Origin of the sequence: Rhizobium sp. F40D2, from assembly GCF_051810745.2 — a bacterium.
GTDB lineage: Bacteria > Pseudomonadota > Alphaproteobacteria > Rhizobiales > Rhizobiaceae > Rhizobium.
Genome location: NZ_CM131436.1, coordinates 3,823,998 through 3,880,665 on the forward strand (window position 1 = coordinate 3,823,998; position 56,668 = coordinate 3,880,665).

Annotated in this window: 50 protein-coding genes and 2 pseudogenes (2 of these 52 only partly in view); 28 read left to right on the forward strand and 24 right to left on the reverse strand. The window is 60.5% G+C overall.

Going from position 1 to position 56,668, the window contains the following annotated elements:
- Positions 1-404: the beginning of an IS110 family transposase gene (locus ACS4RS_RS18420; RefSeq protein WP_439009802.1), read on the reverse strand. The gene continues 763 nt to the left of window position 1, outside the view; 404 of the gene's 1,167 nt are visible here — the first part of the coding sequence; its start codon is at positions 402-404; its stop codon lies off the left edge, out of view.
- 306 nt (positions 405-710) lie between these two features.
- On the opposite strand from ACS4RS_RS18420, the gene ACS4RS_RS18425 reads away from it, so the two are divergent.
- Positions 711-1,706, forward strand: a complete 996-nt coding sequence (locus ACS4RS_RS18425) for an IS30 family transposase (protein WP_439009805.1) — start codon at positions 711-713, stop codon at positions 1,704-1,706.
- A gap of 99 nt (positions 1,707-1,805) precedes the next feature.
- On the opposite strand, the gene ACS4RS_RS18430 is transcribed toward ACS4RS_RS18425, so the two are convergent.
- A complete protein-coding gene (locus tag ACS4RS_RS18430) occupies positions 1,806-2,543 on the reverse strand; it encodes a hypothetical protein (protein ID WP_439009804.1) in 738 nt (245 codons plus the stop codon).
- Between the two features lie 352 nt (positions 2,544-2,895).
- Between ACS4RS_RS18430 and ACS4RS_RS18435 the strand changes: the two genes are divergently transcribed.
- On the forward strand, positions 2,896-4,323 hold the full coding sequence (locus ACS4RS_RS18435) for an ISNCY family transposase (protein ID WP_439009803.1): 1,428 nt from the start codon (positions 2,896-2,898) through the stop codon (positions 4,321-4,323).
- 331 nt (positions 4,324-4,654) lie between these two features.
- Here the strand turns inward: ACS4RS_RS18435 and ACS4RS_RS18440 are convergent, their stop codons facing one another.
- On the reverse strand, positions 4,655-5,821 hold the full coding sequence (locus ACS4RS_RS18440) for an IS110 family transposase (protein WP_439009802.1): 1,167 nt from the start codon (positions 5,819-5,821) through the stop codon (positions 4,655-4,657).
- A 298-nt stretch (positions 5,822-6,119) separates the two neighbouring features.
- On the opposite strand from ACS4RS_RS18440, the pseudogene ACS4RS_RS18445 reads away from it, so the two are divergent.
- Positions 6,120-6,284, forward strand: a pseudogene (locus tag ACS4RS_RS18445) (helix-turn-helix domain-containing protein); the annotation flags it as partial.
- A 113-nt stretch (positions 6,285-6,397) separates the two neighbouring features.
- Here the strand turns inward: ACS4RS_RS18445 and ACS4RS_RS18450 are convergent.
- Positions 6,398-7,456 carry a LacI family DNA-binding transcriptional regulator gene (locus tag ACS4RS_RS18450; protein WP_439009801.1) on the reverse strand — a complete coding sequence of 353 codons (1,059 nt, stop codon included), beginning with the start codon at positions 7,454-7,456 and terminating at the stop codon, positions 6,398-6,400.
- Positions 7,457-7,700: 244 nt separating this feature from the next.
- On the opposite strand from ACS4RS_RS18450, the gene ACS4RS_RS18455 reads away from it, so the two are divergent.
- The 5 genes from ACS4RS_RS18455 (at position 7,701) to ACS4RS_RS18475 (ending at position 13,194) form a co-directional block, all read left to right on the forward strand.
- On the forward strand, positions 7,701-8,684 hold the full coding sequence (locus ACS4RS_RS18455) for an autoinducer 2 ABC transporter substrate-binding protein (RefSeq protein ID WP_439009800.1): 984 nt from the start codon (positions 7,701-7,703) through the stop codon (positions 8,682-8,684).
- 128 nt (positions 8,685-8,812) lie between these two features.
- On the forward strand, positions 8,813-10,327 hold the full coding sequence (locus tag ACS4RS_RS18460) for a sugar ABC transporter ATP-binding protein (RefSeq protein ID WP_449313770.1): 1,515 nt from the start codon (positions 8,813-8,815) through the stop codon (positions 10,325-10,327).
- On the forward strand, positions 10,320-11,351 hold the full coding sequence (locus ACS4RS_RS18465; protein ID WP_439009799.1) for an ABC transporter permease subunit: 1,032 nt from the start codon (positions 10,320-10,322) through the stop codon (positions 11,349-11,351). The genes ACS4RS_RS18460 and ACS4RS_RS18465 overlap by 8 nt, the downstream gene beginning before the upstream one ends.
- Positions 11,348-12,334 (forward strand): ABC transporter permease subunit, encoded by a 987-nt coding sequence (locus tag ACS4RS_RS18470; RefSeq protein WP_439009798.1) that lies wholly within the window; start codon positions 11,348-11,350, stop codon positions 12,332-12,334. The genes ACS4RS_RS18465 and ACS4RS_RS18470 overlap by 4 nt, the downstream gene beginning before the upstream one ends.
- A gap of 11 nt (positions 12,335-12,345) precedes the next feature.
- On the forward strand, positions 12,346-13,194 hold the full coding sequence (locus ACS4RS_RS18475; RefSeq protein ID WP_439009797.1) for a TIM barrel protein: 849 nt from the start codon (positions 12,346-12,348) through the stop codon (positions 13,192-13,194).
- Positions 13,195-13,312: 118 nt separating this feature from the next.
- On the opposite strand, the gene ACS4RS_RS18480 is transcribed toward ACS4RS_RS18475, so the two are convergent.
- The gene (locus ACS4RS_RS18480; protein WP_439009796.1) at positions 13,313-14,350 is read right to left on the reverse strand and encodes a class I SAM-dependent methyltransferase; all 1,038 of its coding nucleotides are present in this window, start codon (positions 14,348-14,350) and stop codon (positions 13,313-13,315) included.
- Positions 14,351-14,581: 231 nt separating this feature from the next.
- On the opposite strand from ACS4RS_RS18480, the gene ACS4RS_RS18485 reads away from it, so the two are divergent.
- Positions 14,582-16,528 (forward strand): putative bifunctional diguanylate cyclase/phosphodiesterase, encoded by a 1,947-nt coding sequence (locus ACS4RS_RS18485; protein WP_449313771.1) that lies wholly within the window; start codon positions 14,582-14,584, stop codon positions 16,526-16,528.
- A gap of 45 nt (positions 16,529-16,573) precedes the next feature.
- Here ACS4RS_RS18485 and ACS4RS_RS18490 read toward each other — a convergent pair.
- From ACS4RS_RS18490 to ACS4RS_RS18510, 5 genes are all read right to left on the reverse strand, one after another.
- Positions 16,574-17,517 (reverse strand): IS630 family transposase gene (locus tag ACS4RS_RS18490; RefSeq protein ID WP_197727565.1). Its coding sequence is split into 2 segments (ribosomal slippage): positions 16,574-17,181 and positions 17,181-17,517, totalling 945 coding nucleotides; the frame shifts between segments, so codons are not numbered across the junction.
- A gap of 214 nt (positions 17,518-17,731) precedes the next feature.
- Entirely contained in the window at positions 17,732-18,721 is a 990-nt protein-coding gene (locus ACS4RS_RS18495; RefSeq protein ID WP_439009794.1) for a substrate-binding domain-containing protein, read from the reverse strand.
- Between the two features lie 53 nt (positions 18,722-18,774).
- The gene (locus ACS4RS_RS18500; RefSeq protein ID WP_049778332.1) at positions 18,775-19,818 is read right to left on the reverse strand and encodes an ABC transporter permease; all 1,044 of its coding nucleotides are present in this window, start codon (positions 19,816-19,818) and stop codon (positions 18,775-18,777) included.
- Positions 19,818-21,335 (reverse strand): sugar ABC transporter ATP-binding protein, encoded by a 1,518-nt coding sequence (locus tag ACS4RS_RS18505; protein ID WP_449313772.1) that lies wholly within the window; start codon positions 21,333-21,335, stop codon positions 19,818-19,820. Before ACS4RS_RS18505 ends, ACS4RS_RS18500 begins: the two co-directional genes overlap by 1 nt.
- Complete coding sequence (locus ACS4RS_RS18510) at positions 21,332-22,330, reverse strand: LacI family DNA-binding transcriptional regulator (protein ID WP_449313773.1); 999 nt, start codon at positions 22,328-22,330, stop codon at positions 21,332-21,334. Before ACS4RS_RS18510 ends, ACS4RS_RS18505 begins: the two co-directional genes overlap by 4 nt.
- A 193-nt stretch (positions 22,331-22,523) precedes the next feature.
- Here ACS4RS_RS18510 and ACS4RS_RS18515 point away from each other — a divergent pair, with 193 nt between their 5' ends.
- Entirely contained in the window at positions 22,524-22,964 is a 441-nt protein-coding gene (locus tag ACS4RS_RS18515; protein ID WP_439009792.1) for an RbsD/FucU family protein, read from the forward strand.
- Here ACS4RS_RS18515 and ACS4RS_RS18520 read toward each other — a convergent pair.
- Complete coding sequence (locus ACS4RS_RS18520; protein WP_439009791.1) at positions 22,903-23,787, reverse strand: hypothetical protein; 885 nt, start codon at positions 23,785-23,787, stop codon at positions 22,903-22,905. The two genes, ACS4RS_RS18515 and ACS4RS_RS18520, sit on opposite strands and share 62 nt — an antisense overlap.
- Before the next feature lie 7 nt (positions 23,788-23,794).
- The gene (locus ACS4RS_RS18525; RefSeq protein WP_439009790.1) at positions 23,795-24,211 is read right to left on the reverse strand and encodes a TOBE domain-containing protein; all 417 of its coding nucleotides are present in this window, start codon (positions 24,209-24,211) and stop codon (positions 23,795-23,797) included.
- 223 nt (positions 24,212-24,434) lie between these two features.
- On the opposite strand from ACS4RS_RS18525, the gene ACS4RS_RS18530 reads away from it, so the two are divergent.
- Together ACS4RS_RS18530 and ACS4RS_RS18535 are read left to right on the forward strand one after the other, a co-directional pair.
- Positions 24,435-24,677 (forward strand): hypothetical protein, encoded by a 243-nt coding sequence (locus ACS4RS_RS18530; RefSeq protein WP_439009789.1) that lies wholly within the window; start codon positions 24,435-24,437, stop codon positions 24,675-24,677.
- A gap of 119 nt (positions 24,678-24,796) precedes the next feature.
- A complete protein-coding gene (locus ACS4RS_RS18535; RefSeq protein WP_439011807.1) occupies positions 24,797-27,055 on the forward strand; it encodes an EAL domain-containing protein in 2,259 nt (752 codons plus the stop codon).
- Between the two features lie 75 nt (positions 27,056-27,130).
- Here ACS4RS_RS18535 and ACS4RS_RS18540 read toward each other — a convergent pair whose 3' ends face one another.
- Positions 27,131-28,003, reverse strand: a complete 873-nt coding sequence (locus ACS4RS_RS18540) for a LysR substrate-binding domain-containing protein (RefSeq protein ID WP_439009788.1) — start codon at positions 28,001-28,003, stop codon at positions 27,131-27,133.
- A gap of 102 nt (positions 28,004-28,105) precedes the next feature.
- Here ACS4RS_RS18540 and ACS4RS_RS18545 point away from each other — a divergent pair, with 102 nt between their 5' ends.
- The 7 genes from ACS4RS_RS18545 (at position 28,106) to plsY (ending at position 37,126) form a co-directional block, all read left to right on the forward strand.
- Positions 28,106-29,116: a putative sulfate exporter family transporter gene (locus ACS4RS_RS18545; RefSeq protein WP_439009787.1), complete on the forward strand. Its 1,011-nt coding sequence runs from the start codon at positions 28,106-28,108 to the stop codon at positions 29,114-29,116.
- Positions 29,117-29,226: 110 nt separating this feature from the next.
- On the forward strand, positions 29,227-32,472 hold the full coding sequence (locus ACS4RS_RS18550) for an adenylate/guanylate cyclase domain-containing protein (RefSeq protein WP_439009786.1): 3,246 nt from the start codon (positions 29,227-29,229) through the stop codon (positions 32,470-32,472).
- A gap of 71 nt (positions 32,473-32,543) precedes the next feature.
- A complete protein-coding gene (locus ACS4RS_RS18555; RefSeq protein WP_439009785.1) occupies positions 32,544-33,224 on the forward strand; it encodes a peroxiredoxin-like family protein in 681 nt (226 codons plus the stop codon).
- A 126-nt stretch (positions 33,225-33,350) separates the two neighbouring features.
- On the forward strand, positions 33,351-34,055 hold the full coding sequence (locus ACS4RS_RS18560; RefSeq protein WP_439009784.1) for a cupin domain-containing protein: 705 nt from the start codon (positions 33,351-33,353) through the stop codon (positions 34,053-34,055).
- Positions 34,052-35,155, forward strand: a complete 1,104-nt coding sequence (locus tag ACS4RS_RS18565; protein WP_439009783.1) for an FAD-dependent oxidoreductase — start codon at positions 34,052-34,054, stop codon at positions 35,153-35,155. The genes ACS4RS_RS18560 and ACS4RS_RS18565 overlap by 4 nt, the downstream gene beginning before the upstream one ends.
- A complete protein-coding gene (locus tag ACS4RS_RS18570) occupies positions 35,152-36,360 on the forward strand; it encodes an MFS transporter (protein ID WP_439009782.1) in 1,209 nt (402 codons plus the stop codon). The genes ACS4RS_RS18565 and ACS4RS_RS18570 overlap by 4 nt, the downstream gene beginning before the upstream one ends.
- 106 nt (positions 36,361-36,466) lie before the next feature.
- Complete coding sequence (plsY, locus tag ACS4RS_RS18575; protein WP_439009781.1) at positions 36,467-37,126, forward strand: glycerol-3-phosphate 1-O-acyltransferase PlsY; 660 nt, start codon at positions 36,467-36,469, stop codon at positions 37,124-37,126.
- A 47-nt stretch (positions 37,127-37,173) separates the two neighbouring features.
- Here plsY and ACS4RS_RS18580 read toward each other — a convergent pair whose 3' ends face one another.
- Positions 37,174-38,085, reverse strand: coding sequence for an agmatinase (locus ACS4RS_RS18580; protein ID WP_439009780.1), 912 nt, complete (start codon positions 38,083-38,085; stop codon positions 37,174-37,176).
- Between the two features lie 97 nt (positions 38,086-38,182).
- On the opposite strand from ACS4RS_RS18580, the pseudogene ACS4RS_RS18585 reads away from it, so the two are divergent.
- The 3 genes and pseudogenes from ACS4RS_RS18585 to ACS4RS_RS18595 form a co-directional block, all read left to right on the forward strand.
- Positions 38,183-38,542, forward strand: a pseudogene (locus tag ACS4RS_RS18585) (hypothetical protein); the annotation flags it as partial.
- 36 nt (positions 38,543-38,578) lie between these two features.
- Positions 38,579-39,064, forward strand: a complete 486-nt coding sequence (locus ACS4RS_RS18590; RefSeq protein WP_449313774.1) for a MarR family winged helix-turn-helix transcriptional regulator — start codon at positions 38,579-38,581, stop codon at positions 39,062-39,064.
- 115 nt (positions 39,065-39,179) lie between these two features.
- Positions 39,180-39,860: a GNAT family N-acetyltransferase gene (locus ACS4RS_RS18595; protein ID WP_449313775.1), complete on the forward strand. Its 681-nt coding sequence runs from the start codon at positions 39,180-39,182 to the stop codon at positions 39,858-39,860.
- A 34-nt stretch (positions 39,861-39,894) separates the two neighbouring features.
- Here ACS4RS_RS18595 and ACS4RS_RS18600 read toward each other — a convergent pair whose 3' ends face one another.
- Entirely contained in the window at positions 39,895-42,738 is a 2,844-nt protein-coding gene (locus ACS4RS_RS18600) for a M16 family metallopeptidase (RefSeq protein WP_449313776.1), read from the reverse strand.
- Between the two features lie 197 nt (positions 42,739-42,935).
- On the opposite strand from ACS4RS_RS18600, the gene ACS4RS_RS18605 reads away from it, so the two are divergent.
- Positions 42,936-43,916, forward strand: coding sequence for a substrate-binding domain-containing protein (locus tag ACS4RS_RS18605; RefSeq protein WP_439009778.1), 981 nt, complete (start codon positions 42,936-42,938; stop codon positions 43,914-43,916).
- A 71-nt stretch (positions 43,917-43,987) separates the two neighbouring features.
- Here the strand turns inward: ACS4RS_RS18605 and ACS4RS_RS18610 are convergent, their stop codons facing one another.
- The 6 genes from ACS4RS_RS18610 to ACS4RS_RS18635 all read right to left on the reverse strand — a co-directional run bounded on the left by ACS4RS_RS18610 (position 43,988) and on the right by ACS4RS_RS18635 (position 49,663).
- Positions 43,988-45,253 (reverse strand): ABC transporter substrate-binding protein, encoded by a 1,266-nt coding sequence (locus tag ACS4RS_RS18610; RefSeq protein ID WP_439009777.1) that lies wholly within the window; start codon positions 45,251-45,253, stop codon positions 43,988-43,990.
- A gap of 25 nt (positions 45,254-45,278) precedes the next feature.
- Complete coding sequence (locus ACS4RS_RS18615; RefSeq protein WP_439009776.1) at positions 45,279-46,115, reverse strand: ABC transporter permease subunit; 837 nt, start codon at positions 46,113-46,115, stop codon at positions 45,279-45,281.
- A complete protein-coding gene (locus ACS4RS_RS18620) occupies positions 46,112-47,035 on the reverse strand; it encodes an ABC transporter permease subunit (RefSeq protein WP_439009775.1) in 924 nt (307 codons plus the stop codon). The genes ACS4RS_RS18615 and ACS4RS_RS18620 overlap by 4 nt, the downstream gene beginning before the upstream one ends.
- Positions 47,028-48,245, reverse strand: a complete 1,218-nt coding sequence (locus tag ACS4RS_RS18625) for an ATP-binding cassette domain-containing protein (protein ID WP_439009774.1) — start codon at positions 48,243-48,245, stop codon at positions 47,028-47,030. The genes ACS4RS_RS18620 and ACS4RS_RS18625 overlap by 8 nt, the downstream gene beginning before the upstream one ends.
- On the reverse strand, positions 48,242-49,072 hold the full coding sequence (locus tag ACS4RS_RS18630) for a metallophosphoesterase (RefSeq protein WP_439009773.1): 831 nt from the start codon (positions 49,070-49,072) through the stop codon (positions 48,242-48,244). Before ACS4RS_RS18630 ends, ACS4RS_RS18625 begins: the two co-directional genes overlap by 4 nt.
- A 195-nt stretch (positions 49,073-49,267) precedes the next feature.
- Positions 49,268-49,663 (reverse strand): hypothetical protein, encoded by a 396-nt coding sequence (locus ACS4RS_RS18635; RefSeq protein WP_439009772.1) that lies wholly within the window; start codon positions 49,661-49,663, stop codon positions 49,268-49,270.
- Between the two features lie 208 nt (positions 49,664-49,871).
- Between ACS4RS_RS18635 and ACS4RS_RS18640 the strand changes: the two genes are divergently transcribed.
- Positions 49,872-50,060: a hypothetical protein gene (locus ACS4RS_RS18640; protein ID WP_439009771.1), complete on the forward strand. Its 189-nt coding sequence runs from the start codon at positions 49,872-49,874 to the stop codon at positions 50,058-50,060.
- A 52-nt stretch (positions 50,061-50,112) separates the two neighbouring features.
- Here the strand turns inward: ACS4RS_RS18640 and ACS4RS_RS18645 are convergent, their stop codons facing one another.
- Positions 50,113-50,391, reverse strand: coding sequence for a hypothetical protein (locus ACS4RS_RS18645; RefSeq protein ID WP_439009770.1), 279 nt, complete (start codon positions 50,389-50,391; stop codon positions 50,113-50,115).
- An 11-nt stretch (positions 50,392-50,402) separates the two neighbouring features.
- On the opposite strand from ACS4RS_RS18645, the gene ACS4RS_RS18650 reads away from it, so the two are divergent.
- Positions 50,403-50,705, forward strand: a complete 303-nt coding sequence (locus ACS4RS_RS18650; RefSeq protein WP_439009769.1) for a hypothetical protein — start codon at positions 50,403-50,405, stop codon at positions 50,703-50,705.
- Between the two features lie 25 nt (positions 50,706-50,730).
- On the opposite strand, the gene ACS4RS_RS18655 is transcribed toward ACS4RS_RS18650, so the two are convergent.
- Together ACS4RS_RS18655 and ACS4RS_RS18660 are read right to left on the reverse strand one after the other, a co-directional pair.
- Positions 50,731-52,818, reverse strand: coding sequence for a two-component system sensor histidine kinase NtrB (locus tag ACS4RS_RS18655; RefSeq protein ID WP_439009768.1), 2,088 nt, complete (start codon positions 52,816-52,818; stop codon positions 50,731-50,733).
- On the reverse strand, positions 52,815-53,555 hold the full coding sequence (locus tag ACS4RS_RS18660; protein WP_012557678.1) for a response regulator transcription factor: 741 nt from the start codon (positions 53,553-53,555) through the stop codon (positions 52,815-52,817). The genes ACS4RS_RS18655 and ACS4RS_RS18660 overlap by 4 nt, the downstream gene beginning before the upstream one ends.
- A gap of 236 nt (positions 53,556-53,791) precedes the next feature.
- Between ACS4RS_RS18660 and ACS4RS_RS18665 the strand changes: the two genes are divergently transcribed.
- The 3 genes from ACS4RS_RS18665 to ACS4RS_RS18675 all read left to right on the forward strand — a co-directional run.
- Positions 53,792-54,784 carry an ABC transporter substrate-binding protein gene (locus ACS4RS_RS18665; protein ID WP_449313977.1) on the forward strand — a complete coding sequence of 331 codons (993 nt, stop codon included), beginning with the start codon at positions 53,792-53,794 and terminating at the stop codon, positions 54,782-54,784.
- 116 nt (positions 54,785-54,900) lie between these two features.
- The gene (locus ACS4RS_RS18670; RefSeq protein WP_449313777.1) at positions 54,901-55,926 is read left to right on the forward strand and encodes an ABC transporter substrate-binding protein; all 1,026 of its coding nucleotides are present in this window, start codon (positions 54,901-54,903) and stop codon (positions 55,924-55,926) included.
- Between the two features lie 88 nt (positions 55,927-56,014).
- Positions 56,015-56,668: the 5' portion of an ABC transporter permease subunit gene (locus tag ACS4RS_RS18675; RefSeq protein ID WP_439009767.1), read on the forward strand. The gene runs 1,578 nt beyond the window's last position; only the first 654 of its 2,232 coding nucleotides appear in the window; its start codon is at positions 56,015-56,017; its stop codon lies beyond the right edge, outside the window.

The window sequence follows — 56,668 nt, forward strand, 5'->3', positions numbered from 1 at the left end:
TTGAACGCGAGCAATGTGCGCGTCAGAGCCTCTCCATCAATCTTGTCGGTCTTCGCACGCCGACGTCGACGGGAGGTCGCGATCGAAGCTGCGTCGACAACGTAACTTTCGATGCCGCGAGCCTCCAGCACGCGGTGTATCCAGAAGCCGTCCAATCCGGCCTCTTGGATCGTCACGATGGGAAATAACTTCCCTGTTCTCAACCGCGCCTTCTGTTGTAGCTGCTCAAACCGATCCAGCAGCTCGGCCACATTGCCACCGGCCACTACATGCTTCGACATCTTCTCGCCACTGCCCGGCGACAACGAAGTGATCAACCAGGTCGATCGGCTCAGTTCCAATGACACAAAAATTGCGCCAAGATCAGTGCGGACAGCGGTCGGATGAATGGATGCAGGTTTCATAAACTTCTCCTCCTGAGCGAGTGTTTTGATGCAACCTCACTCTGCCAGAGCGGCGGCCGCTGTTCACTCCTCATGGGATCTAAAGCCGAAGAGGTGTTCTTATCACCCGCCCCGATCTGATCTTGCAACCGGTATCAGCCGCTCAGATCGGGACTGGTCGCTGCGCCGTGCGGCGACCAGGCGGACATTTCGACTTTGCAGGCCGGCGGACATTTCAACCTTGCCGCCACATTAACTGTAGGAGGGTACATTCTATCTCGAACTGCAACAAAGGCGCTAAGCTGCCTGCTTTTCGGGAGCCATGGTTTGATCCGTACCTTTTCGCATTTGAGTTTTGACGAACGCCGATCGATTTCCAGGATGTTGGATCAGAAGTTTAGCCAGTCTGAGATCGCCAGACGCCTCGGCCGGGACCGTGCGACCATCTCCCGGGAGATAAAACGCAACTACTGGCACGATCAGGAATTCCCCGATGCCGAGGGCTACTGGGCGATGACCGCCAACGACATGGCGCGCGACAGGCGCCGGCGGATCGGCAAGCTCTTTCGTCGCGAGGATCTGCGGAACGAAGTGATCGGAAAGTTGGAATCCGGCTGGTCGCCGGAACAGATCGCTGGACGACTGAAGATCGAACCAGCGGCCAAGGCAAGCGTCTCTCACGAGACGATCTACCGGTATGTCTATTCACCAGAAGGACAACGGCAGCAACTCGCGCGGCTTCTCCCGGAACGGCGGAGAAAGCGCCGGCCGCGATATGCTCGCAAGCCGCAGAATCCAGTCTTTCCAGATGAGCGTTCGATCAAACATCGGCCGGAAGCCATCAACGATCGCAAGGAATTCGGTCACTGGGAAGCCGATCTCATGATCTTCGAAAGGGTTCAGGGCAATGCCAATGTGGCAACTGTTGTTGAGCGGACGAGCCGGTTCACCATGCTGTTCAAGAACAACGACCGGCAGTCCAAGCCGATCATGGAGCGGCTCATCGACGTGCTCAGCCCCCTGCCCAGGCATGCCCGGCAAAGTTTGACGTTTGATCGCGGATTTGAATTCGTCTCCTGGCGGCGACTGAAGCAGGGAATGGGAACCGATGCATGGTTCTGCGATCCGTCTGCGCCCTGGCAAAAAGGCTCCGTTGAGAACATGAATCGGCGGATTCGGCGTTACCTGCCGAGGGATACTGCTGTCCTGTCAGTTCCTGATGAATCGATACGATCGCTGATCGATCGGTTGAACAGTACGCCGAGAAAATGCCTTGGTTTCCGCACCCCAGCTGAAGTGTTCAGGCGTGAAGTGAACAAATGACGGCAAGCCGGGGCGGAGGACGGATTTTATGAATGATCCTGCGGTGATTGCGCGGCGAGAGAAAGCGTTATTAGGCAGCCAGCGGCAGAATAGAGATCGTCAATGCACGCCGATATCGCTTTGCGTATCCGATTCCAACTGCAGGCAAGCTGCCCAAAGTAGCGTCTTGTGGAAGGATCCATCCTGCAGAAGAGTGAGCCCCTCTCGTGCCTCGCAGAGCAAGCCGAGCCAGCATAAGCGTTGGAAGACGCCATACTGAAGATCGGATTTCAACTCCCAGGCTTCTATGGTCATTTCGGTGTCCGACAAAGGCGCCAGCTCTGGATAGAGGATTTTCACAACGTCCATTGGCGTGCAACCTTCTCTGGCCTTGATATTGAGAAGATTGAGGAACATGCGCCACCAGCGTAACCGCGCTCGGATCTCCTCTTCCCGCTCGGTGGCGTGGACATAGGAATAGAGATAATCCGTGGCGACCAGATCGAAGAAGGCTTGCGGGTTCACCAAAAACTCCCGGCCGCGTCTGGTTGGCAGCAGCACATCCTTTTTCCGGCGAAGAAGCTTCAGATGACGGGCCATGTCGCGCACGACCCAAAGCGGCGGCATGTCGCTTTCATTGAGCACCTTGTTCATGCTGTAGAGGTCCTCGGCTGTGAATCCTGGCCAGAGGAAGTGCACAGCGGCCCAATGCACGAACTTGCGGTTCATGGCGCCGGTCGCCGTCAATCCTATGCCACCCTCACCGTCAGCATAGGCAACCGAAAGAAGCATGCCGCGAAGAAGTGGTGACAGCGCGGCGACGTCGACGTCACCTTGCAGGTTGATTTCCGGAAGCATCGTGCGGCTTTGATCCCCAACTGCGCCATGCAAGTCCCAGCGAGTATCGAGCGGTAAAAGAACAATTGCTAGTGAGAAAGCTAAAGCCGAAGGGGTGCGTCATCACCCGCCCCCGCTCCGCCCTTTCAACCCGGCCCAGCCGGTCGGATCGGGGGCTGATCTCCCTGCCCTGTAGTAGCCTTTAAGCCCTTGTTGCATTTACATTAGAAGTCACAGAGCTATTTAGTAATGCGACAGTTGGGCCAGTTAGAGATGCGACAGTCTCGCCTCTCGACGTGCTGGTCAATGCCAACGTTGGGAGCAAGGATGACGACTTTCAGCCTGGTCGAGACCATGAGCGGTCGGAGTCGTCATGTCCTGTTTGATCACCATGTCGCAGAAAGAATTGCATCGCCTCGAAGTTGTTCAGAAGATCCGTGATCGACGCCTGAGCGTCGTCCAGGCGGCTGAGGTGCTCGATCTCAGCCGAAGTCAGGTTCCTAGGCTGCTGCAGGCTTATGATCGTTCCGGTGAAGCCGGTCTTGTTTCGAAGAAGCGATCACGGCCAAGCAATCGGCGCCACAGCGAGGATTTTCGCAATGCGGCGCTGGATCTGATCCGCGAAGGCTATCCGGATTTCGGTCCGACGTTAGCACGCGAGAAACTGATCGAACTGCATCAGATTTCGGTCGCCAAGGAGACGTTACGCCAATGGATGACCGAGGCCGGCATCTGGATCTCGCGACGCGAACGCAAGAAGCGGGTTTTTCAGCCGCGCGGCCGGCGGGATTGTCTCGGCGAGCTCGTCCAGATCGACGGTTCGCATCACTGGTGGTTTGAGAACCGCGGTCCCAAATGCGCCCTGCTCGTCTACATCGATGATGCTACCGGCAAGCTGCTGCATCTGCGGTTCGCCGGATCGGAGAACACCTTCGACTACGTGCATGCGACGAAGGCCTATCTGCAGCAATGGGGCAAACCTCTGGCATTCTATAGCGACAAGCACGGTGTCTTCCGCCCGGTCCATGCATCGGAGAAGGACCGGACGAGCGGCCTGACGCAGTTCGGTCGTGCCCTTTATGAGCTCAACATCGATATCATCTGCGCCAACACCCCGCAGGCCAAAGGTCGCGTGGAACGCGCCAATCAGACGCTGCAGGATCGATTGGTCAAGGAACTACGGCTGCGCGGCATCGACACGATCGAGGCGGCAAACCTCCATGCACCGGCGTTCATTGCGGATTTCAATGCTCGTTTCGGCAAGTCGCCGTGCAATCCGAAGGATATGCATCGGCCGCTGGCCGCGCATGAGAACCTCGATGCCGCCATGTGCCGGAAGGAGGTCCGCACGCTGTCGCAATCCCTGACGCTCCGCTACGACAAGGTCCTGTTCATCCTCGATCCGACGGAACAGGCCAAGGCGCTGGCGGGTAAGAAGGTCGTCGTCTGCGACTATCCGGACGGTCGCCCCGAGATCATGCACGAGAGTTTTGCCCTGCCCTACAGAACCTTCGATAAGTTGCGATCGATACATAGACCCGAAGTCGCCGAGAACAAGCGTTTGGACGACATGCTTTCGATCGTCGCTGAGCTGCAGGCTGGACGTGAACTGCAGCGCAGTAAGAGCGGCCCGCGCCGCACCGGTCAGACGGATCATATGTTTGGGATACCGGATGGTAGCCAGGGCAATGGTTATCAAAAGCGTGGTCGCAAGCCCGGCCGGCGGATGGACTTCATGAACGATCCGGAAGTCATTGCCAAACGGCAGAAGGCGCTGGCGCGGATGGAGGCTGCGGAATGAATGGTGTCGGCATAGTCTCAAAGCTCACATGAGGATTTTGGCGTCAAGATCAATCATGGCTTCATAGCGTGCCCCTTCGATTTCATATCGAACCCATGGTCTGAGCCACCTTGCTTGACGCGGCACGTTTCCGTCACCGGTTCAAACTCACATACGGTCGCCGTTTTGTCCGGCTGCACCATTATCCCGCTTGCGTAGCGGCAAGGCTCAGGAGAACGGGACCAATCTAAAGCGCGGCATTTGAAGCCCGACTTTGAGGCGGTTCGCTCACCTGGATCCGCCAGGAGTGATCAGTCCTGGAAGATTTGTGTGTTCGGTCATTTCTTGGTCGTCAGGCGGTCTTCATGACAGCCCCTTCGATAACAACACCCGCAGTAACAAACTTCCACAGCGCGATAAGGAGCTTGCGCGCAAGGGCAACTATCGCGGCTTTCTTTAAACGTCCCCCGTTCAACTGAACCCGATCCACAAACCAACGACTGAGCGCTGACGCTGGCTGATTGCGTAGCCAAAGCCACGACAGTTGAATCATCGTGGTGCGCAGCCGAGGATTCCCTGCTTTTGAGACACCCTGTTCGTGGTCAATCGTCCCGCTCATCCATGGGGTCGGTGTCAAACCTGCATAGGCGGCAATCTGCCGCCGATTATCAAAATGCCGGGACAGTGCTTCGGTCCAAAGAACGGCGGCAAATTCAGCGCCGACACCCTTTAAGGACAGCAGCATCGCTGCGGGCGAGGTTGCCTCAACCGCTGGCTGCTCATACGTCGATAGGAGAGAATTACGCTCGCTTTCCACTGTAGCAATCTGTTCAAGCAGCAACTCGAGACGGTCGAGTTCGCGATTGATTTGAGCCTTTAGGTGTTTCGGCAACTCGCGCCCATCTCCCGTCTGGAGCTCCTCCAGGCGCTTACGGCGATCCTTACGGAGCGGTTGATAGCCGCTGACGCCTTGAGCGAAGAGCAGCCCCTTCACTCGATTGACATGCCTGACCCGTTCAGCAATCAAAACTTTGCGTTCCCGGCAAATCCGACGCCGATCTTCGTCCTTCGGATCTGGCGCTCTGACCATCGCACATACGCGTGGCTCGCCGCGCTTGAACGCGAGCAATGTGCGCGTCAGAGCCTCTCCATCAATCTTGTCGGTCTTCGCACGCCGACGTCGACGGGAGGTCGCGATCGAAGCTGCGTCGACAACGTAACTTTCGATGCCGCGAGCCTCCAGCACGCGGTGTATCCAGAAGCCGTCCAATCCGGCCTCTTGGATCGTCACGATGGGAAATAACTTCCCTGTTCTCAACCGCGCCTTCTGTTGTAGCTGCTCAAACCGATCCAGCAGCTCGGCCACATTGCCACCGGCCACTACATGCTTCGACATCTTCTCGCCACTGCCCGGCGACAACGAAGTGATCAACCAGGTCGATCGGCTCAGTTCCAATGACACAAAAATTGCGCCAAGATCAGTGCGGACAGCGGTCGGATGAATGGATGCAGGTTTCATAAACTTCTCCTCCTGAGCGAGTGTTTTGATGCAACCTCACTCTGCCAGAGCGGCGGCCGCTGTTCACTCCTCATGGGATCTAAAGCTGAAGGGTGCCTCTCACCCGCCCCCTCCCTACCCTTGCAACCCGGCCCAGCCGGTTCGGTCGGGGGCTGATCGCCAGTGCCAGTGTCGCGTTTCTAACTGGCTGGCGGCGCCGCACCTCCAACCAGCTTTGACATTAATTGTAGCCGGATACATTCTATTTGCCAGTGCGACATGCCAGAAAAAACAATGGCTTCCCTTTGGAGATTTTGGAATGTCTCGATGCTATTTGCAATTGACGCTTGCCGACCGACGCCGGCTGCACCAGATTGTCGAACGTAAGGTGTCGGTCAATGAGATGGCGCGCCAGCTCGGACGGCACCGATCGACGATCTATCGCGAGATTCGGCGCAATACGTTTCATGATCGCGAGCTTCCCGCCGAGAGCTTCCTCACACATTTGCAAGAGGGGTATGATCCCCTACCCTCAAAACGGCATGATGCACTTGGGGTAGATTCTCCACATCAGCTTTTCCAACGAAAGAGACGGCATTACTCGATATCCTTCAGCGCATCGAGGGGGCCGGTCAGCGCTGTGCGTGGTGGGACGAGCGATGGTTGCACAAGATGCGTCAGTATCGGAGGTCGGTTGGCATCAAGGATCGCAAACCCCTTGGTGATCATGGCCTCGCCATCCTGCCGGATCATGAAGACGGGGAATGGTAGGAAGGAGCCGAAGGGGTCATAGTCGTAGCAGCCGACGATGATATCGGCGAAGGTCTCGTGCGGATGCAGCGCGAGGAAGCGCATCAGCCCTTCGAGGTTGATCGAGGAATTGACGAAAAATGTGCGCGGCAGCTTCCCATGGCCTTCGTAGAAGACTTCGAAAGCGCGGGCGGTCATGGCGGGGGAATAACCGGTCGGCTGGATGCAGATGTCCGGATCCGCGCCCAGCAGTGCGCGCTTTACGTCACGAAAGCCGCGAATACGTTCATGGCTGGCATGGTCGTTGCGACCGCCGAACAGGTACACATCGTCAGGTGAAAGCGGCCCATCCTCCTGCGCGCGCTCGATGATCGCCTGTGTCAGCATGCGCGCGCCTTCGTAATTGTCGCTGATGATCGACGGCGCCAGCGTGCCCGGCAGATCGATGTTGACGTGCTTCAGCCCGGCTTTTTCGCACACCGCGTGGACACCGTCCGGATCGGTTGCGCCGGCGATGAAGAGTTCGTCGATAGAATAGGAAATCAGCGTCTCGACAACCTGACGCTCCTCCTCCGGATCGCGACAGGCGCTGACGACAAGCGGGCACTGGCCACGGTTCCTGGCCTGGGCCTCGAAGGACTGCGCCATGGAGGAGAAATAGCGATTGTCGTGCACAGGCAGCAGAAGGCCGACGAGGCCGGAGCGGGACGAGCGCAGGCCACGGGCCTGCAGGTTCGCTGTATAGCCGTGCTCGTTTGCCAGCTTCTGAATAAGCTCGGCCGTTGTCTCCTTGATACGCCGCTTCCGCCAGCTTCCATTCAGCACGGCGCTTACGGTGGAAGCCGACGCACCCGATAGCACCGAGAGATCGTAAATGGTCGCCTTCTTCTTGCTGATGCCTGTCATACCCTGCCCTTCCTTTGCCGTTCCCTTAGAAACAAACCCCTCTTGACGAAAGCCCTGCCTTGTTCGATAGTCATTGCACCATCGATTGTGCAAAAAAGAAAGATCGATTGTGCATTGATGGCTCGCCGGAGGAGGCGAGACGGGAGGCAAGGGTATCCCTCGCCAAGAAACAACCAGGAGCAACCTGCCGCAAAAGCGGCTGGTGGTCGTCGTTCGCATGAGCGACCTTTGAGGAGGAGTGAGGATGAGGAAACTTATCATAGCGGCATTTGCTGCATCGCTGTCGCTTGCCGGGGCAGTCGCCGCGTTTGCGCAGGACGCGCCGAAGGTCGGCATTGTCGTCAAGATCGGCGGCATTCCGTGGTTCAACGCAATGGAGGCCGGCATCAAGGAACAGGGTCAGAAACTGGGTGTCGATGCCTTCATGATCGGACCGACCAGCGCCGACCCGGCCCTGCAGGTGCGTGCCATCGAGGATCTGATTGCTCAGGGCGTCAAGGTGATCGGTGTGGTTCCTAACGACGCCAAGGTGCTCGAGCCGGTGCTGACCAAGGCGCAGGCGGCCGGCATCAAGGTCATTACCCATGAGTCACCTTCGCAGAAGGGCGCCGACTGGAATTTCGAGCTCGCATCTTCCACCGGATTCGGCGAAGCGCATGGCAAGCTGCTCGCCGAAAAGATGGGCGGCAAGGGCGAATATGCCGTCTTTGTCGGTTCGTTGACCGTCCCATTGCACAATGCCTGGGCCGATGCCGCAATCGCCTACATCAAGGCGAATTATCCGGACATGAAGCTCGTCGGCGATCGCTATGGCGTTGCGGAAGACGTTGACAAAAGCCGCTCGACGGCGCTCGACCTGATTGCCGCTCATCCGGATCTGAAAGGCTTCCTCGCCTTCGGCAGCCAGGGTCCGATCGGCGCGGGGCGTGCCGTCGAAGAACGCCGCAAGACAGGCAAAATCTTCGTCCTCGGCCCGTTCTCACCCGGCCAGGGCCAGAAGCTGATCAAGGCGGACGCGATATCGGGCGGCTTCATGTGGAACCCGAAACAGGCCGGCGAAGTGTTCGTCACGCTCGCCGATCGGCTGATCAAGGGCGAGAGCATCAAGGAAGGCGACGACATTCCAGGTCTCGGGGTGATCAAGCCGGCCGGCAACGACATCATCGTCGACCAGTTGCTGCCGATCAACAAGGACACGGTCGACGACCTGGCCGCAATGGGTCTCTGAAAGAGATCCCCTCCCCCGGTGTCGGGCCGGTCCATGCCGACCGGCCCGACATTCGGCAAAGAAAGCGGTATCCGGCCAGGGCCGGGGCCATCGACCCTTCATGGCATTCGATCGGACAGGCAACCGGCATGAGCACGGCAACGGATGAGGGCGTGAAGGCCCAGCCTCTTCTTTCGCTCCGCGGCATCAACATGACATTCGGCGGCGTGAAGGCGCTGAAAAACGTCTCCTTCGAGGTTTTGCCCGGCGAAGTGCATTGTCTCGCCGGCGAAAATGGTTCCGGCAAGAGCACGCTCATCAAGGTTATCTCCGGCGTGTATCGGCCTGCCGAGGGCGCCGAGATCGTGTTCAACGGCGAGGCGATATCCCACATGACGCCGGGCATGGCCCAGTCCCGCGGCATCCAGATCATCTGGCAGGATCTTGCGCTTTTTCCCGAAATGAGCGTGGCGGAAAACATCGCCTTCCAGACCCTTTCCGGTTCGCGCCCGCGCTTTGTCAACTATGGCGCGATCCGGACGATCGCGGAGGGCGCGCTCGCCCGACTCGGTGTCAGCCTTGAGGTCGACAGACCGCTGAAGGACTTCGCCATCGCGCAACGCCAGATCGTGGCGATAGCCCGTGCGCTGGTCGGGCAGGCCCGGATCGTCTTCATGGACGAGCCGACCGCCTCGCTCACCCAATCGGAGACCGATCATCTGCTGGCAATTGTCCGCACCCTATCGGCTTCGGGCGTTGCCGTGGTCTTCGTCAGCCATCGTCTTGCGGAAGTGCTGGAAATCTCCTCGCGCATCACGGTGCTGCGCGATGGTGCGCTCGTCGGGGTCTTTCCGGTGGAGGGCATGACGCAGTCGAAGATCACCGAGCTGATGACCGGGCGCACCTTCGATCAGAACGTTCGCGCCCGCGACCGATCGCAGAACCCGATCATGCTTTCCGTCAGCAAGCTTTCCCGGCCTGGCGAGTTCGAGGAGATTTCTTTCGATCTGCGCCGTGGCGAGACGCTCGGGATCACGGGACTGCTCGGCTCGGGCCGCACCGAACTTGCGCTTACGCTATTCGGCATGCGCCGGCCGGGCGCCGGCAAGATCAAACTGGAGGGAAAAGCGGTGATTTTTGCGTCCAACCGCGAGGCGATTGCGGCCGGTGTCGCCTATCTGTCGGAGGATCGACTTTCACTCGGTCTCAACCAGCCGCAATCCATCGCCGACAACCTGGTTATGGCCTCGCTCAACCGCATCTTGAGCGGCCGGCTGATTTCGCCCGATAAGAAGCACGCGCTCGTTGCCCGCTGGATTGCCGATCTCGGCGTCAGGATCGGCAAACAGGGCGATGCGATCTCGACGCTTTCGGGCGGCAACCAGCAGCGCGTGGCGATCGCCAAATGGCTCGCCACCGATCCCAAGGTGCTTATCCTGGACGCTCCCACAGTCGGCGTTGATGTCGGCGCGCGCGCCGGCATTTTTGAAATCGTTGCCCGTCTCGCCGAGGCTGGGCTGGCGATCATCCTCATATCGGACGAGGTGCCGGAGGTGTATTTCAACGCCGACCGGATCATTCACATGGAAAAGGGCCGCATCGCCGGCTGGCACGATCCGCGCACGACCACGCTGAAGGACCTGGAGGCGGCCGTCTATGCGTAAGCTGCTCCTGTCCCATACCACCGAATGCGTGCTCATCGCCGTCATCATCGCGATGAGCATCTTCCTGGCCGTTGCGACCGATCGTTTCCTCACACTCGGCAATGCCTTCGACCTGCTCAATATCAGCGCCGTCAACATCATCTTCGCCGTCGGCCTGCTCGTGGTGCTGATTGCCGGCGGGATCGACATCTCCTTCGCCGTCGCCGCCTCGATTGTGCAGTATCTCACCGTACTTGCGCTCGAGCGGATCGGCGGGGGTGGCTGGACATCCGGCTTCCTGATCGCGGCAAGCATCGGCATCGTGCTCGGCCTGATCAACGCCTTCCTGATCCACCGCTTCCGCATCATCTCGATCGTCGCGACAATCGCGACCTTCAACGTCTATTTCGGCCTGCTGATGTTCTTCACCAAGGGTGTATCGCTTTACAATCTCCCCGACTGGCTGACCACCCGGGTGATCATTTACGAGCGGGAAATGGCCGACGGCAGCTGGGCGGAAATCACGCTGCCGGTTGTCGTCATGGCCGTCTGCACACTCGCCACCTGGCTCTTCATTACCCGCACGACGACCGGCCGGCAGCTCTATGCCTTCGGCGACAATCCCGACGGCGCGCGCCGCTTCGGCATCAATATCGGCGCCATGCAGTTCATAGCCTTCGGCTGGCTTGGACTGATGGCAGGCATCGCCGGGCTCATGCAGGCGCATTACGCGCAGGAGGTGGTGCCGAACGCACTCTATGGCCGCGAGCTCGACGTTCTCGCTGCCACGGTGCTCGGCGGCGCGCGGCTGGGCGGCGGCAAGGGCTCGGTGCTCGGTTGCGTGCTGGGCGTGCTGCTGGTCTCGATCACCCAGAACGGCCTCAACCTGATGGGCGTCTCACCCTTCGCCTTCAAGATGATCGTCGGAGCGATCATCCTCGTTGCGATCACGTTGTCGAGCGCTCGCATCGGCGCGCTGGCGCCCGTACTTGGGGGCCGCATATCGACCGATGGCCAACCTGCGGCAAGCGGAGAGAAGCGATGAACGCCTTCGCCGCCCGCTTCAACGCCATCTTCGGGGCTGATATGGCCGGTCCGCTGGCCGCGCTGGCGATCGTGCTGATTGTCTTCGGTGTCGCCTCGCCACATTTCCTGACGGGTGCGACCTTCGGATCCGTCGCCTTTCAGCTTCCCGAGCTCGGCATCCTGACGCTTGCCATGCTGATGCCGATCCTCACTGGCGGCCTGAACCTCGCGATCACCTTCACCGCCAACATTGCGGGCCTGACGCTTGCCTGGACGCTGCAAGCCAATGGCGGGATCGATGCCGGCCCGGCCGCCTTCCTGCTCGGCTCCCTGCTGGCGCTTGTCGTCGGCGCCGCAAGCGGCCTGGTCATGGGCCTCGTCATCGCCTTTACCCGCGCCCATCCGATCCTGGTTTCGCTGTCGATGATGATCTTCCTGCGTGGCCTCGGCGAATTCCTGACGCGCGGCGGCGATATTTCGGGTTTCCCGACCTTCATCGCCCCCATTGGCCACGGTAGCATTCTCGGCATTCCTATACCGTTGTTGATCCTGATCGCCTGCGTGATCGCCAGCCACATCCTGCTCGCGCGATCTAAGCTCGGTTTTTCCACTTATATGATCGGCTCCAATATCGAGTCCGCCCGCTATTCCGGCATCAATACCCGCAGGATCCTGGTGCTTGTCTACATGCTCTCCGGCGTGATGGCTGCCGTGGCCGGCATCATCATGCTTGCGCGCTTCAATTCGGTACGCGTCGGCCACGGAGAGTCCTATCTGCTGATCACCGTGCTCGCATGCTTCCTCGGCGGCATCAATCCGTTCGGCGGCTTCGGCCGCGTCCTGCCCGTCTTCGTGGCGCTCGTCGTGCTGCAGCTTCTCTCTTCAGGGCTCAATCTGCTCGGCGCCAACCAGCATCTCACCACTGCCGTCTGGGGCATCCTGCTCATCGTCGTGATGGTGCTGCGATGGTTCTCGGCCAAGTTCATCACAATCGCGAAATAGGAGATACGACCATGCAAGGTTTCGGCGTTCACACCAGCATGTGGACCATGAACTGGGATCGCGCAGGCGCCGAGAAGGCAATTGCCGGAGCGGTGCACTATAAAATGGACTTCATCGAGATCGCGCTGCTCAATGCGCCGGCCGTCGATGCCAGACACACTCGAGATCTGCTTGAGAAGAACAAGCTGCGCGCGGTCTGCTCGCTCGGCCTGCCGGAGCATGCCTGGGCATCCGTCCGCCCGGATGCGGCGATTGAGCACCTGAAGATTGCGATCGAAAAGACCGCGGAAATGAGTGCCGAGGCGCTGTCCGGCGTCATTTTCGGCGGCATTGGCGAGCGGACCGGCGTACCGCCGACACAAGGCGAATACGACAATATTGCCAAGGTGCTTGACGCTGCGGCAAAGCACGCGAAGAAGCACGGCATCCATCTCGGCGTCGAGGCCGTGAACCGTTATGAGAACCACCTGATCAACTCGGCCCAGCAGGCCGTCGACATGGTGGAGCGTGTCGGGGCCGACAATATCTTCGTTCACCTCGACACCTACCATATGAACATCGAGGAGAAGGGCGCGGCAAACGGCATCCTGATTGCCCGCGATCACCTGAAATACATCCATCTTTCCGAAAGCGATCGCGGCACGCCGGGCTACGGCAACATTCCCTGGGATGCGATCTATGCCGCGCTCGCCGCAATCGGCTTCAAGGGCGGACTTGCCATGGAAAGCTTCATCAATATGCCGCCGGAAGTGGCCTACGGCCTGGCCGTCTGGCGCCCCGTTGCACGCGATATGGAAGAGGTCATGGGAAGGGGGTTACCGTTCCTGCGCAACAAGGCGGAACAATACGGCTTGATCTGACCTGGTTACCAGCATTGCTCATCGTTGCGGCTGGGTCTAGCCCGAGCTTCTCGGCTGCTCCTTTACCGTGCGCCGGCGTGTTTCCTGCAACGCCATTGCCTTTCGGCCAACGCGGGGCTTAAGGCTGTTTTTCAATTTCACAGTAGACAACGCTGCGATTCGAGCCGGGCCAGACAGACACTTTCAGATCCGCCCCAGCCGCGCTTTCACCGGCGATCAAGCCCATCTCGCGTTCCGAGCGCAACAGCAGCGCCCAGTTCATAAATGTCTCCATATAACCGTCGACATCCGTTTCCGGGGAGAAGTTGGCGAACAGGAACGTGCCGCCAGGCTTAAGCATGCTGATGCACTTCTTGGTCAGCTTTACGGCGACAGCGTCCGGCAAATAATCATAAAGACCGGCAGCATAAACAAAATCGAACATTCCCAGCGCATGCCTCCCACCGAGCAGCGATTTGACCGACCCGTTGAGCGCCTCGACCGACGTGCCGGCGAAATCGCGGGCGACTGTTCCAACACTCATCGGGTCCTGATCCAAAGCGACCCAGCGTTTGATCGCGCCGGCGCCGAGCGCGCGCGACAAAGGCCCCTCGCGAAGATGGCCCGACGCGATGGCCAGGACTTCGGTGGAACCGGGCCGAGCCGAAGCGATTTCGTCTACGCGCCGCGCCAGAATGTCTCGACGCTCTCTTACCGCGACGGATGACGAAGCATTCCGGGTATAGGCGTAGATCGAACGTCCCAAGGAGCTCGATGATGCGACGGCATCCTCGATCTCGGGCCTGCCATAGATAAAGTCGAGAAGACGTGCGTCGCCGGAATAGCCGCGCGGCTTTTCAAACGACCAGCGGGTCAATGGATCTTGATGCAGATAGTGAGCAACCGGATGAGATTGCGCGATCGGAACGATGACGTCCCACACCTCCGGATGAAAGCGGCGCCGCAACTGATGCAAGGCTTCGGTAAGACGCTCGATTATCGCACCAGGCTCGACGCCGGATCTGAACTGACGGATCGACAGATCGAGGCTGACGGCAAGCTCGGCTTTCGCGACGATAAGGTCGCTCGGATTTGTCGCAGCAAACCTCCGTGCCGCCCGACGAATTTCACCCGGCGCAACAAGACTTTCACCGTCCAAGACAAGACTTCGTGCCATTTCGAGACTCCCTTGACATAGCGTTAAGCATAATCAACCTCGAAATGGGATGCGACTGGAATCTGCACGGGATAAGGGTAATTCTACTATTGCGGGTCGGAACCTGCCCCTCTACGAATGTTAAGTAATAAGACAAACCGGTTGCAGGTTGGCGAACGTAATTTTGGAGGGCGCCCGAAGCATGGCTTACCTTTTACCTTCTTCAGATCGTAGTCAGGCTGGTATCGTTGCATGAGCGCGGCTGACGCTCCTGTGCAGCGCGATGAATCAACCGACAGCTTTTCATTCGCCGAGGCCTGCAAGTCTCTGGAAACTGAAAATGATGCTGTCCGAAGGCGAAGCTCACGGCGCGGTCTTTGGATCGCGGTCGCCGTCTATGTGGCCTTTGCACTTCCCGATCGATGGCTTATCCCCGACGTTGCGTCTGCGACGATCGCCGCGCGATTCGTCGTTGCAACCATCGCGCTGCTGGCCTTCGAAGCCTTGCGACTGGCCAAAGCAAAAACCGTCTGGCTGGACATCACATGCGCCTCTGCACTGCTTGCGGGGTATTTGGGCTGGCTTTACCCGGCGATTGGCACCAGCGACGTCACCGCCATGTCATACTACATGATCTTTGGCGCGATTTTCATGATGGGCGCCAACCTGTTTTTCAGTTTCCCGTTTCGGCTTTCGGTCATCACCTCCGGCTTTGTGCTCTGCGCATTTTTCGTGACGATCGAGGCGTTTTTTCCTTCAAGCCAAACCTACAAGCTTGCCTTTGGGATGTTCTACATTTCGTGCTTTGTCTTCACGTCTTTCGTCAATTGGCGATTGAACGTGGAGCGTCGAAACGTGTTGCTGAACGCGGCGGAGGCTCGATACCAGCACTGGGAAGCGTCCGAGCGTGGAAGATCACTGCTTGAGCTTTCAAATACCGATTACCTGACAGGCATAAGCAACCGTCGCGCGCTGGATCGGCGGCTCGATGAATGCTGGGCTGCCTGGGAGGACGAACGCCGCGACTTCGTCGTGCTCCTCATCGACGTCGATTTTTTCAAACGCTTCAATGATCGCTACGGGCATCAAGAAGGAGACCAATGCCTGACTGTCATCGCCAATGCGCTGAAGGCTCTCGTAGAGTCGTCCGGTGGCATGATCGGCAGGTATGGTGGCGAGGAGTTTATCGTGGTCTTGCCTGTTGAAACTCCCAAGATCGCGATGAGCCTGGCCGAAAAGATCAGAATGGAAGTCGAGTTTCTTGCGATTGAGCACGACGGGCGACCGGATGACAGCCCGATCGTGACCGTCAGCATCGGCGTCGCCTTCACCCGCGACAAAGTTGGAGAGAAGGTTGAACGAATAGTGCGCGAGGCCGATCTTGCTCTCTACCATGCCAAAGCAAGCGGCCGAAACTGCATTCGCAGGTTTGATCCGCTGTTGCCTCGCCCGGACGACAACGCCGGTAAACTCGTCCCGCTGCTGACGGCCGCCATCGATCGCAAACTGGTCTCGCTCGTTTACCAACCGATCTTCGAGTTGACGAACGAGAAAGCAAGAGCTGTCGAGGCATTGATGCGGCTTCGGATGCCGGACGGCACCGCGGTTTCGCCGAAAACATTCATTCCGGTTGCAGAGCGAACGGGCGCTATCCTCGAGTTGGGCAAGTGGGCGATCGAGACGGCATGCCGTGACATACTGATGACCGATCGCATGGCTACCGTCAGCGTCAACGTGTCGCCCATACAACTGCGTTCCCCCGGCTTTGCTGCGAATGTCGCTGACATTCTTATCCGCTGCGGGGTCAGCGGATCGCGACTGGCCTTGGAAGTCACCGAGGGCCTGGACATGGATATGCAGTCTGAGGTGCTTAAATGCATTGCAGATCTGCGGACTCTCGGCGTCGAAATCTGGCTTGACGACTTCGGCTCCGGCTTCGCGGGCCTCTCCTGGCTGAGGGCGATCGAGTTTCAGACGGTCAAGGTCGATCGAACCTTCCTGCACGACTGCTCCAACCCGCGCGGGTTGACGATGCTTCAGGACATGGTTGCTCTCATCCGCAATCGTGGGAATACGATCCTGGTGGAAGGCGTCGAAACTGCAGCACAATTGTCCCTGCTCAAGGATCTTCGCATTGACCGTGCCCAAGGCTATCATATGGGAATGCCGGTGAGCGCTGAACTTTTGAACGCGGCATAACGCAGCTATCGCCTGCTTACCCGAGCATTCTAGAGCGCGTCCGCTTTAATCCGGGTCATACCCCGCAGCGGCGAAGTAGTTTGCACATTCCTGCGGTTTGATGAGGGGAACGATTTTACCGACGGTATCCCACAAGGCATCGACGGAGCGCTCGGCCTTGGCCCGCAGAAGCGCTTTCAGTTTGGAAAAGGCCATCTCGATTGGGTTAAAATCGGGGCTGTAGGGCGGGAGGTAGAGCAGCCTGCAACCAGCAACTTCTATGGCGTGCCGAACACCTTCGGCTTTGTGTGCAGGCAAATTGTCCATGATAACGGTGTCGCCGGGCCTGAGTGTCGGCACCAGAACCTGCTCGATATAGGCCAAAAATGCCACGCCGTTCATCGGTCCGTCGAGTACCATCGGTGCGGTCATTCCGGAAAGCCTAAGCGCCCCTGTAAAGGTCGTGGTTTTCCAGTGGCCATGAGGAACCGCTGACCGGCAGCGTTCGCCGCATTGGGATCGCCCGCGTAATCGAGACATCTTCGTGGAGAGACCAGTCTCATCGATAAAAATAAGCTTGGCGGGATCGAGATCGAGCTGACCATCAAACCAGGCCTGCCGCCGTTTCAAAAGGTCGTCTCGCTCCTGCTCCAATGCATGTGCGGTCTTTTTTTAAAGGTCCAGCCCCGCTTGCGAAGCCACACGTCAAGAGCACTGCGGCCGATCACGACAGACCGCTCCTCACTCAAGCGCAGGACCATTTCGTTGAGCGTGATGTCTTTCTCGTCATCGATAAGGCCGATGATAAAGGCCTCATGCTCATCCAGTCTGGACCCTGAGCGTCGACCCTGTTTGCCCGCGGTCAGTTGACCCTGTCGCGCGTTGGCGATCCAGGCAATGGCCGTCGAAATCCCGATCCCAAACCGCGCAGCCGCCGAACGCGCAGACATCCCGTCCGAAGACGCAGCCAGAACTCGAATGCGAAGATCATCGCTGAACGCTCGTGACATTCATACCTCCTGATTCGAAGGCAGGGAATCACGCCAAACAAAGCATGTCACCAAAATTCCGATTCCGCGTTCAATGGACGTGCTCTAGCTTGAATGGCTTACGCTCCAGATCGGGCAAACGCCGCGGCGATGCGAAGCTTTTCAAGCGCGCCAACGAAGCGATCTGGCCCCACCCGGCTAGGCAGACGCGTCCAGCCGGATGGAGCCTGGAACTTTACTTGCCCATCATCTGCTTTGCGTTTTCGGGCGTGATGGCTGTGGTATCGACTGTTACCGTTGGCTCAACAGACGATGCACAGTCCAGCAATATCGACTTTGCCATGTCGATCGCCTCCTTCGCTCCGGTAGGATAGGTAAAGGTCGCGGACCAATCGCCCTTTGCGACCGCTTCAATTCCCCCGGCAGGCCCAGGCAAGCCATCGGTGCCGATGATCTTCACGCTTTTACCGGCACCTTTGGCAGCAAGCAGAGCACCCGCCGCCATCATGTCATTGCTGGCATAGACCATCTTGATGTCCGGATGAGCCTGCAGCATGGCGGCGAACGCCGTTTGTGCTTTATCCGGCAGCCAGTCTGCCGCCTGTTCTGCCACGATCTGGATTTTCGAATTGGCCTTCACGCCATCCTTGAAGCCGTTAAGCCGCTCGACTGCAGGTGTCGAACTCGGCAAGCCCTCCAGCACGGCGGCCTCGCCGCCATCTGGAAGAAGCGTCTTGCTGGTATATTCGCCGGCTGCCAGCGCAATCTTGTAGTTATCGCCTCCGATGAAAGCTGTGTAGTCCTTGCCTGCTTCACCGTTCGTCTTGCGATCGAGTTCGATGACCGGGATACCCGCGTCCATTGCCCGCTTGACGGCGGGTGTAAGCGGAGCCGCCTCGAAAGGCGAGATCAACAGAAGGTCGACCTTTTGAGTAATGAAATTGTCGACCTGTGACGTCTGGGTGTTGACGTTGCCTGCCCCGTCGGCAATCTGCAGTGTGAACTGCGGGACTGTCTTGGCGGCGGCTTCCAGTTCATCGTTGACATGCTGGCGGTAGGGCTCCGCGTTGTTTGCCTGCGAGAAGCCGACAACGAATTCGCCATCTTTGGCGCAAGCCTTCACAAGCGGATCGGCAGCCTGGGCCATGCCGGCAATACAAAGGCATGAACCGGCGAGAAGTGCCATGCGCCGGGCATTCGGAAATCGAAGTGCATTCTGTGTCATTACTTTCTCCTCCACATTGGTTCCGGATCCACCTTCCGGGAGATGCCGCCACACTACCTGCCCAATCCTTCGCGGCGACGAACGAGGGATTGAAGGACTGCCGCCAGAACGATGATTGCCGCTGTGGCAAGCAACTGCATGGCTGGGGTGATGTTGTTGAGCTGAAGAATATTGGCGAGGGCGCCAAGCATGATCGTGCCGGCGATCGTTCCGACCATGGAACCAGACCCGCCAAACAGGCTGGTTCCTCCAATGACAACAGCCGCGATGGCCGTCAATTCATATCCGGTCCCATCATTGGCACTTCCGAAATTGAATTGCCCGGCATGGACGATGCCGGCCAGCGCGGATGCAAAGCCGGTAATGGCGTAAACAGCGATCTTGATTGCCGAGACCGGAACACCTGAGATGCGAGCGGCGCGCTCGTTGCCGCCGACGGCATAGACGTAACGGCCGAACCTCGTCGTGTTCAGCACCAGCGTTGCAATACAGGCGAAGATCAGGAAGACGATCGTGGCCACGGGAACGACGTTGCCGAACAATCGACCGCCGAGAACCGCAAAGATGGGGGGAGCCAGCCCAGGGCCATCGCCATAGGAGATATTGATGTACTGATTGCCCGACACAACGAGCGCCAGCCCGCGAGCTGCCTGCAAACCGGCAAGAGTGACGATAAATGCTTCAAGCCGAAACTTGCTTGAGATCGCTCCCTGGACCAAGCCGAAACAGGTGCCCATCAGCAGCACTGCCAATACCGTTGTAATCAGCCCAAAGCCGCCCGAGACCATCAATGTTGCTGTGACGACGCTGGCAAGACCAAGGGTCGCCCCAACCGAGAGATCGATCCCGGCGGTTATGATCACGAAGGTCATCCCGATCGCGATGATGCCAGTCTCCGACACCGCGCGGACGATGTTGGCGATATTGTCGGGTTGAATGAACAGGATGACCCCATGCCGACGCGGCGAGAAGATGATGCCGCCGGCAAAGACCAGCACAAGGCCGATCAAGCTTTGGAAGCGGACGATGACCGCAAGCGGATCAATGCGCTTTGCGGGTTGAATCGGAGAACTCGACGTAATTTGCTGTTCGGACATCATCCCTCCCTCCCGTTGGCGGCGGCCAGAACGTCGTGTTCGCTCACCCCGCCAGAAAATTCGGCAACGCTGCAGCCATTGCGCAGAACCACTATTCGATCGCATAGGCCGATCAGTTCAGGCATTTCGCTTGAAGCGACAAGGATGCCCAGTCCATCCGAGGCAAATTTGCGCAAGCGAGCGTAAATCTCCCCCTTAGCTCCAACGTCCACACCGCGGGTCGGCTCATCGAGAAGCAACAGGCTCGGATTGCCCAGCACTTCCTTGGCAAGCACGACCTTCTGCTGGTTGCCGCCGGACAGGGCACCCACCGCGATCTCCGGGTTCTTGGGACGGATGTCGAAATTCCCGAACGAGCTCTTGATCGCATCGTCCTGTCGACGTGCAGACAAAAAGCCGTTTGGGGAAATTCGGCGAATGATCGACATGACCAGATTGAGGCCAACGGACATACGCAGCATCAGCCCGGCGCCGCGCCGGTCGTCGGTTACGAATGCGAGACCAGCCCTGCGCGCGGCGGCGATGGATCGAAGCCTTGCCGGTTTGCCGCCAATGCTAACCTCACCCTGCCATCTGCCCGGTACGCCTGTCCCGTAAAGAGCGCTCAGAAGCTCGGTTCGCCCTGCACCCATCACGCCGGCCAAGCCGACAATTTCACCGCGGTGAACATCCAGGTCGATCTTTGATGGCGCCTGCCACCCGGGTGACGCACGGTGCGGCCGGAACGAGGCCTGCCGCATCCTCAGGAGCACGTCGCCGACGCGATCCGATCGCGGTGGGTAAAGTTCGTTCAGCGGACGGCCGACGAGAAGCTGCACCAACTGGGCTTGTGGCGCGTTCGGCTCGGTAACGCCGGCGACCCTGCCGTCGCGCATCACTGTCACGCGATGGGCAATCTGCGGCACTTCCTCAAGGCGATGCGAAATATAGACGATACCGACGCCTGACGATGCGAGTCCGCGCATAATATCGAACAATCGATCGACTTCGCCGACAGTCAATGCCGCCGTCGGCTCATCCATGATCAGAGCGCGGGATGCATAGGACAGTGCCTTGACAATGGCGACGACCTGGCGCTGGCCGATCGAAAGCTCGCCGACAAGCTGGGCGGGATCGATCGATCGGTCGATTGCCTCCAGTCTTTTGCGCGCTTCGCGCAGCATCGCCTTTCCGTCGAGCATGCCATGTGGATGGACAAGCTCGCGCCCAAGAAAGAGATTGGCCGCGACGCTTAAGCTCGAAACGAGATCCAATTCCTGGAAAATCGTTGCAATTCCTGCCGCTTGGGCATCCCTGGGGCTGTGAAATCGGGCGGGTTTGCCATCGATGAAGATCTCTCCCTGGTCCGGCGTGTGCACGCCGGACATCAGGTTCATCAACGTTGATTTGCCGGCACCATTCTCTCCAAGCAGGGCATGGATTTCACCGACTTTAAGATCGAAGTCCACCCCACGCAGCGCTTGAACGCCGCCGAAATGCTTGGTGACCCCTTTCGCCGAAAGAACGACCTGGCTCATGCTGCTTCTCCCCACGATTCACGCACCCGCAAAACCGGCGACAGTCGAACGGTCTCGCGGGGGCGGTGCTTGTTGCCAATCCGCGCAATCAGCAAGTCCGCCGCCTTCCTGCCGATCTCATCGCAAGGCTGGGCCATCAGCGTCAGGCGCGGCTCGAAATAATCGGCCCATTCGAAATCATCGATTCCGAGCACCGAAATATCCGCGGGAACGCGCAGCCCCCGTTCCCGAACGGCTCTCATCGCGCCGATCATCGCAAGATTGTTTGAGGCAAGGATTGCCGTCGGTGGCTCCTTCAGCTCCAGCAATCGGTGCGTCGAGGCGGTGGCGTCAGCCGTGCTGCGGTTGCCATTGCTGATCAACGCATGCGGGACCTCTATTCCCTTCTCCGCCATAGCTGCGCGGAAAGCCTCAGTGCGCTCCACGGTCGTCGCAAATCCAGGCTGGCCGAGGATGATCCCAACCCGTTGGTGATGGAGCTTGACGAGATGATCGACCAGCATGCGGATTGCCGCCGTGTTGTCGGTTCCGACCTGATCGAAACGATCATCGGAGAGCCTGTCGACGAGCACACAAGGAACATCGCATTCAAATAGATAGTCCAGCGACTTTTTGGGAGCGCCTGAAGCGGCAAGGATAATCCCGTCGACACGACGCTGATGCAGATGCCGGATGAGCTCCAGCTCCCGATCTGGATCGTCCTGTGTATCACATAGGAATACGATTAAGCCTCGCTTGGAACACTCGGCTTCAATCGCGCAGATGATGTCGCTGAAGTAAGGGTTCGAAATCGCGGAAATTACCAGGCCGACCGTGCCCGTCGACGATAATTTGAGAGAGCGCGCAACCGCGTTCGGGATGTATCCGATCTCGTCCACCGCCTCCATGACGAGCTTCGACTTCTCGGGCGACACGTAGCGCGTCTTGTTGAGAACATGGGAAACAGTGGAGACCGAAACTCCGGCCGCCTTTGCAACTTCCGAAATCGTCGTCATGAGCGCGCTCCGGCCTTCGCCGGCAGCACAACAACAAAGCGTCTCAAATTTTCCTCCCAGGCGGAATTCCAACCTTAAACAGGCTCTCCGAGGATCCGCGAATATCATCAGGCTAGCGCCATCGAAACGTTTGCGCAATCGTTTTTTTACGGCTACGATCCAACTTGTGATCATCTCTTGGGAGGGAAATGACATGCTGAAAGGCGTCCCGCCGTTTGTCACGGCCGACTTGTTGTGGGTCTTGGCCTCCATGGGTCATGGCGACGAACTGGCCATCGTCGATCGAAACTTTTCGGGCTTTCGGGTGGCGACCCAAACCACGAGCGGAAAGCTTCTCATTTTGGAGGGGGTCGATGCACCGACTGCAGTTGGCGGGATCCTTAGAATGATGCCCCTGGACACATTCGGCGACACGCCGCTGATGCACATGGAGGCCGTCGACGCGCCGGGCGAGTTGCTGGAAGTGCACAGAGAGGTCATCGCCGTTTGCAGTGAGGCAGAAGGGCGCTCGATCGCCAGCCAACCCGTGGAGAGGTTTGCTTACTATCCGATCGCCATGCGATCGTTTGCGATCATCCAGACTGCCGAATCGCGCCCTTATGCGAACTTCCTCCTGAGGAAAGGCGTGCTCTGAGGGCCACCTGACAGACGGCGGGGCGTTCCTCGAGCGCGAAGGAGCCGGATCCAAATACACGCGTTCCGTCGGGCGCGAAGGATCGGTGAACGTCAAACTTCCTATGGATGAATGAACGCTTGCGGCCGGCCGAACCCCTTGCGCTCTCCGCGATCGGTCGAACGGCGGCTTCCATGCTTTCCGGCGTCGTGCCGGTGACGATGACGCCGAGCAGCGCCGCGGCGATGCCGGCCGCCTTCAGCTTCGGCATATCCTCGGCCGCGAAACTCTTCTGGCTCGGAGCAATGACCGGAATGCCGGCCTTGATGGTGATTTCTCTGTAGCGGGCAAGATCGGTCTCGTCGAGCGGCTTGCCATAGTCCGCGAAGGCCGCAACGGAGGCTTCCATCATCGCGCCCGGAATCGCGAGGATTTTCCGGAATTCCTCCTCGGTGCTCTTTTCGCCGAGTGCCGGCATCGGCCGAAGCTTGGATTGCAAGAGATGGGGCTGCATGTCGCTGATATAGATGTTGAAGCCCTCGAAGCCGAGATCGGCGAGCGCATTCATCTCCTGCGCGCTCGGCACAGTCGTCTGCCCGGCCATGACAAGGAGCGGCACGCCCAACGCAGCGAGCTTCTCGAAGAAAGGCCGCTCTTGCACGAAGCTGCCGAAGGTGGTGCCGGTCGCCCGGTGGTAGGCATTGAGATGCACTTTCAGCGCAAAGGCCCCTGCCCTCAACGCCGCCCTGGCGAGATCGAGGTCATGACGCGCAAGTGAGGTGATGACTGGAAAGTCATCATTCCGCAGCGCCTTGGTGAGTTTGGTTTCAGGATAGACATGCATGCGGATCTCAATTCAGGCGCTGGCCATCATCGGCCGCAAAGAGATGGATGTTGGCAAGTTCTGTCCGCACGCGGATCGTTGCGCCGGGCGATAGCGCCACCCGCTCGCGGAAAACGCGGGTGACCGACGTATCGCCGAGTTTCACCGTCACGTGGGTTTCCGAACCCATCGGCTCGACCAGGAGGATTTCCGCGGGCACGCCGCTTTCGTCGAGAGCGAAATGTTCGGGACGAATGCCGTAAACTGCCTTGCGGCCCCTGAAACGGTGGGTTTTGGAGAGCATGTGCGATCGCCTGGTATTTCCGGGCATGCGCATGTTCGGCGACACCATCACCGCGGGCTTCAACGCCAGCCAGCCGCATCTCGCCTGGCCGGCTTTGTTTGCAGAAGCAGTCGGCTGCTTGCCGATCCGCAACCACGCCATCCCCGGCACCGTGCTGCAAGGATCTCAGCTGGCGGACCGAAAGCCGCGACCGGACAATGGCATCGGCCGTACCTCCCGGATGCCGGCTTCTCCATCGGCAGCAGCTGTTTCACAGGCCAGACGCGCATGGGCTTCGAAGAGTATGTCGAGGCCGTGCACGAGCTGGCACGACGGTTCTCGCTCTTCTATGCTCTTCCCTACGAAAGCATGAAAGCTCACGGCGATGGAAACCTCGCCTCCGCCGATGTGGTTCATCCGAACCATGCCGGACATCGTGCGATCTTCGACGCTTTTACAAATGCGGATCGCTTATAGCGCTTCCAGCATGGGCATCGGGGTAAAGTGGGAGGAGCATGACAATGGAAACCTGGGAGTTGAAGCCGACATTGGCACCCTCACCTGCCCGATTTGTCCCGGCAACCAGGAACAGCGAGCAGATAATATTCAGATCAAAGCAATTTCTTGAGTATTTCTAGATATTTTGAGGCGGTACCGGATCGGCATTTCTCGCGTGCCGCCCGGTTTAGCGTTGCCTTAAAGAAACTGTGCAAGGATGCAGGCGTGTCCATCCACGCCGGCAACCTGATGAAGTTTCGTAGAAATCCAAAGATAGTACGTGGCCTCGCGGCCTCCGCAGCCAGCCATGCAATCGCATTCGCTCCCGCATTATTTGCGGCGATTATTGCAGTCGTCGTCGTCTGGGTCGCAACCAACTGGCGGCTGGAGCGATCGCTGGCCGAGGAACGCTCGATTGTTTCCGGCGAGCTTGCCACAATATCGTCTCGGCTTCAGACGAATCTCAATAGCAATGTGAAGCTGCTGCAAGGGCTGGCGGCTGGCATCGCAGTCGACCCCGCAATGGACCAAACGGGATTTTCCAAACTTGCCGCGCAGATCCTGCAGCCAGATTCACAATTGCGCAGCTTTGCTGCGGCACCCGACATGGTGGTCAAGTGGGTTTATCCGGAAAAGGGAAATGAAAAGGCCATCGGGCTCGACTACCGAAAGAATGAGAAGCAACGAGCTGCCGCGATGCTGGCGCGCAACACCCACAACATCGTTCTGACAGGCCCGGTAGAGCTCGTCCAAGGAGGAACTGCTTTCGTCGTCAGGTGCCCGATTTATATCAACGACGGAAAGAGCCAGATCTTTTGGGGCCTGCTTTCCGGAGTTATAGATAGTCCAAGGCTTTATGGCGACAGCGGCCTTGGATCGACCGAGCTTGAGATTGCCATCAGCACCGTGCCGGAGCCGAACTCGCCGAAACAGGTTTTTCTCGGAAATCTGGAAACCTTTTCGAAGCAGCCGGTCGTGACATCCGTTGACATGGCTTATGGCCGCTGGACTTTCGTCGCCGTGCCCAAGCATGGATGGGGTCAAAATAACGGGATCGGCATTTTTGAGTTTTATGCGAGCCTGTTGGGTCTATGTGTCGTTGCGCCGATCATTTGGGTCGGCTTCCTGACCAAATCACGCCAAAGAACGATTGAGAAGCTTCGCCTTCACAAGAAGAAGCTCGTTCGAGCGCGGCAACGCCTGGAATATTTGTCGTTGCACGACGCGTTGACGGGGCTGGCGAACCGACGGTTCGTCGACCAGATGATCTCGCAACCACAGAGACCCGATGGCGAAGACTGCCTGATCCTCATTCATATCGACCTCGACCGATTTAAGGAGATCAACGATACGAAAGGGCATGCCGGCGGTGACATGGTCCTGCAGACAACGGCTTCGCGCCTCGCCGATTTGGCCGGCCCAAGCGATGTCGCGGCTCGGATCGGCGGAGACGAGTTCATCTTCGCCAGGTGGAGCGCCAACCCCGAAGCTGAAGCAGCCGAATTGGCCAAACAGATCGTCGACGCACTCCAGCAGCCCATCCTTATCGAAGGGGCGGATTATGTGGTCGGAGCAAGCGTCGGTGTCGCGTGGGAGACTGAACGTGCCTCCGGGCGGGATCTCGGCCAGTTGCTCCTCAATGCCGATTTGGCTCTCTACGAGGCGAAGAAGGCGGGCCGCGGCCGCGCGGCGATTTTCACCGAAGAGCTTCGCAGCGCCGCAATCCATTCAAAAGAATTGGCGGATGAGTTCAATCAGGCGCTCGACCGCGATGAACTCGTTGCATTCTTCCAGCCGCAATTCAACGCAGATACGTTGGCTATATCAGGCGTCGAGGCCCTCGCCCGCTGGGATCACCCGCGAAAAGGTCTGCTCGGCCCGAACAATTTTCTTGACGCCGCGGAAAGGCTCGGGCGGAGCGGCGACATGGATAAGCTGATCCTGCACAAGGCCCTGTTCGAGCTGACGAGATGGGACAGCCAGGGAATGCAGATCCCGCGTGTCTCCGTCAATATATCAGCGCGCCGACTGGCGCAGGCAAATCTGCTCGCCGAGCTGTCCGGGCTTCCCGTATCGAGGGGTCGCCTGTGTTTCGAGCTGCTTGAGACAATTTCCTTCGACGAGCTTCAACCTGCGCTCAACCAGGTCATTCCGGCAATCAAAGCGCTCGGCATTGAAATCGAGATCGACGATTTCGGCACGGAACATGCCAGCATCATCAGCCTGCTTCGATTTGAGCCACGACGGCTGAAGATCGACCGCGAGATTATCAAGCCGATCATAGCCTCGCCATCTCAACGCCGCCTGGTTTCCTCCATTATCGAAATCGGCCGGTCGCAGAACATCGACATCGTTGCCGAGGGCGTCGAGACCATGGAGCACGCGAAGATCCTGAAAGACCTTGGATGCCATTTGCTGCAAGGCTATGCACTGGCGCGACCAATGACATCGGAGCAGTTGATCGAATTTTGCCGCATGAAAGACAAAGGACTGGAGGGGGCAGGCTGATGCGCGAGTCGTCGCGCGGCACTGTCGTGGATTGCCCATTGCATGCAGGCAGCTAGGAAGCTTCCACCCGGCATGTCAGGCGTGGGCACGGCAGAATGCCTCGAATTCCCGCGCAGGCGCAGTTCGATGGCGCTCCTTGTGCCTGAGCAAGGTGAACCGTCGCGGTGGAAGCTCCACGTCGAGCATTCGCAACTGGCCATTCTCGACGAAGGGCATGACGATCGCCTCGGAGAGCGCCGTGACGCAGCCGCAGCTTCTCACGGCCGACAGCACCGCTTCGTTCGAGGGAAGCACCAGCGAGACGTCGAGCTTGGAAGGATCGATGTGAAGTTCGCGCAGCGACTGCTCGAGCACGGAACGCGTTCCGGAACCCGCCTCTCGCATGATCCATTTGACGCGGCGGAGGTCCCCTGCTTCAATATCGTCGCAGTTTTCGGATCCGACGACAAGAACCAGCCTGTCGCTGGCGATCATGGAGTTCGAAAGCGCAGGCTCGTCGACCATGCCTTCGATGAAGCCCAGTTCCGCGTCGCCCTGCTTGACCGCCGCAGCAACGGTCATCGTGTTGCCGATCGTCAGATCGATATCGATGCCGGGATAGGCGTGGGAAAAGCCGAGGAGCCGCGACGGCAGCCAGTAGTTGGCGATGGTCTGGCTGGCATGGATGTCGAGCGTACCGGTCTTCAGCTTGCCAAGCTCGGCGAGAACCGCCTCGGTTGCCTTGACTCTTGCCAGCGTCTCCTTGGCCTCCCGCAGAAGGACGGCCCCTTCCCTGGTCAATTGAATGCCCCGGCCAACCCGGTCGAATAGCTTCACGCAATAGAACGTCTCCAGGGCCTTGACGGACGCGCTGACTGCGGAGGGTGTCAGCCGAAGAGCAGAAGCCGCCTGCGTGAGATGCTGCCGCTCCGCCACTGCCACAAAAATCGAAAGCTGCTCGAACGTCATGCGCGATCGTTCGTTTAAACAGAATGATATGTCAATATTTATTCGATGGATGATCACAAATCGGAGGACTATCCTACAAATGTAATCTCTGTTGGATATTTCATGTCGCCCTCATCGAGATTGTTGGAAATCCTTCCCGGCATTGCCGCCTCCGTCGCAATAACCGTCCTGGCGTGGGGCATGGCTTCTTTGGAGAAAGCCGTTATAGGCTTCGAAATCATCGACGGGCTGGTCTTCGCCATCCTCTTGGGCACGATGCTGCAGACCTTCGTCGGCCTCCCGGCCCGGCTTCATGCGGGGATCGCCTTCTCGAGCAAAGTCCTTCTGGAATTCGCTATCCTGCTTCTCGGCGCATCTGTCAGCATAGCGACCGTCGCCGAGGCCGGCACCACCATGATCGTGATCGTCATGGGAACGGTGCTTCTTTCGCTGGTGACGAGCTATGGGATCTGCAGGATGCTTGGCCTTCACGACCAGCTGGCAACCCTTGTGGCCTGCGGCAATTCCATTTGCGGGAATTCTGCGATCGTTGCCGCCGCACCAGTGATCGGCGCCCGTCCGGACGACGTGGCGTCGTCGATCGCCTTCACCGCGGCGCTCGGAATAGTCGTCGTCCTGGTGCTGCCGCCGCTTTTTGCGGTAACGCATCTCACGGAATGGCAGTATGGCGTTCTTGCGGGCATGACCGTCTACGCGGTTCCGCAGGTGCTTGCAGCGACCACGCCTGTCGGCGCCGTGAGCGTACAGGTCGGCACGATCGTGAAGCTCATGCGGGTCCTGATGCTTGGGCCTGTTGTGTTGCTGCTGCAACTCAAGAGGGATGCAGAGCATCCCACCCAAATCTCGCTCGCACACCTCGTGCCGTGGTTTATCGTCGGATTCTTCGCGATGATGGGCTTGCGGAGCTTCGATCTCATCCCGCCGCAAGCAGCAACGGCGGCGAGGGAATCCTCGTCTGTGCTCACCATCGTCTCGATGGCTGCCCTTGGCCTGTCGGTGAACATGCGGACGGTATTTGCCTCCGGCGGGCGCGTGCTGCTGGCCGGGGTGCTGTCGATGCTGGCGCTGGCGTTTATGAGCGCCATCGGGCTGATGATCCTTCACGCCAACTGAAATCCTGCTTGCGGGCCTCACGCAGCAGGTTCATGCTTGTCTTCTGGTTTAAGGCGTCGGTTGCGGCCGGGATAGCCGTCGCATATCGAGCCTTTCGTGGGACGCGTGCAATGGAGTGCGCCGGCTGCGGCTTCGATATTCAGAGTGGTTTTGCCTTCTGCCCGCGATGCGGCGCAAGGCAGCCCATCTCCTGCGCTGCCTGCGGCTGCGCCTGTCAGCCGGATTTTGCCTTCTGCCCGAGATGCGGTGCGGCGATCTCAGGCCAAGTTCCGCCCGCGCCCAAGCCAAGCATCGAGGTCGTACCGCATAAATCAAACAGCGATGCCGACCGGCGGCCGGTGACTGTGCTCTTTGCCGATCTTTGCGGCTTCACGACGCTGAGCGAGCAGATCGACCCCGAAATCATGCGGGTGCTGCAGAACGAATTGTTCGAAGAGATGACGCAGGCGGTCGAGGCTTACGGCGGCTTCGTCGACAAGTTCGTCGGCGATGCGCTGCTGGCGCTGTTCGGCGCGCCGGTTGCCCATGAAGACGATCCGGTCCGGGCGCTCGGTGCCGCACTCGATATGATCCGTCGGGCGACTGAAGTCGGCGACCGCTGGCGCGCACGCGCCGGTGTACCGCTGCGTCTGCATATCGGCATCAATAGCGGGCCCGTCGTCACCGGCGGCTTCGGTGCGGTCAGCACCAAATCCTATTCGGTGACGGGCGACACGGTTAACACCGCCCAGCGGCTGCAATCGATGGCGGGCGAAAACGATATCCTCGTCGGGCCGCTGACTTATCGCCTCACCCGCCATGCATTTGCCTTTGACAGCCTCGGCGCGCAGACGCTGCGCGGCAAAAGCGGAAACGTCCTCGTCCATCGGCTGGCAGGGCTGCTGGAAGCGCCGCATACGGCGCGCGGACTCGAAAGTTTTGGTCTTCAGGCGCCGATGATTGGACGCGATGGCGAGTTGTCGCGGCTGCTGACCTGCCTCGATCTCGCCTGCGGCGGTGCAGCGCAGCTCGTCCGCCTGATCGGCGAAGCCGGTATCGGCAAATCGCGGCTGGCGAACGAATTCGTTGGAACCGCCGGCGATGCGGCCCGCTTCCCCGGCCTTGCTATTCGCAAAGCCACCTGCTCGCCCCTCGGCGAACAATCCTATGGCACGCTCGCCGCGGTCGTGCGCAGCGCTTACGGCATCGGCGAGCGGGATGATCTCGATAGGACGCGGCAACTGCTGACAACCGGATTCCGCGCTCTCGATCTTACCCCAGAGGAGGTCGAGGGGCTTCTGCCGCTCTTTCTGCATGTCCTCGGCCTCGGCGATCCCGATGGGGCGTTACGGCACATCGAGCCGGAACAGTTGCGGCGACAGATCTTCTATGCGGTGCGCACCGTCTTCGAGCGGCGGCTGGCGCAAGGCCCTCTGCTGCTCGTCATCGAGGATCTGCACTGGGCGGACGCCGCCTCACTGGAAGTGCTCCGCTTCATGATGGATCGGCTGGAGCGCAGTCGGCTGATGCTGCTGGCGATCTACCGGCCGACATCGCAGACTGATCCGCTGAACTCCGATCGCGTCAACGTCACCGTGCAACGTCTTGACCCCCTCTTTGCAGCCGATGGGCAGAAGCTGCTCGCTGCCTTTTTTGGCGAGGGTCATAGCAAGCTGCCAGTGGCTATGCGCAAGCGCATCCTCGATCGTGCCGGCGGCAATCCGCTTTTCATCGAAGAAATCCTTCGCGGACTGATCGACATGGGCACGCTGCACCATGACGGTCATCGCTGGCATGTCGCAGCCGACGACACCGAAGTCGATATCCCGGTCAATCTGCAGGCGCTGTTACTTGCCCGCGTCGATCGCCTTCCGCAAGAGATGAGACGCTTGGCGCAGGAGGCTGCGGTCGTCGGCCCAAAGTTCGATACCGCCCTGCTTCGTATCGTCACGTCGGACCGGGCCGCCGTCGACGCGGCGCTGGATTATCTCTGCGATGCCGATATCATCGAGGAATTGCGCGGCCCGGATGCCGGAGGGTCACCGGGCTATCGCTTCAGCCAGACGCTGATGCATGACGTCATCTACCACAATCTGCTGCTGCAGCGGCGCATGGAGCTGCACGGCAGGATTGGCCGGGTTCTGGAACGCCAATATGGCGAGGCGCCCGACCGGGCAGAGCATCTGACGCAGCTCGGCCATCACTTCAGCCTGACAACCGAGAAGGCCAAGGGCGCCGGCTACCTGATGGCAGCGGGCGATCTGGCGCGCAAGACCTACGCGAATGACGATGCCATGCGGCTCTACCATCAGGCCCTTGCGGCCTTCGCCAACGATCAGGAGGTGTCGCCGGAGCAATTGGCGCTCATGGAGCGTCTTGGTGATCTCTGCGGCCCCGCCGGACGGCGCGATGCTGCCTTGACCCATTATCAGCGGGCGCTTGCGATCCACCGCAGCAAGGACGATCGGATCGCCGCAGCAAGGATCCTGCGAAAGACCGGCCGTCTGCATCTCGACGCGGGGCGCCGCGACCAAGCGGAGATCCATTGCGCCGCGGCCGAAGCGTTGATCGCGACGATCGATGCGCCGGTCGAACATGCGCACCTGCTGCAGGAGCGCGGCCATCTGGCCTTCCGCATGGGCGATCAAGCCGCTGCCGCCGAGTGGGCGACGCTGGCGCTGCAACGCCTGCAAACGCTGCCGGTCGACGGAACGACGGAGGCCGGTCGGGAGGCAGCGCGGGCGATGGCCGAGGCGTTGAACACCAAGGGTGCGGCGCTGGCGCGGCTCGGGCGCCGCCGCGATGCCGTGCAGGAAGTCGAGCGAAGCCTTTCGGTCGCTGAAAACGCCGATTTGCAAAGTGCAGCGTGCCGCGCCTATTCCAATCTCGGCGTTCTCTACACCATCGTCGATCCGGCCAACGCCATCAGGATCTGCCGGCGCGGACTGGAGGTCGCCACCCGTATCGGCGATCTCGGCTTCCAGGCGCGGCTTCTCGCCAATCTCGCGGTTTCCTGCTGCACATTTACCGATCGCTGCGCGGCCGAGGGTGTGCCGGCGGCGGAGAAGGCCGTCGAAATCGACCGGGCCCTCGATCAGCGCGATCATCTCTCCGTGCCGCTGATCGTCCTCGGGCAAATTCATCAATGCCACGGGCAGCCGAAGCTAGCTCGTAAGTATTACGAGGAAGCCCTTGAGGTTGCAAAGGAAATTGACGAGCCGCAACTGCTCTTTCCGTGCTATGATGGCTTGGCGACACTGAGCCTTGAACATGACGAAATGGACGAGGCGGAACGGTATTTCACGCTGGCGCAAGATGTGTGCATCCGCCACAACCTCGATCCAGGCACACTCGTCGTTTTGCCGTTTCTCGACTGACCTTCCTCCTGGTACGACTCTTGAGAGCGGTTAGTCCAATCACGTCAGATAGATAAAGGGAGGAATTACTCATGCAGGAGAACCACGCAGAAAGACCACTACAGCCTGGAGATCGCGCGCCGAACGTGGTGCTGGATGCGATTACCCGCCAGGGCAAGATCGCCATCGATGATTTTCGCGGCCAGAAACCGGTGCTTGTCGGGCTGTTTCGCGGACTACATTGCCCCTTCTGCCGCCGGCAGATCGCCGCCATGGCCGAACTCACCGGTGCATTGCAGGAAAAAGGCATCGACAGCCTGACTATCGTGAATACCCCGATCGAGCGTGCCCGCCTCTATTTCCGCTACCACCCGCTTCCCAACCTGCTGGCCGCCTCCGACCCGGGACGGATGTCGCACAGGGCGTTCGGCCTGCCGAATGTCCAGTTCACCGAAGCCGAGAATGACTGGCCGTACAAGCTCAGCATGAGCACCGTGGCCTCGATGCGTATCGACATGCCGGGTGAACTCCCGGAGCCCATGGATGTGATGGCGGCGGTCGACTATCTCGATAAGGCGGATGGTTACGAATTCACCGAGGATGACACGCAGATGAATGCGACCGGCCGTGGCCAGCTTGTCGGCGAATTCCTGCTCGACCGAGATGGCGTCGTCCGCTGGTGTTTCACTGAAGTCGATGACGGTGGCCGTCATATGTTCGGTGGTCCCGCCCCTCGGGAAGTGATGTCGGCAGCGTCGAATATGGCTGCTTGAAGCGAGTAATCTTTCGTTCGGGGATTACTCCTCGGCGTCTATCTCGGTCGCGGGGCCAACCAGTCGTGAAAGGCTGCCACCTCGTGCCGAGATCGTCGTCGACGGCGGCAGGTCGGAGCTTTGACCATGCTGCTCAACGACGACCTCTCTGAGCGTGCCCTTGTCCATGCCGGCCGGCTCGAATGGATGCCGAGCCCCACGAAAGGGGTGGATCGGCGGATGCTATTCCGCATCGGCGGCGAAAAGGCCCGCGCCACCTCGATCGTGCGCTATGCGGCCGGCACCCGGTTCCCGCATCACGAACATCCAGGCGGCGAAGAGTTTCTCGTTCTGGACGGCGTTTTTCAGGACGAGAGCGGTGACTTCCCTGCCGGCAGCTACGTTCGAAACCCTCCCGGAAGCGGGCATGCACCGGGAAGCGCGGATGGGTGCGTGATCCTCGTCAAGCTCTGGCAGTTCAAGCAAGACGACCGGGAACGGATCGTCCGCCTGCCCGGCGAAGGCCGGAACGACGGGCTCGGCGATGCAGCAACGTCGTCGACAACCCTCTTCGATGGAGCAGACGAGCGTGTGATGATCGAGGACTGGCAGGCACACGCCGACATCGAGCTCGCCAATCCCCAAGGACTCGAACTGCTGGTGATCGACGGCTCCCTTACTGAGAACGGCAACACACTTGAACGCTGGAGCTGGCTGCGCCTGCCCCAGGGGCAAGCATTCCGCGCACGGGTCGGAGATCGTGGCACAAAGGTCTGGTACAAGTCGGCCCCTCTCCTTCACAACGACGTCTGCAGCTTCGACCAGGCCGACGATAAAGGACAGGCGAGATGAAGGCATGCAGAGTAGCCGTCGTCGATGCCGGCCTCGCCGGCCTTTATGCGGCACGCAAACTCCACGCTTTGGGTATCGATGTGATCGTTCCCGAAGCACGGGATCGGCTGGGCGGCCGCATTCTAACGGCCGATGAAGCCGGCATGCCGGCGGAAGACGGATTCGACCTCGGCCCATCCTGGTACTGGCCGCAGATGCAGCCGCCGATGGAGACGCTGATCGGCGAACTCGGCCTGCATTCCTTCGCGCAAAACAGCGAGGGCGACGTGATCATCGAAAGGATGTCCCGGGAGACGCCGCAGCGCTACCAGCCCACAATGGTCGAGCAGCAATCGATGCGGCTTTCCCGCGGCATGGCATCGGTCGTGCGCGCATTGGCGCGCGACATCCCCGCCGACCGGATCCTTCGCGATGCGACGGTGACGGCGATGTCGCTGTCCGGCACCGGGGTTCAACTCACCGTCGAAAGAGGCCAGGGAAGGCGCGAAATCCTCCAGGCGGAGCAGGTTGTCGCCGCCCTCCCGCCGCGGCTGCTGGAAGCGACAGTAAGTTTCAGCCCGGAACAGGATCCGGCAACCGCTGCCCGGTGGCGCGACACTGCCACATGGATGGCTCCGCACGCGAAGTTCTTCGCCGTCTACGACGAAGCATTCTGGCGAACAGCCGGCTTATCAGGCACCGCGCAGAGCATGGTGGGACCGCTGGTGGAAATCCATGACGCGACGACCGCTTCGGGCAAGGCCGCGCTCTTCGGCTTCCCAGGGGTCGGCGCCGATCAGCGCGCCGCGCTTGGCGAGGAGATGTTGAAACAAGCCTGCCTGGCACAGCTCGCCAGATTGTTCGGCTCCGCGGCCCTTAAGCCTCGGGCGGTTCTGTTGAAGGACTGGGCAGCCGATCCGCTGACAGCCGCCGCCGCCGATCGTGTCGGCGGTGCGCATCCGCTTCCGGGAAACTCGCAATGGATGTCTGGCCTGTGGAAGGACCGCCTCATCCTGGCGGGCAGCGAGACAAGTCCTTCCGAACCTGGTTATCTCGCCGGCGCAGTCGTCGCTGCCGGTCGCGCGGTCGCCGACATCCTGTCGAAGATGGATTCCAGATGAACGTCATGCATCAAGCCTCGGCCGACCCGGCAGCCGCAAAGCGCAACTCCTGGGTGCTCACCGTTGCGCAGGCCTTCGGTGGCGCCAATGCTCCAATCATCGTCTCGCTCGGCGGTCTGGTCGGGCAGCATCTGTCGACCGATCCGGATCTCGTCACGCTTCCCGTCAGCCTGCTCAGCCTTGGGCTGGCACTCGGGACTCTGCCTGCCGCCTGGGTGATGCGTCGGTTCGGGCGCAAGCCCGGATATCTGCTGGGCTCGGTGATCGGCATGGTTTCGGGCCTGATCGCGGCGCTGGGGATCGTGCTCTCCAGCTTCCTGGTCTTCTGTCTCGGCACCTGCCTCGCAGGCCTCTATTCCTCCTATGTTCAGAGCTACCGCTTCGCCGCAACCGACAACGCCACCGCGGCGCAGAGCCACAAGGCGATCGCCCGCGTCATGGTCGGCGGCCTGATCGCTGCGATCATTGGCCCGCAGCTCGTCATCTGGACGCGCGACGCTTTGCCGGGGACACCCTTCGCCGGGAGCTTCCTCAGCCAGGCTGTTCTCGCCGCCCTGGCGTTTCCGGTGCTGCTCATGCTTCGCACATCGACGCCGGCGACGGCTCACGCGTCGGAAAGCGCCCTGGAGCGGCCCCTTGTCCAAATCCTGACATCGCCGCGCTATCTCCTCGCCATCGCAACCGGTGTCGTGTCCTACGGGCTGATGACCTTTGTGATGACCGCATCTCCGATCGCGATGGTCGGGCATGGTCACTCGATCGACCAGGCGGCGTTGGGCATCCAATGGCATATTCTCGCCATGTATGCGCCGAGCTTCGTCACCGGCCGCCTGATGGTGCGCTTCGGCAAGGAACGGGTCGCGGCCGTCGGTCTCCTCTTCATCGGTAGCTCGGCGGCCGTCGCGCTGGCAGGCTTCGACATCTCCCATTTCTGGCTCTCGCTGGTTCTGCTCGGGATCGGCTGGAACTTCGGCTTCATCGGAGCAACCGCCATGGTGGCCGACTGTCATACGCCGGCCGAACGCAGCAAGGTACAGGGGGCAAACGACTTCGTGGTCTTCGGTACGGTCGCCTGCGCCTCCTTCTCGGCCGGGTCGCTTCTCCACAGCTCCGGCTGGGAAACAATCAACTGGATCGTGCTTCCGGCAGTCGCCCTGGTGCTGGTTCCCTTGGTCTGGCGTGCGGCGCGGCCTATCGCGAGATAGGCCGGCGCTCTTCAAACTGTTCGTCCGCTTAGTCCGCGTGGTATCGAGGATGCGAGCAATAATGGCAGCTACCACTCTGCCTGAATATAGAGCGTCGAGGTGACCCATGATTTTCTGGATGGCGGCTGCGGTTGGATTGGCGATCGCCTATCTCCTCGGTTCGATACCCACGGGCTATCTGGCAGGCAAACTGCTTAAAGGCATCGATATGCGGCAGCATGGCTCTAAGTCCACCGGCGCAACGAACGTATTGCGGACGCTCGGCAAATGGCCGGCGTCGATGGTGCTTCTGGTCGATGTACTGAAAGGTGTGGGCGCAATCGCCTTTGCTCGCTGGTTCTGCCTCTGGCTTTCGACAGTCCCATCAGCCACGCCACCGACAGCGCTCGATCTGCAGAGCTCGGAACCCTGGGCTGTTTGCCTGGCGGGACTTGCCGTGTTGCTTGGGCATAGCCGGTCGGTTTGGCTCAATTTTACCGGAGGCAAGTCGGTTGCGACGGGGCTCGGTGTGCTGCTGGCGATGTCATGGCCCGTGGGTTTAGGGGCCGCAGTGGTTTTCGGCGCCGCGCTGGCTATCTCGCGGATTGTTTCCCTCAGTTCGATGCTGGCGGCGTTGACGGCCATGGCCCTGGTCTGCGGCCTGGAGCAGCCGCTGCCCTACCGGCTGCTGGTGATCGCAGGCGGCGTTTACGTGATTGTGCGCCATCGCGCCAACTTTCAGCGGCTGCTGGCTGGGACCGAGCCACGTCTGGGCAAAATTGCCTAAGAGAAAAGCGCAATGACACGATGGACGGCTTGCTGCGGGAAGCAGGATCAAGCCTGCCGGATGATGGCGCCAATCGCATTGACGAGAAGCCGCGCGGCGGTGAGCGCCGACAGGCCATCAATGTCGGCGGGAGGATAGAACTCGACAAGGTCGAATCCCGCGATCCTTGCCCGCCTGCCGAGGCCGGCGATCAGGTCGATCACCTCAGTGTAGGTGAGGCCACCAGGGGTACGCGCCGCCACACCAGGCATGATGCCGGGATCGATGCTGTCGCAATCAAGGGTGACGACGACCTGCGCTCCTTCCGGGATATGCCGGAGGGCCGCGCCGACACCCTGGCCATGAATCTCGCGAGCGGTGACAAAACAGCTGCCATAGCTTTGCGCCGCTTCGATGTCGGCGGTACGCGCGCTGCCGACGCTGCGCAGGCCGACTTGCACCATGCCGGCGACATGCGGCATCTCGCTCGCCCGGCGCATCGGACTTGAATAGCCGTAATGTTCGCCATGCACCTCGTCGCGCCAATCGATATGGGCGTCGATCTGCAGGACCCAGACCGGCCCTTGCGCCGCAAAGCCGGCAAGGAAAGGAATGGTCACGGAACAGTCGCCGCCGAGCAGGATCGGAATGGCCGGTAATGCCAAGACCTCACGCGTCTTCGCCTCGATCCGCGCCCGGTTGCCGATATTGTCGTGCATGGTTGTCTCGACATCGCCGGCGTCGATGCATGAGATCGGCTGGCCGCCGAACAGCGGACCCCCGAGATCGAAATCCCAGTGCTCGACGAGCCCGGCGTCGTCCTGGCTTGCAGCACGAATGGCGCCTGAGGCCAAGGCATAGCCGCTGCTGTCCTTGCCGGGATAGGTGGTGCCGTGAGCCGCCGCGAAAATCACCCCGCGGGGCAAGCGGTCATCAGCGAGGCGATTGGGGAGGCCGAGAAAGGAGGGCGAGGCGGTCATTTCCTGATGGTCCTGCGTTCGATCCTGACCTGTTTAGCTTCTTTGAAAATTTTTGAGAACTTCTTGGGAGAATTACGGTGCTCGTCAAATCCCGCAGTCTTGCCTCGCCGGTTGCCTGCTGCTGCCGCTGGTCCTCAACGCATGGCTGATCTGGCCGCTGGTTTTCGTCTGGGGCGGGGCTCGTTCGGGATCTACACCATGTCGCCTATCCAGCTCGGCGAGTGTTTCACCGGCAAGGCCCTGATCGCCAGCAACGCGGCCTTCGCCTTGGCTTGGGGCTCGCGGCATGGCGGGCTCGCCGGCGGCAGAATTGGCGATGAAGCTGATCGGGCATCAAGGGCTGCCGATGTCGCTTGGCCTGCTCAGCTGCGTCCTGGCGGTGTTTATGATGGCCAGGAGACGGCGGGCGGATGAACCCCTGCCCTCGAATTTCAGGCCTTGCGTTGCAAATATATAACGTATTATATAACATTCAATACAATGGAGAACGGGCATGGTCGAAGATGTGGTCCGAACGCTCGGTTTTCTGTGCATGGGCAGCCGGTTGCGGCGGATCGGAGAGAGGCTGCAGTCCGATACGCAGCAGGTCATCGACGAAGCCGGTCTCGGCATCCAGGCGGGCCAATATCCCTTTTTGGCAGCGATCGACCGATCGGGCCCGCTGACGATTGGCGAGCTTGCGCAGGCGGTCGGGATCACCCAGCCCGGCGCAACCCGCACCATCGGCCAGCTTCTCGAACTCGGCTTCGTCGATATGCAGCCGGCCCCGGACGATCAGCGCCGCAGACTGGTCTCGCTGACCGGCAAGGGACAGGATCTGGTCGATCATTCGAAGATGGTGATCTGGCCGCGAATCGCAGCCGCCGTTGCGGATCTCTGCGGCGATCTCGACGGGCCCATTCTCGAGCAGCTCGCAGCCATCGAGGACGGGCTTGCGGCGGTGCCGCTTGTGCGCCGCCACGCCGCCAGAACAGGATGATTTTAGGCCTGGTTGGCCTAAAATACTGATCCCGTTCTAATTTAAAGAGTTAGAGCATGATGTCGTCCGAAAACCGCGCACACTTTTCGGCATCATGATCTAAGGAGGAAGAAGCATGACCCATATCCTCGACCGGCCGATCTGGACCGCGCTGGAGACAACGCATGCCGGCCTTGCAGAGGGGAACGAAAATGCGCGGCGATACCCACCATCGATCGTCCCCTTCGCAGCGTCCGCCGACGATAGGCCTGAAAGCCTCGCCGCCCTGGAGATACTGCCGGCGTCGGAGGAGAGCATGATCCTCATAGAAGCCGGGCCGATCGCCATCCCAAGGGGCCTTGCCGTCGTCACGGAAGCATTGGCGGTCCAGATGATTGCCGAGCGGCCGCACGAGCGGATTTCGGATTCCCGCATCGAGAGGCTGTCGGAGGCCGATGCCGCCGATATGCTGGCCCTGGCGACACTGACGAAACCCGGGCCATTCACGCTCAGAGCCCAGAGCCTCGGCAGCTTCTGGGGGATCAGAAGGCAGGGCCGCCTGGTGGCAATGGCCGGGCAGCGGATGCGGCAGACCGGTTTCGTCGAGCTCAGCGGGCTTTGCACCCATCCCGATTGCCAGGGGCGCGGCCTCGGCACCCTGCTCTTCCGCTTCGTTGCCGGCGAAATCGCATCCGGCGGCGATACGGCCTATCTGCATGCCTATGCGGCAAACACGTCCGCCATCGCCCTCTACCTCGCGCTCGGCTTCACGCTACGCTCGCAGATGAACATGCGCGTGGTCAAACGCCGCGGCTGAGCGATGGCACGACGGCGCCGGAGCCCCAGAGCGCCTATCTTACCGCCGCCGGAAGCACTTCGAATTTCCAGAAGTTCTCCGGGCTGAAATAGGTCGTAGCAAACGCGCGAATATCCCCGACGGTAACCTTGTCGTAGCCGCTGAGACTGTCGCGTATCCGCTCCAAGCGACGCGGATCCGTCTGAGCGCCCCGCAGAGATTTGACCCAATATTCGTTGCTCTGCCGCTGATGCTTCAGTGTCTCGGTGATCGGTTCCCGGGCGCGCGCGAACTCGTCCGGGGAGACATCATGCGACCGCAGGTCATTGGCGATTTCGTCGGCAAGTGCATAGAAACGCACGATCTTTGCCGGCTCCGTCTCGACGTAGAAAAATGCGTAGCCGAAGCCGGGGATTTCCCGTGACAGGTTCGCGTCACCCTCCAGGACATAACTTGCGCCTTCCGCAATACGAAACTGTTCGATCAGCCTGTTCTGGAAAATCTGGGTGGCGATATTAGCGGTGAAGGACCGCGGCAGATCCGAGAGCAAATCGCCGATCGGAGCCCCGAAGGCGGCGGCCGCGTTATCCGCCCTGCCGCTATGGGTCAGCAAAACGGGCGTCTTGTTCGCCGCCGGAAAACGCACGTCACCCCACTCCTTGCTCGGCGCCGCCTCCGGCCGCGGCGGCAAAGCGCCAAAGGTTTCGGCTGTCATCCGGATTGCGTCATCCACCGTGAGGTCGCCGACGATGGTGATATCGATCGGGCCGGTGGAAACCATGGGCCGGAACTGCGCCTCGAAATCGTCCGGCTTGGCGGCGGACAACGCAGCGCGATCGGGAAAGGTCCAGCGCGGATCGCCGGAATGAACGAGACCTCCGAAATCACGACTGACAACGCCGCCGGGGGTCGCCTGATACTGATCGAGGCCACTCAAATAGGCCTGCTGCACCCGCTTGAATGCCTCCGGGCGGTACGCGGGATCGGCGGTGTATGCCGTCATCAGCTGCAATTGCGTCGCAACATCTTCAGTCCGGGTGCGGCCGTCGAAACTGAAGGAACTGTCGCCGACCGAGAAGTCGATGCCGACGATGTTGGCCGTGAGCGCTTTCTGGATATCCTGGTAATCCATGGCCTTTACGCCGGACAGCGCGACAGCCGGAGACGCCCAGATCGGGGCGGGATGGTCCTGCGGCAGGTCCAGCCGGCCGCGGCCGATATCTTCGCGCACCAGCACTTCGTTGGCGCGCAGCTTGGTCGGCTTGACCGTAAGCCGGACGCCATTGGAAAAGCGCACCATGGTCACGCCGAGATCGTCGACGGCGCGGCGTTCGACCACGGCGCCCGGCTCGCCGAAATGGGTGTAGGGCCAGGCGACGTCGGCTGCACCGGATGATGCCGAGACGGCAATAGCCTTTGAAGCATCATAGGCTTGCCGAACCGCGTCGGCTCCGCCCTGGGGTGATTGGGCCGTCTGCAGCACGACCTGCGGACCGTTGCCGGAGAAGGCATGCCGCAGCGCCTGATTGACCTCGGCTGCCGTGACGTCCTTCGTGATCGTCTCGAACAGCGAAAGGTCTTCGGCGGGCGACGTGAAGACCTGATTGTCATCGACGCTGCTGGCCAGCATGGAAGCGATGTCGGTGGTCGTGCGCGTCGCGGCTCCGGCGGCAGCAGCCTGGAGGAACGAGCGATATTCGAGGATTTCACGATCGAGTTCAGCCTGCGAAACGCCGAACTCCTCGATTCGCCGCTGCTCCTGGTCGATGGTCGTGAGCGCCGCCTGCCATTTATCCGGCTCGGAATTCGCCACGATCAGGACGATATGCGCGGAATCAAGAAGAACCTGAGAGCCGGCGACCGCACTGATGAAAGGGGCATCCGCCTTGCTGGCAATGGTGCTCACCCGGCGTTTGAGCACCAACAGGCCGAAATCTTCGATAAGCTGCGTGCGGCGCTTGGCAAATGTGTCAGGCGCGGCGTTATTAGGACGGGTCCAGGCAATCTGGATGCTGGTCATGCCGCCGGGAACAGCGAGAACGTCGGCGCTTTCGCCTTTCGTCTCCAGTGTGCCCAGATCCGGTTTTGTCGGTGTCGGACCCACGGCCTTCCAGTCGACGAAATGCTGCCGGATTTGGGTTTCCATGGCGGCCGGGTCGATATCGCCCACCACCATCAGCGTTGCCCGCTCGGGCCGGTAATTGGCCCGGTAATAATCACGCACGAGACCCACAGGCGCATTGCTGATGATGTCGGTTTTGCCGATTGGCACGCGGATGGTGGCGCGGCGGCCGGCGAGCAACGAATTCATGATTCCGAGTCCTGCGCGATATTGCGGCGTGTCGCGCAGCCGCTCCTCCGACAGGATGACGCCGCGTTCGCGATCGAAGGCGCTGGCATCGAGGGTCAGCTCGCTCGCCGTCTCCCGCATCAGCATCAGGCCCGTCGAAACCGTGTCGGCATCGACCTCGGGGAGATCGAGCGCATAGACAGTCTCGTCATAAGAGGTGTGAGCGTTGGTGTCAGGCCCAAAGGCCAGGCCCTTTCGCTGCAGGATACGGATAATCTCCCCTTCGGCGACATGCGTCGAACCCTTGAAGGCCATGTGCTCCAAAAAATGCGCCAGGCCCTGCTGGTTGTCGTTCTCCTCAAGCGAGCCGGAGCCGATGCGAAAGCGGATCGCTGCCTGCCCGGGGGGCGTGGCATTGCGCATGATCGCAAACCGCATTCCATTGGCGAGCGTGCCGAAATGGACGTTGGTGTCGGCTTGGAGGTCGCTTTGCGTTTGTGGCCATGACGTGGACGAGGTGTCCGCAAAGGCCGACGACGCGAAACTTGCGACAAGGGCGACCGTCGCGAGAAACCGCCAGGCGGCGGAGCATTTCATTTTATGAGACATTCTTGTCCAGGGATAAGCGTGAAAGAGATGGATCGCGTTGATCTGACTATTCCACAGGTTGCATTTCTCTTCAACTTCTATGTGTACCAATGGACGAGACGGCAAAACTCCGGCCAGCCGCTTCCGCCAATGTCAGACCAATGTCATCGAAACCTCCTAAGGGATTGCGCCTTATCTGTCACCAGGAGGCGTTTTCGATGGCGACATTGCAGCAGGTCGCTTTCCGGGCCGGATGCTCGCTGGCAACCGCAAGCCGGGTTCTCAACCGTGACGGACCGGCGAGCGACCTGATGGTGCGCAAGGTGCGCCGCGCCGCCGCAGAGCTCGGCTATCGCCCGGCCGGCCTTTCCGCCGGGCGACTCGGGCGCCGGCCGGTGGTCGGCGTGCTGATTCCGAGCATCACCAATCCTGTGTTTGCCTCGTCGCTGTCGAGCATCCAGAACCGCATGCTGGTCGCCGGCCACGGAGTTTTGATCGCCCAGTCGAATTACGATCCGGCGCGCGAGGCCGATGCCGTCACCGCCCTGCTCAACGACCGCCCAACCGGGCTGATCCTCACCGTCTGCGATCCGTCGACCAGCGAGGCGCTGCTGGCCAGATTGCCGCCGACCGTGCTGCTCAACAACCTGCCGACCGCGCAGTTTCCGGCGGCCGTCACCGCCGACAATCGCGGCGCCGGCCGCGAGATCGCCACTTTCCTGATCGGCATGGGCCATCGCCGCATTCTCTTCCTCTCCGGCAATTTCGCCGCCTCCGACCGCGCCCGCATGCGCTACCGGGGTTATCTCGACGCCATGGCCGAGAATGGGCTGCCACCGCTCGACGCCGTGCAGATCCCCTTCGTCGGCGGCTACGACCAGATCGATCTCGGCACTGCGATGACCGCGCTTGCGCCGACGGCGATCATCGCCTCCAACGACCTTCTGGCGCTCGGCGTCATCGGCGCGCTGAAGCGCGAGGGGCTGTCAGTGCCGCGGGATGTGTCGGTTGCCGGCTTCGACGGCATCGCCATCGGCCGGTTGATCGATCCACCGCTGACGACAATTGAAATGCCGGATGCCAGCATGGGGGCGACGGCCGCCTCGCTGTTGCTGGACATGGCAGAGAATGCCGCCCCTGCCCGCCATCTCGATGTCGCCTATACGCTCCGCCGCGGCGGCACGGTGCGCGCCATCTGAAGCTTCGAAACAAAAGGGCCGCCACGCGCTCGGCGTGACGGCCCGATACTCTTTTCTGACGGGCAGGATCATCAGCTGCGCGGCAGCATGCCCTCGACATCGGCGGCCGCGTCGTCTAGCGCTTCCTTCGGCTCGGCCGACTGGTCGACGATGCGCGAGAGGTTGTCGACGATCGTCTGGGTGACCTTGACGCCGTTCGAGCCGGGGAAGGCATACCACGGGATCATCACCGGCATCTGGCTGAGGCCTGCCTGGAACAGCGGGTTCTGCTTGTAGAAATCGCCGAGATATTCAGGCGACTTGGCGGCAAGCTCGTTGTTCGGGACGTAACCGGTGCCGGGCACGACGACGGAAGCGCCGTAAGGGCCGGCGGCGAATTTGGCGAACTTCCAGGCGGCGTCCTGCTTGGCGGCGTCATGCGTCAGGATGACGACGGCGTTGCCGCCGGTGGGAAGACGGCCGTTCACCGGATCGATCAGCGGGATCTTGGCGGTGCGCAGATCGAACTTGTCACCGACATTCTTGATCGTGTTGCGCAGCGCGCCTGTCGTCTGGAATTCGAAACCGACCTTGCCGGCTGCGAAAGCCTGTTCGCCGGCAGGCTTGGTGAAGACCGGCATGCCGCCCTCGGTGACCAAACGATGCAGGATCTCGACGGCCTTTTCGCCTTCCGGGCCGTTGAAGGCGACCTTGCTTTCGTCGTCACTCAGCATCCTGCCGCCGGCGCCGAAGAGCAGCGCCGAAAACATCCAGTCGTCGCCCTGCCAGCGGAAATCGATGCCGTTGACGCCGTTGCCGAGCGCCTTGATCTTGCCGCCGAGCGCGATGACCTCGTCCCAGGTCTTCGGCGGATTGTCGGGATTGCCGCCGGCCGCCTTCACGAGGTCGGCGTTGTAATACATGATCGGGTTAGAGGTTGCGAAAGCGAGGCCCACCTGCTTGCCCTTCACCTGGGCGAGCTTGAGGATCGTGTCGGAGAAGCCCTGCTCGACCATGTTGCCGTCTTTCTTGACGAGCGGGCCGAGGTCGACGGCGACATCGCGTTCGTCGAGCATGCGCAGGCGGTTCAGGCCGATGAAGGTGATGTCGGGCATTTCGCTGGTGCCGACCTGGCGAAGGATCGTCTGGATGCCTTCCTCATAGGTTGCCGAGGGGCTGGCGAACTGGATCTTGATATCGGGGTTTTCTGCCATGAACTTCTTCGAGATCGAGTCCATCACGTCCTTGAAGAAGCCCGGCATCGGGTAGTGAACCGTCAGCGTCGTCTCGGCATGCGCGGGAAGCGCGATTGCCATCGATACGGCCGCTGCGGCGAGAAGCTGGGTGATATGTTTCATCGCTCGTTCTCCTGGTTGAAGCCGGTCAGCCTTTGAGACCGGTCATGGTGATGCCCTCGACGAAACGCTTCTGCGCAAGCAGGAAGGCGGCGACGAGAGGAAGGGTAATGATCAGGGTCGCCGCCATCAGCGCGCCGTAGTCGTCGCCGGCCTCGGCGGCGCGGAAATACATCAGCCCGAGCGGCGGCGTGGCATAGTCCTGCTTGCTGATGACGATCAGCGGCCAGTAGAGATCGTTCCAATGGGCGACGACCGAGAAGATCGCGAAGGCAGTAACCGCCGGCCAGGCATTCGGCACGATGACGCGGGCGACGATGCCGAGCTCCGACATGCCATCAAGACGGGCGGCATGGATGAGATCGTCGGGCATGGCGCGGAAGAACTGCAGGAACATGAAGATCGCGAAGACCGAAAGGGTGAAGGGCGCGACAAGAGCGGCATAGCTGTTGAGCAGCGAGGCGCGGTCGAAGGCGACATAGAGCGGCAGCGCCGTCGCATGGATCGGCACGAGAAGGCCGAGCATGACCAGCACCATCATGGCCCGCGCCGCGCCGAAGCGCAGCTTGGCCATGGCGTAGGCGCAAGGGATCGCCACCAGCACCTGGAAGAAGAAGATCAGCCCGCAGACGACGACGCCGTTCCACAGGAGCCGCGCCATCGGCACCCGGCTCAAGGCCTTCGCGAAATTCTCGATATAGGAGAGAGGCGCAGGGATCAGCGACAGCGACGAGGTGAAGATGTCGCTCTGGGTCTTGCCGGCTGCCGAGATCATGAAGATGTAGGGCGCGAGGAAGATGATCGCCCCAAGGGAAAGCAGGCTCAGGCGGATGACCCTGCCGAGGGAAAAAGCGTTCGTCATCATGTGTAATGCACCCGGCGGTCGAGAAGGCGGTACTGCAGGAACATCAGCACCACGAGGATCAGCAGAAACACCACGGTCATCGCCGAGGCATAACCGACCCGCAGGTAGACGAAGCCCTCCTGGTAGATCGTAAAGAGCAGCACCTCGGACGCCTTGTTCGGGCCGCCTTCGGTCAGCGTCTTCACCGTCTCGAACACCTTGACCGCATTGGTGATGCTGATGGTGATGACGAAGAGCGTTGTCGGCCCGAGCATCGGCCAGGTCACCAGCAGGAAGCGGTCGAAGGAGGATCTGGCGCCGTCCACTTCGGCTGCGGCGTAAAGCTCGCGCGGGATCGCCGTCAGCCCAGCGAGGAAGAGCACCATGTTGAAGCCGGCAGATTGCCAGACGCCGATGATCGACAGGCTGTAGAGCACGGTGCCGGAGCTGCCCAGCCAGTTCGGGCCGGGCAAGCCCGCCAATGCCAGCAGCGCATTGAGCGGGCCGATCGTCGGGTGGAACATATATTGCCAGACGGTCGCCATGGCGACGATCAGCGAGGCGACCGGCAGAAAATAGGCGGTGCGGAAGAAGCTGCGGGCGGCGGTCTCGCTTTCGATCAGCATGGCGATGCCGAGACCGAGCAAGATCGAAACCGGCGCCACGACCGCCGTATAGACCGTGGTATTCCACAGCGACTTGCGAAATGTGCGGTCGGTGATCAGATGCGCGTAGTTCTCGAAACCGACGAAACGGAACTTGCCGTAGCCGAGTTCGAAATCGGTAAAGCCGAGCACCACGACAGCCGCGACCGGCAACAGCACGAAGAGAAAAAGCAGGACGATTGCCGGCAGCACCAGCATCCAGGCGATGCGGGCCTCGCTGCGGCGATGGGCAATGGCGGAATTGCCAGGGATGGCCAGGGAGGCAACGCTAGCCATGCGCCCTCTCCCGCTCGGCATCGGCATTGGTATCGGTACCGGCGAGCCCGGCATCAGCGCTGCTGAGCCCGGCATCGCCACCGGCGACGAAGCCGGCCAGCCGGCTGCCGTCTTCGGCAAAGATCAGCGTGCGGCCGGGCGACAATCGCAGCCCCACGGCATCCCCTGCTGCAAGCGCAGAGGCTTCGGACGGCTGTACCTTGGCGATGATAGTCTCGCCGATCGCGTCGAGCCGGCAATGGAGGATGACTTCGGACCCCAGAAATTCGACGCGTTCGATCCGGGCGGCAAGGCCGTCATGCCGGCTCCTGGCGAGAAAAACGAATTCCGGGCGAATGGCAAGCGTCACCGGCATCTTCCTGTCGGGCGCATTCTCAAGCGTCAGCCGCAGGCCGCCGCAGAGAACGACGCCGCCTTCGGCAAAGGCCGGAAGCAGGTTGATGCGCGGCTGGCCGATGAAGCGGGCGACCTCGATATGGGCCGGATCGTCGTAGATGACCTGAGGGCTTGCGATCTGCAGCAATTGGCCGCCCATCATCACGGCGACGCGGTCGGCCATCGACAGCGCCTCTGCCTGGTCATGGGTGACATAGAGCGTCGGCACGCCGGCACGGCGATGCAGTTCGACGATCTCGCCGCGGGCGTGGACACGCAGGTTGGCGTCGAGGTTGGACAGTGGCTCGTCCATCAGGAAGATGCTCGGCTGGCGCACCATGGCGCGGGCGAGCGCCACGCGCTGCCGCTGGCCGCCCGACATCTGGCCGGGCTTGCGGTCGAGCAGGTGGTCGATTTTCAGCGATGTCGCCATTTCCCTGACGTCGCGGGCGATCGCCTCACGCGTGGCGCGCTGGCCCGGAATCAGCGATCCGATGAAAGGCAGCCGCTCTGTTCTCGACAGCCGACGCATCGCCAGCGGCACGGCGATATTCTCAGAGGCCGTCAGATGCGGATAGAGCGCGTAGGACTGAAAGACCATGGCTATGTTGCGGTCGGCAGCCGCCACACCGGACATATCCCGTCCGCCGATCAGGATTTCGCCATGGTCGGCATGGTCGAGGCCAGCCAGGACGCGCAGCAGCGTGCTCTTGCCGCAGCCGGAAGGGCCGACCAGCGCGATGAATTCGCCGGCGCCGACATCGAGGCTGACGCCATTGAGGATCTGGTTGCCACCGAAGGCCTTGGTGATGCCACGAAGCGAAAGCGCGCTCATTCGACCGGCTCCCGCGGCTTGACTGCCTGCGGATAGACCTCGAGCACGACATCGTCGAGCACATGTGCTGTCATGCCGGGAACGGCAACGATCTCGCTTTCGACCGCTGTATCGAACTCGTGGACGACGGCGCCGATCAAGCGCTCGCCCGGCATCTCGCGCTCCATCTTGTCGATGATGAAGGCCGCCGACGGACCCCAGGTTAGCTGGGTGTTGTCGAAACGACCCTGCCAGGCCCAGTGAAGGTGGCCGCTGGCAAATAGCGCCACGTCATGGGCTGCTATCAAATCATAAAGCCGCCGGCGCTGCGCCGGACGAACGCTCCAGTAGCCGGTATCGCCTTCATCCGGCGCATCGACGAACAGTGGCTTATGCGCAAACAGAGCCACGCGCCGCCCTGCCCTGTCTTCGAGCGCCTTGGCGAGCCATTCGAACTGGGCCTCTTCCTCCTCATCCTCATGGCCGAGAAGCAGTGAATTCAAGCCGATGAAGCGCCAGCCGGCCGCATCCTCCAGCCAGCGATCGTCACCGGCAAGGCTGCGCCAGCGGGCCAGCCGCTCACGATTGACGGGCTGGTCGGATCCCTGGAGATGGCCGACATCGTGATTGCCGGGGACGATCAGCATCGGGATCGACACCTGGCGCATCAGATCCATCGAGAAGGTTATGTCCTCGTGCTTGTCGGCGCCATCGACGGTGAGATCGCCGGTGTGGACGATCAGGTCGGCGCCGGTCGCTTCGATCCAGCTCAGAAGCGGCGCCCAGTTGCCGTTGAAATGCGGCTTGTTCGGGCTGAAATGGGTGTCGGTGATCTGAATGATTTTCATGAGCGCGTCTCCGAGACCTTAGGAGCGCGTCGTGCGCACTCCCTTCTCGGGCCCTCTCTAGAAGGCTCCCATGTCAATCAGACACTTGATGTTTTCAGCTGTTTCTCAGTTCTGACATCTATTTGTCATGCAAGGAAGGGTGCCCGCCGCAACGGGCAGCCTTCTCCGGCATTTGGAATTCAAAACGCGCTGGGATCAGTGCCGTCGCCCGTTGGCGGGAATGGACGATACCGTTGCCGAGACAGGGTCGCTTGCCGGGAAGCTGTCCTCAAGACCTTCATTGAGTTCTTCCTCCAGCACCGCGCTGTCGTGCGTCGAACGTGCGCTCGGTTGGCCGATCAGGCCCTTGCTGCCTTCGTCGAAATTGCCGTTGCTCAAGGCATCGTAACGGTTGATGCTGCCATCCGCCTCCCCGTCGGCAAAGCTGGTCAGCTGAACCATCATCACCTTGGCGTGGTCGACGGCCTTGGATTGGTCGAGATCGCCGTGAGAGTTGTCGATCTTGACGGAAACCGATTCCCCTCCCTCGCCCAAGAATTCGACGGTGAAGATGTCACCGGCCTGTGACACTCGCGTATCGATCAACTGCATGGAAACCTCCTGTGTCCGTCGATATCAACGGCAATCACCGTCCGTGAGTTCCACGGCAAGGTCATCCAGCGCTGACGGTGTGGCCCGGACCTTGGCAACCGCCGGGCCTTTCCGTGACGCTTATGGTTAATTTATTAATAATTCAGAGTTTATAAAGGCAACGAAGCGGCCTTTCCGAGTGTTGATGGTGCGCCGCGGAGGAACCCCGATGATCCTGAAAATCCTTGCCCCCAAGATCGACACCGATAGCCACGACACCGGCACTTATGCCGATGGGATCTTTGCCGAAAACCGGATCGATCTGTCGGCTCGCCGCGATGGCCGCCGCCGCTCTCAGCACGAGCGCGATTACGGTGCCGGCAGAAAACTGGAAAACCTGCCGATCGGGTTTGCCTGAGCGCCGTGTGCGCTCATTGCCTGCTACCTTAAAAGGCGTGACGCGCGATGCGTCACAGCCTGCGAAAAACCAGGACGCCTGATGCAGGCAGCACGGCATCGAGCATTCTCGCCGTGGCTCTGATGTTTTCGCCGCTGTTCCACCGATGAAGTACGACCACCCGATCTTCATCATGGGCGTAAAGAATGGCACTGTTGCGGATCTCGGCAGTTTCGCGGCGCTTCACTTCGTGGCCTCTGGTTGTGGGCTGCCACATCACCCGTACTTCCAGCCCGCTCTTGCCGGCATGACATTCCCGGCCACATTCCTCCGTTGACGCCACTTGCAGCATTGGAGAAGTTCTTGCCCTGGATCGCCTATATCGTTCATTTCATCGCCGCGGCATTTCTGACCAACGGCATCCCGCATTTCGTCAACGGCGTCAGCGGCCGGCGCTTCCGCATCCCGTTTTCGCAACGTGGCAAGCTCGGCTCGCCGATAGCAAATGTCGTCTGGGGCTGGGCGAATTTCCTGATTGCCTTCCTGCTGTTCGCCAATATCGGGCCGCTCTATATCGGTACGCCGGGCGATACAATCTTCGTCGCAGTTGGCATGCTTGTCACCGGCATCCCGCTCGCCCGAATTTTCGAGGGGGATGAGCGTTAATTTAGTGCCACTTCCTGACCGCTGATTACGAGCGCAAATCGGTCGGGAAGCTAAGCCTAACGGTCGTTCCGTGCCCAGGCGAGGAATAGATGGATGCCTCCCCGCCGCTCTGACGGACAAAGCCGTACACCATGGCAAGGCCGAGCCCTGCTCCACCGTGGAAGCCTCGTGTGGTGAAATAGGGCTCGAAAGCTTTGTCTATCACCTCTGGGCTCATGCCTATGCCGCTGTCGGTCACCGAAATCAGCAAGATTTCCGTCGTTGCCGTCGCGCCGATAACGATGATGCCTCCCAGCGGCATCGCTGCCGAAGCGTTGAGACAGAGGTTCAGAACGGACTGTTCCAAGAGAGCCGCGTCGAGCGATACGACCGGCAGGTCAGCATCCAGCTCCAGCTTTATGTGGCACTTTGCACCGACGGCGATCTCCAGGATATCGGCCATCCCGCGGAGAAGGCTGGCGACATCCACCGGGCTTGGATAGAAGGGCTGTTGGCTGCCGATCGATAACATGCTGCCAGCCAGCGACCGTCCTCTCTCGGCAGCCTTGCGGATCCGGGCAATGTTGCGTTTCTGCCGATCGTTGAAGCCGGTTTCACGCTCCAGAAGGCCGAGGCTGCCGGTGATGATGCCGATCATGTTGCCCACCTCGTGGCTCACCTGATGCGTCATGCGCATGATACCGTCCAGCCGCTGAACCTTTGCCGCTTCCGCCTCCTGTCGATCCATCAGCGTTACGTCGCGTGCCAGAAGAACGATGCCGCCCTCCGGCTGTCGTGACACGGAGATCTCGATCACGCGCTGGTCACCGGTCCGATGGCGGACGACTGCACGTTCCAACAGGGCGCCGCGATCCGGATCGGAGGGCAGCAAAGCGGGATCAATTTCCGGCACGGGCTCGACAAACCGGCGCAGCGGCAATTTCCGCGCAGAACCCGAGTGGCCAAACAGTTCGATGATCCGCCTGTTCATGGTGATCGGTCGCCCCATCTTGTCGAAAAGCGCGATCCCCTCGTTCATGTTGCGAAAGGTCGAACGGATGGTGCGAGCGGCGGCTTCTGCCGTGCGTCTCAATCGAGACACGCGATCCACGCTGTCCTTGAAAGCGCGGAAAGCATCCAGCAAACGCACAAGCTCCGTTTCATCTCCGCCATAGGCTGGCGGGCCCACTTCCCTTTCACCCTTGGCGAGCGCATTCATGCCGTTCGACAGCGCGACGATGCCCCGCGACACGCGCATGACCGACCGGATGGAGAAAATCGCCATGACGAGCACAAGCAGGAAAGCCAAAGCTACGGTGACCAGAAGCCGGCTCAAGGCATCGGAGGTCGAAAGAAGATCGTCGTTCAGCTGGCGTGCAACTGCATCGCTTTGCGTCTCCGTTGCATGGGAGAGGTCGCGGGAGACGGCATGCAGTTTTGCGACCGCCGCCCGGATCGCGAACATGTTCAAGAGGTATCGTGTTTGAGCTTCGAACACGCGCTCATACGGCTGAAGCTCGGTGGGTTCGGTTCTCCCCTGCGCGGCCGTCGTATCCGCGACGTATCGTCTGCGAAGTTCGCCGAGCTGGAAAAGACTGTCTGACGTGGAAGCTGCCTGCACGATTCCATTCACCTGACTGCGCAAATCGCGATCGACAATGCCTTTGCCGGTCGCCACCTCCCCTAGCGCCGCCGCAGCTTCAGCCTTGTGATTCTGGGCGGCGTCGGCGTCCCTGGCAAGCACAAGCGTCTGTGTCCTGATAAGGTCGAGAAGCTCAACCATCCTCGTGCTGGCAAAGCCGCGGCCAGCCTGGTCTGCTCCGTGAGGCTCGGCCGTCTTCAGCAGGCTGTCGACCTGCAGCACGACAGCGCGGCTCTCACTCGCCACCCGGTAAGGCGAGGTCGAGTTCATCAGGAAGGGCGCGCTCGACACCAGATCGGATACCTGCCGGGAAACGAGCGAGGCCTTGGCGAGGCTCGTGAAGGCCTGCAGGCCGTAGGCAGCCATTTCGTCGCGGGCGCGCTGCAGCCCGTAGATCGCAATCGCTGAAAGACTGAACACCAGGAAGCAGATGAAGGCGATCGCGAAAGGCAAGCGAAAGGCAATCGACGACAGAAAGGAGCGGCTGATCACGCTGACGGCTCGCCGTCGCCGGTGTGCAGGACATAGCCCTTTCCGCGTCGCGTCTTGATATGGCGCGGAAGGTCGGGATTGCGTTCGATCTTTCGCCGGAGCCGCAGAACCAGGACGTCGACGTTGCGATCGATGTAACGATCGCTTTCGGAGCCAAGCCGATCGAGGATCTGTGCCCGGCTGACTGGCTGGTTGGGGGTTTGCGCAAGGATTTCAAGCAAGGCGAATTCAGCCGTCGTCAGCGTTTTGCTGCGATCTGCGAGACAGACGGCTTGCCGGCCCATCAGATCGATGGCCCAATCGCCAAGCAGCAAAGAGGGACGTTCGTGCTCCCGCTCGCTCTCCTTTTCCTGCTTCAGCGACGGCACGGTTCGCCGTAACACAGCTTTGATGCGGGCCGTCAGTTCGATCGGTTCGAACGGCTTGACGACATAATCGTCCGCAGCGGTTTCCAGGCCGAGGACGCGATCGGCGGCGCTGCCGGCTGCCGTCACCATGACAATGCCGATGTTGATCTCTGATCTCAGTTTTTGGGCGAAAGCCCGGCCGGACGTACGCGGCAGGTTATGATCGACAAGTACCAGATGCATCTGCTCTCGGGCCAGAATATCGGTCGCCTCCTCGGCTGAACCCGCGCAGGTCGGAATCCACCCCTCGGCCTCAACAAGATCGGAGATGAGCTCCGCCATATCAGGATCGTCCTCGACGATCAGAATTCTAACCTTCTGATTCAGCACCGCTTGATCCTCCCGGCATTATCATAGGCATGCCGACCCTAATGTTCAAAGACTTGCTGATGATGAGGTTTGTCACATTTGTAATGAATGTAACGTCCTTCGGTTCGGCGGTGAAAAATCGGTAACCATTCTTCGATTGCGGTGACGTGAAGATCTGACATGCTGGCTGTGGAGATTGGAACGGGAAGGTTCCAAGGGAGGCTTGCGTGAGAACATTGACCGCTTTTGCTGCGGGCATGGCTTTCTGGCTGTGCGGCGCAAGCCAAGGCATAACCGAGGCGAGATTGAACGTCCTGTGCGGCGTCGACGAAGCCTGGTGCATGACCATGGAAAAAGCGTTCGAAGCCCGGGCGGGTATCGATATCTCGATGGTTCGCAAGAGCACCGGTGATATACTCGATCAGATCCGAGCAGAAAAATCACATCCGACAGTGGATGTCTGGTGGGGTGGAACCGGTGATGCCCATCTCCAGGCTGCCTCAGAGGATTTGCTCGATCGATACCAGCCCGACCATGAACGCGATATGCTGCCTTGGGCGCAGAACTTCTTTGCCATGTCCGGCTCACGTTCGGCCGCCATATATGCGGGGGCCTTGGGTTTCGCCTACAATTCCGATCTCCTCGCAGCACTGAAGCTTCCGGCCCCGACCTGCTGGCAGGACCTGACGAAAGAGGCCTATCGCGGCCATATCCAGTCCGGCAATCCGAATTCCTCCGGAACGGCTTTCACGATGCTCGCCACGCTCGTGCAACTCCTCGGCGAAGAGGAAGCGTTCCGGTACATGGCCGCGCTCAACCGCAATATTGTCGAGTATACCAGGGCCGGCTCGGCGCCGGTAAAGGCTGCCGCCCGTGGTGAAATCCTGATCGGCATCTCGTTCATGCATGACGCGGTCACCTTGAAGGAAGCGGGCGCCCCTCTTGTCATCGTCGCACCCTGCGAAGGGACTGGTTACGAGATCGGTGCGGTCAGCATCGTCAAGGGTAGCCGCAACGCCAGGGCAGCCCAGGCCTTCGTCGATTTCGCCCTCAGCCCCGAAGGCCAGGCGACAGGGGCCGCGGCCGGGCAGAATCAGGTTCCGTCGAACGCCAAAGCGGCTTTGCCGCCGGCCGCCCCCGACATCACCATGATCAAGATGGTGGATTATGACTTTGCAACATTCGGCTTGTCCGACGAGCGAAGTCGGCTGTTGACCCGTTTCGACACCGAGATTTCCCCGACCCAATAGGCCGGGATCCAACTTCCATCCGACACTTGACACACGGTGCGATCGACGCGCCGCGACGGGCAGCGCTTATGTCGCTGGCCCACCCCCTCTCAGACGCAAGCAACAGGAGGATACCCATGCGACTGACAGTTCTTTCCACGCTTCTCTTTTCCGGAACGGCGTTGGCTGCCGGTTCGGTCCAGGCCGCCGGCGAGCTCAATCTCATCTGCTCCGCCGATGTCGTCATCTGCGAACAGATGCAAGGTGACTTCGAAAAGGCTCACGACATCAAGGTGAATATGGTGCGCCTGTCGTCGGGTGAGACCTATGCCAAGATACGCGCTGAGGCTCGCAATCCGAAGACCGACATCTGGTGGGCCGGCACGGGTGATCCGCATGTCCAGGCCGCATCGGAAAACCTGACGCTGGAATACAAGTCGCCGATGCTCGACCAGTTGCAGGATTGGGCCAAAAAGCAGGCGGAGAGCACCGGCTTCAAAACGGTCGGCGTCTATGCCGGCGCGCTCGGCTGGGGTTACAATACCGAGATCTTCAAGACCAAGGGTTATAAGGAACCCCGCTGCTGGGCCGATCTCCTGGCGCCGGAATTGAAGGGCGAAATCCAGATCGCCAATCCGAACTCGTCGGGCACGGCCTATACGGCACTCGCTTCGCTGGTGCAGATCATGGGCGAAGACCAGGCCATCGACTATCTGAAAAAGCTGAACGCCAACGTCTCGCAGTACACCAAGTCCGGATCGGCTCCGGTCAAGGCGGCGGCGCGGGGCGAAACGGCCCTTGGTATCGTGTTCATGCATGACGCCGTCGCCCAGACCGCCGAAGGCTTTCCGGTCAAGTCGGTCGCGCCATGCGAGGGCACCGGTTATGAAATCGGCTCCATGTCGATCATCAAAGGCGCCCGCAATCTCGACAACGCCAAGGTCTGGTACGACTGGGCGCTGCGGCCCGAAGTTCAGTCGCGCATGAAGGATGCCAAGTCCTTCCAGCTGCCTTCGAACAAATCGGCGGAGGTGCCGAAGGAAGCTCCGAAGTTCGAGGACATCAAGCTGATCGACTACGACTTCAAGACCTATGGCGATCCCGCCAAGCGCAAGGCCCTGCTGGAGCGTTGGGACCGGGAAGTCGGCGCCATTGCCAACTGAAGATCGATGAATTGGGCGGCATCCCGGAGGAATCCAGGATGCCGCCCCGTTCTCCCCTTATATCAACGTGAAATAAGCGAGGTATGCCATGAGACGTGGCAATCGCCGATTGGACATCGTCCTTGGCCTAGGGGCGGCTGCCCTGATTCTGATCCCGTGGTATCGCATCGAAGGCGGCTTCTTCGGATTCAACTGGCTGTCTGCATTCCCGTTCTCCGTTGATACGGCGCCAGGGCTGCTGCAAATCCTGCAGCATGAAAGAAGTTGGCTTGCCGGGGTCGTCCTGCTCTTTCTCCTCGGCTATGTGGCGCGTCTGGTGCGCGATCCGATGCGGCGCGGAACGCTGCTCGCCTGGATCGGCGCCGTCGGCCTTGTCTTCCTGTGTCTGCAGGGATTGGCGATCGGATTTTCCGGCTGGACCTGGGCAATCAGTGAAAACCTGCTCGGCATGTTGTCCCAGGGACAGCCTTCGATGGGCGCCGGCGCGGTCCTCTTGGCGCTCGTCTTCGTTCTTCTCTTTGCGTTCGGACTGGCCGAACGTGGGGTGATGAAGGGAGACGCCTTCATCGTCGGCTCGATTTCCATTCTTGCGTTCCTGGTCACCGTCTTCGTTTTCTACCCGATCGGCAGCATGTTCATCGCTTCGGTGCAGGACTTCGATGGCTCCTTCAATCCGGATGGTCTTTTACGCAACATTCAGGACCCCGGCATCTGGAGCCTGGGCTGCATAGCGGGCGAAGAA

Coding starts and splice junctions, on each gene's coding strand:
- ACS4RS_RS18520 (WP_439009791.1), bottom strand. CDS start 23,787: ATGCATGTCTATCCTGAAACCAAACTCACCAAGGCGCTGCGGAATGAT.
- ACS4RS_RS18485 (WP_449313771.1), top strand. CDS start 14,582: ATGAGCGCGGCTGACGCTCCTGTGCAGCGCGATGAATCAACCGACAGC.
- ACS4RS_RS18555 (WP_439009785.1), top strand. CDS start 32,544: ATGCAGGAGAACCACGCAGAAAGACCACTACAGCCTGGAGATCGCGCG.
- ACS4RS_RS18630 (WP_439009773.1), bottom strand. CDS start 49,072: ATGAAAATCATTCAGATCACCGACACCCATTTCAGCCCGAACAAGCCG.
- ACS4RS_RS18570 (WP_439009782.1), top strand. CDS start 35,152: ATGAACGTCATGCATCAAGCCTCGGCCGACCCGGCAGCCGCAAAGCGC.
- ACS4RS_RS18615 (WP_439009776.1), bottom strand. CDS start 46,115: ATGATGACGAACGCTTTTTCCCTCGGCAGGGTCATCCGCCTGAGCCTG.
- ACS4RS_RS18665 (WP_449313977.1), top strand. CDS start 53,792: ATGGCTTTCTGGCTGTGCGGCGCAAGCCAAGGCATAACCGAGGCGAGA.
- ACS4RS_RS18595 (WP_449313775.1), top strand. CDS start 39,180: ATGACCCATATCCTCGACCGGCCGATCTGGACCGCGCTGGAGACAACG.
- ACS4RS_RS18640 (WP_439009771.1), top strand. CDS start 49,872: ATGATCCTGAAAATCCTTGCCCCCAAGATCGACACCGATAGCCACGAC.
- ACS4RS_RS18580 (WP_439009780.1), bottom strand. CDS start 38,085: ATGACCGCCTCGCCCTCCTTTCTCGGCCTCCCCAATCGCCTCGCTGAT.
- ACS4RS_RS18455 (WP_439009800.1), top strand. CDS start 7,701: ATGAGGAAACTTATCATAGCGGCATTTGCTGCATCGCTGTCGCTTGCC.
- ACS4RS_RS18600 (WP_449313776.1), bottom strand. CDS start 42,738: ATGTCTCATAAAATGAAATGCTCCGCCGCCTGGCGGTTTCTCGCGACG.
- ACS4RS_RS18465 (WP_439009799.1), top strand. CDS start 10,320: ATGCGTAAGCTGCTCCTGTCCCATACCACCGAATGCGTGCTCATCGCC.
- ACS4RS_RS18560 (WP_439009784.1), top strand. CDS start 33,351: ATGCTGCTCAACGACGACCTCTCTGAGCGTGCCCTTGTCCATGCCGGC.
- ACS4RS_RS18540 (WP_439009788.1), bottom strand. CDS start 28,003: ATGACGTTCGAGCAGCTTTCGATTTTTGTGGCAGTGGCGGAGCGGCAG.
- ACS4RS_RS18430 (WP_439009804.1), bottom strand. CDS start 2,543: ATGCTTCCGGAAATCAACCTGCAAGGTGACGTCGACGTCGCCGCGCTG.
- ACS4RS_RS18670 (WP_449313777.1), top strand. CDS start 54,901: ATGCGACTGACAGTTCTTTCCACGCTTCTCTTTTCCGGAACGGCGTTG.
- ACS4RS_RS18610 (WP_439009777.1), bottom strand. CDS start 45,253: ATGAAACATATCACCCAGCTTCTCGCCGCAGCGGCCGTATCGATGGCA.
- ACS4RS_RS18495 (WP_439009794.1), bottom strand. CDS start 18,721: ATGACACAGAATGCACTTCGATTTCCGAATGCCCGGCGCATGGCACTT.
- ACS4RS_RS18470 (WP_439009798.1), top strand. CDS start 11,348: ATGAACGCCTTCGCCGCCCGCTTCAACGCCATCTTCGGGGCTGATATG.
- ACS4RS_RS18450 (WP_439009801.1), bottom strand. CDS start 7,456: ATGACAGGCATCAGCAAGAAGAAGGCGACCATTTACGATCTCTCGGTG.
- ACS4RS_RS18460 (WP_449313770.1), top strand. CDS start 8,813: ATGAGCACGGCAACGGATGAGGGCGTGAAGGCCCAGCCTCTTCTTTCG.
- ACS4RS_RS18605 (WP_439009778.1), top strand. CDS start 42,936: ATGGCGACATTGCAGCAGGTCGCTTTCCGGGCCGGATGCTCGCTGGCA.
- plsY (WP_439009781.1), top strand. CDS start 36,467: ATGATTTTCTGGATGGCGGCTGCGGTTGGATTGGCGATCGCCTATCTC.
- ACS4RS_RS18505 (WP_449313772.1), bottom strand. CDS start 21,335: ATGAGCCAGGTCGTTCTTTCGGCGAAAGGGGTCACCAAGCATTTCGGC.
- ACS4RS_RS18480 (WP_439009796.1), bottom strand. CDS start 14,350: ATGGCACGAAGTCTTGTCTTGGACGGTGAAAGTCTTGTTGCGCCGGGT.
- ACS4RS_RS18645 (WP_439009770.1), bottom strand. CDS start 50,391: ATGCTGCAAGTGGCGTCAACGGAGGAATGTGGCCGGGAATGTCATGCC.
- ACS4RS_RS18620 (WP_439009775.1), bottom strand. CDS start 47,035: ATGGCTAGCGTTGCCTCCCTGGCCATCCCTGGCAATTCCGCCATTGCC.
- ACS4RS_RS18435 (WP_439009803.1), top strand. CDS start 2,896: ATGTCCTGTTTGATCACCATGTCGCAGAAAGAATTGCATCGCCTCGAA.
- ACS4RS_RS18500 (WP_049778332.1), bottom strand. CDS start 19,818: ATGTCCGAACAGCAAATTACGTCGAGTTCTCCGATTCAACCCGCAAAG.
- ACS4RS_RS18530 (WP_439009789.1), top strand. CDS start 24,435: ATGGAAACCTCGCCTCCGCCGATGTGGTTCATCCGAACCATGCCGGAC.
- ACS4RS_RS18545 (WP_439009787.1), top strand. CDS start 28,106: ATGTCGCCCTCATCGAGATTGTTGGAAATCCTTCCCGGCATTGCCGCC.
- ACS4RS_RS18625 (WP_439009774.1), bottom strand. CDS start 48,245: ATGAGCGCGCTTTCGCTTCGTGGCATCACCAAGGCCTTCGGTGGCAAC.
- ACS4RS_RS18440 (WP_439009802.1), bottom strand. CDS start 5,821: ATGAAACCTGCATCCATTCATCCGACCGCTGTCCGCACTGATCTTGGC.
- ACS4RS_RS18525 (WP_439009790.1), bottom strand. CDS start 24,211: ATGGCGTGGTTGCGGATCGGCAAGCAGCCGACTGCTTCTGCAAACAAA.
- ACS4RS_RS18510 (WP_449313773.1), bottom strand. CDS start 22,330: ATGACGACGATTTCGGAAGTTGCAAAGGCGGCCGGAGTTTCGGTCTCC.
- ACS4RS_RS18475 (WP_439009797.1), top strand. CDS start 12,346: ATGCAAGGTTTCGGCGTTCACACCAGCATGTGGACCATGAACTGGGAT.
- ACS4RS_RS18590 (WP_449313774.1), top strand. CDS start 38,579: ATGGTCGAAGATGTGGTCCGAACGCTCGGTTTTCTGTGCATGGGCAGC.
- ACS4RS_RS18550 (WP_439009786.1), top strand. CDS start 29,227: ATGGAGTGCGCCGGCTGCGGCTTCGATATTCAGAGTGGTTTTGCCTTC.
- ACS4RS_RS18565 (WP_439009783.1), top strand. CDS start 34,052: ATGAAGGCATGCAGAGTAGCCGTCGTCGATGCCGGCCTCGCCGGCCTT.
- ACS4RS_RS18535 (WP_439011807.1), top strand. CDS start 24,797: ATGAAGTTTCGTAGAAATCCAAAGATAGTACGTGGCCTCGCGGCCTCC.
- ACS4RS_RS18515 (WP_439009792.1), top strand. CDS start 22,524: ATGCTGAAAGGCGTCCCGCCGTTTGTCACGGCCGACTTGTTGTGGGTC.
- ACS4RS_RS18635 (WP_439009772.1), bottom strand. CDS start 49,663: ATGCAGTTGATCGATACGCGAGTGTCACAGGCCGGTGACATCTTCACC.